The organism is Burkholderia sp. AU45274 (genome assembly GCF_030482505.1).
Taxonomy (GTDB): Bacteria; Pseudomonadota; Gammaproteobacteria; order Burkholderiales; family Burkholderiaceae; genus Burkholderia.
Genome location: NZ_JAUJQE010000019.1, coordinates 1 through 55,667, shown reverse-complemented (window position 1 = coordinate 55,667; position 55,667 = coordinate 1). Strand labels below are relative to the sequence as shown.

53 protein-coding genes and 1 rRNA gene (1 of these 54 running past the window's edge) are annotated in these 55,667 nt (G+C 66.3%); 25 read left to right on the top strand and 29 right to left on the bottom strand.

The genetic code is table 11. The annotated features are described in order from the left end of the window. A protein-coding gene (locus QZM35_RS36015) for a LysR family transcriptional regulator (protein WP_089424369.1) crosses the window boundary here: on the top strand, positions 1-712 show its 3' portion. Its footprint begins 209 nt before the window's first position; only the last 712 of its 921 coding nucleotides appear in the window; its start codon lies beyond the left edge, outside the window; it ends in the stop codon at positions 710-712. Between the two features lie 123 nt (positions 713-835). Here the strand turns inward: QZM35_RS36015 and QZM35_RS36010 are convergent, their stop codons facing one another. Then, positions 836-3,004 (bottom strand): M1 family metallopeptidase, encoded by a 2,169-nt coding sequence (locus tag QZM35_RS36010; RefSeq protein ID WP_206150921.1) that lies wholly within the window; start codon positions 3,002-3,004, stop codon positions 836-838. Positions 3,005-3,647: 643 nt separating this feature from the next. Between QZM35_RS36010 and QZM35_RS36005 the strand changes: the two genes are divergently transcribed. The 3 genes from QZM35_RS36005 (at position 3,648) to QZM35_RS35995 (ending at position 6,394) form a co-directional block, all read left to right on the top strand. Next, a complete protein-coding gene (locus QZM35_RS36005) occupies positions 3,648-4,142 on the top strand; it encodes an LEA type 2 family protein (RefSeq protein ID WP_301777680.1) in 495 nt (164 codons plus the stop codon). Between the two features lie 138 nt (positions 4,143-4,280). Continuing rightward, a complete protein-coding gene (locus QZM35_RS36000) occupies positions 4,281-5,414 on the top strand; it encodes a class I SAM-dependent methyltransferase (RefSeq protein WP_301777679.1) in 1,134 nt (377 codons plus the stop codon). An 89-nt stretch (positions 5,415-5,503) separates the two neighbouring features. Further along, positions 5,504-6,394: an SAM-dependent methyltransferase gene (locus QZM35_RS35995; RefSeq protein ID WP_089424408.1), complete on the top strand. Its 891-nt coding sequence runs from the start codon at positions 5,504-5,506 to the stop codon at positions 6,392-6,394. 83 nt (positions 6,395-6,477) lie between these two features. On the opposite strand, the gene QZM35_RS35990 is transcribed toward QZM35_RS35995, so the two are convergent. Further along, the gene (locus QZM35_RS35990) at positions 6,478-7,050 is read right to left on the bottom strand and encodes a DUF1415 domain-containing protein (RefSeq protein ID WP_041492730.1); all 573 of its coding nucleotides are present in this window, start codon (positions 7,048-7,050) and stop codon (positions 6,478-6,480) included. Positions 7,051-7,105: 55 nt separating this feature from the next. Then, the gene (locus tag QZM35_RS35985; protein ID WP_089424373.1) at positions 7,106-7,726 is read right to left on the bottom strand and encodes a TetR/AcrR family transcriptional regulator; all 621 of its coding nucleotides are present in this window, start codon (positions 7,724-7,726) and stop codon (positions 7,106-7,108) included. A 219-nt stretch (positions 7,727-7,945) separates the two neighbouring features. On the opposite strand from QZM35_RS35985, the gene QZM35_RS35980 reads away from it, so the two are divergent. The 3 genes from QZM35_RS35980 to QZM35_RS35970 all read left to right on the top strand — a co-directional run bounded on the left by QZM35_RS35980 (position 7,946) and on the right by QZM35_RS35970 (position 11,439). Next, positions 7,946-9,229, top strand: coding sequence for an MFS transporter (locus QZM35_RS35980; RefSeq protein WP_089424374.1), 1,284 nt, complete (start codon positions 7,946-7,948; stop codon positions 9,227-9,229). Positions 9,230-9,394: 165 nt separating this feature from the next. Next, the gene (locus QZM35_RS35975) at positions 9,395-10,000 is read left to right on the top strand and encodes a nitroreductase family protein (protein WP_301777678.1); all 606 of its coding nucleotides are present in this window, start codon (positions 9,395-9,397) and stop codon (positions 9,998-10,000) included. Positions 10,001-10,188: 188 nt separating this feature from the next. Continuing rightward, positions 10,189-11,439 carry an Hsp70 family protein gene (locus QZM35_RS35970; protein WP_089424376.1) on the top strand — a complete coding sequence of 417 codons (1,251 nt, stop codon included), beginning with the start codon at positions 10,189-10,191 and terminating at the stop codon, positions 11,437-11,439. Positions 11,440-11,538: 99 nt separating this feature from the next. On the opposite strand, the gene QZM35_RS35965 is transcribed toward QZM35_RS35970, so the two are convergent. Then, positions 11,539-11,742 (bottom strand): cold-shock protein, encoded by a 204-nt coding sequence (locus QZM35_RS35965; RefSeq protein WP_006477070.1) that lies wholly within the window; start codon positions 11,740-11,742, stop codon positions 11,539-11,541. 420 nt (positions 11,743-12,162) lie between these two features. On the opposite strand from QZM35_RS35965, the gene QZM35_RS35960 reads away from it, so the two are divergent. Then, complete coding sequence (locus tag QZM35_RS35960) at positions 12,163-13,761, top strand: APC family permease (protein ID WP_089424377.1); 1,599 nt, start codon at positions 12,163-12,165, stop codon at positions 13,759-13,761. A gap of 112 nt (positions 13,762-13,873) precedes the next feature. Here QZM35_RS35960 and QZM35_RS35955 read toward each other — a convergent pair whose 3' ends face one another. The 7 genes from QZM35_RS35955 to QZM35_RS35925 form a co-directional block, all read right to left on the bottom strand. Further along, positions 13,874-14,665, bottom strand: a complete 792-nt coding sequence (locus QZM35_RS35955; protein ID WP_124584675.1) for a class III extradiol ring-cleavage dioxygenase — start codon at positions 14,663-14,665, stop codon at positions 13,874-13,876. 210 nt (positions 14,666-14,875) lie between these two features. Further along, on the bottom strand, positions 14,876-15,472 hold the full coding sequence (locus QZM35_RS35950) for a UbiX family flavin prenyltransferase (protein WP_048251007.1): 597 nt from the start codon (positions 15,470-15,472) through the stop codon (positions 14,876-14,878). Between the two features lie 16 nt (positions 15,473-15,488). Then, entirely contained in the window at positions 15,489-15,800 is a 312-nt protein-coding gene (gene grxD / locus QZM35_RS35945; protein ID WP_006477066.1) for a Grx4 family monothiol glutaredoxin, read from the bottom strand. 67 nt (positions 15,801-15,867) lie between these two features. After that, positions 15,868-16,710 carry a peptide chain release factor N(5)-glutamine methyltransferase gene (prmC, locus tag QZM35_RS35940; protein WP_301777677.1) on the bottom strand — a complete coding sequence of 281 codons (843 nt, stop codon included), beginning with the start codon at positions 16,708-16,710 and terminating at the stop codon, positions 15,868-15,870. A gap of 7 nt (positions 16,711-16,717) precedes the next feature. Next, on the bottom strand, positions 16,718-17,800 hold the full coding sequence (gene prfA / locus QZM35_RS35935) for a peptide chain release factor 1 (RefSeq protein ID WP_089430537.1): 1,083 nt from the start codon (positions 17,798-17,800) through the stop codon (positions 16,718-16,720). A gap of 82 nt (positions 17,801-17,882) precedes the next feature. Further along, positions 17,883-19,181 (bottom strand): glutamyl-tRNA reductase, encoded by a 1,299-nt coding sequence (hemA, locus tag QZM35_RS35930; RefSeq protein WP_089424380.1) that lies wholly within the window; start codon positions 19,179-19,181, stop codon positions 17,883-17,885. 26 nt (positions 19,182-19,207) lie between these two features. Further along, complete coding sequence (locus QZM35_RS35925) at positions 19,208-19,972, bottom strand: response regulator transcription factor (protein WP_301777676.1); 765 nt, start codon at positions 19,970-19,972, stop codon at positions 19,208-19,210. 171 nt (positions 19,973-20,143) lie between these two features. Between QZM35_RS35925 and QZM35_RS35920 the strand changes: the two genes are divergently transcribed. Genes QZM35_RS35920 through QZM35_RS35905 form a run of 4 tightly spaced genes read left to right on the top strand, consistent with a single transcriptional unit; the run spans position 20,144 to position 23,444 of the window. Beyond that, positions 20,144-20,398 (top strand): hypothetical protein, encoded by a 255-nt coding sequence (locus QZM35_RS35920; protein WP_039352130.1) that lies wholly within the window; start codon positions 20,144-20,146, stop codon positions 20,396-20,398. Between the two features lie 18 nt (positions 20,399-20,416). Then, positions 20,417-22,231, top strand: a complete 1,815-nt coding sequence (locus QZM35_RS35915) for an aminopeptidase P family protein (RefSeq protein ID WP_174975235.1) — start codon at positions 20,417-20,419, stop codon at positions 22,229-22,231. Positions 22,232-22,275: 44 nt separating this feature from the next. Next, entirely contained in the window at positions 22,276-22,824 is a 549-nt protein-coding gene (locus tag QZM35_RS35910; protein ID WP_301777675.1) for a cysteine hydrolase family protein, read from the top strand. Next, positions 22,821-23,444, top strand: coding sequence for an HAD family hydrolase (locus tag QZM35_RS35905; protein ID WP_089424383.1), 624 nt, complete (start codon positions 22,821-22,823; stop codon positions 23,442-23,444). The genes QZM35_RS35910 and QZM35_RS35905 overlap by 4 nt, the downstream gene beginning before the upstream one ends. Before the next feature lie 138 nt (positions 23,445-23,582). On the opposite strand, the gene ettA is transcribed toward QZM35_RS35905, so the two are convergent. The 3 genes from ettA to gcvA all read right to left on the bottom strand — a co-directional run bounded on the left by ettA (position 23,583) and on the right by gcvA (position 26,761). Then, positions 23,583-25,250, bottom strand: coding sequence for an energy-dependent translational throttle protein EttA (gene ettA / locus QZM35_RS35900; RefSeq protein ID WP_089424384.1), 1,668 nt, complete (start codon positions 25,248-25,250; stop codon positions 23,583-23,585). Positions 25,251-25,454: 204 nt separating this feature from the next. Further along, on the bottom strand, positions 25,455-25,763 hold the full coding sequence (locus QZM35_RS35895; protein WP_089424385.1) for a DUF3761 domain-containing protein: 309 nt from the start codon (positions 25,761-25,763) through the stop codon (positions 25,455-25,457). Positions 25,764-25,843: 80 nt separating this feature from the next. After that, complete coding sequence (gene gcvA / locus QZM35_RS35890; RefSeq protein WP_069247023.1) at positions 25,844-26,761, bottom strand: transcriptional regulator GcvA; 918 nt, start codon at positions 26,759-26,761, stop codon at positions 25,844-25,846. A 192-nt stretch (positions 26,762-26,953) separates the two neighbouring features. Between gcvA and QZM35_RS35885 the strand changes: the two genes are divergently transcribed. The 5 genes from QZM35_RS35885 (at position 26,954) to QZM35_RS35865 (ending at position 32,851) form a co-directional block, all read left to right on the top strand. Further along, positions 26,954-28,258 carry an MFS transporter gene (locus QZM35_RS35885; protein WP_301777674.1) on the top strand — a complete coding sequence of 435 codons (1,305 nt, stop codon included), beginning with the start codon at positions 26,954-26,956 and terminating at the stop codon, positions 28,256-28,258. Between the two features lie 81 nt (positions 28,259-28,339). Beyond that, a complete protein-coding gene (locus QZM35_RS35880; RefSeq protein WP_047851577.1) occupies positions 28,340-28,684 on the top strand; it encodes an MmcQ/YjbR family DNA-binding protein in 345 nt (114 codons plus the stop codon). A gap of 419 nt (positions 28,685-29,103) precedes the next feature. Then, positions 29,104-30,495 carry a GABA permease gene (gabP, locus tag QZM35_RS35875; RefSeq protein ID WP_301777673.1) on the top strand — a complete coding sequence of 464 codons (1,392 nt, stop codon included), beginning with the start codon at positions 29,104-29,106 and terminating at the stop codon, positions 30,493-30,495. A gap of 316 nt (positions 30,496-30,811) precedes the next feature. Continuing rightward, positions 30,812-31,714, top strand: coding sequence for an alpha/beta fold hydrolase (locus QZM35_RS35870; RefSeq protein WP_256976508.1), 903 nt, complete (start codon positions 30,812-30,814; stop codon positions 31,712-31,714). Between the two features lie 39 nt (positions 31,715-31,753). Then, positions 31,754-32,851, top strand: a complete 1,098-nt coding sequence (locus QZM35_RS35865) for a radical SAM protein (RefSeq protein ID WP_301777672.1) — start codon at positions 31,754-31,756, stop codon at positions 32,849-32,851. A 105-nt stretch (positions 32,852-32,956) separates the two neighbouring features. Here the strand turns inward: QZM35_RS35865 and ychF are convergent, their stop codons facing one another. Beyond that, positions 32,957-34,051: a redox-regulated ATPase YchF gene (ychF, locus tag QZM35_RS35860; RefSeq protein WP_174975240.1), complete on the bottom strand. Its 1,095-nt coding sequence runs from the start codon at positions 34,049-34,051 to the stop codon at positions 32,957-32,959. A gap of 247 nt (positions 34,052-34,298) precedes the next feature. Between ychF and QZM35_RS35855 the strand changes: the two genes are divergently transcribed. The 4 genes from QZM35_RS35855 to QZM35_RS35840 all read left to right on the top strand — a co-directional run bounded on the left by QZM35_RS35855 (position 34,299) and on the right by QZM35_RS35840 (position 38,947). Then, positions 34,299-35,477 (top strand): UbiH/UbiF family hydroxylase, encoded by a 1,179-nt coding sequence (locus QZM35_RS35855; RefSeq protein WP_089424390.1) that lies wholly within the window; start codon positions 34,299-34,301, stop codon positions 35,475-35,477. Positions 35,478-35,571: 94 nt separating this feature from the next. Continuing rightward, entirely contained in the window at positions 35,572-36,300 is a 729-nt protein-coding gene (locus tag QZM35_RS35850; protein WP_089424391.1) for a DsbC family protein, read from the top strand. A gap of 103 nt (positions 36,301-36,403) precedes the next feature. Beyond that, positions 36,404-38,203 (top strand): M61 family metallopeptidase, encoded by a 1,800-nt coding sequence (locus QZM35_RS35845; protein WP_301777671.1) that lies wholly within the window; start codon positions 36,404-36,406, stop codon positions 38,201-38,203. Positions 38,204-38,350: 147 nt separating this feature from the next. Further along, positions 38,351-38,947 carry an FMN-dependent NADH-azoreductase gene (locus tag QZM35_RS35840; RefSeq protein ID WP_039362334.1) on the top strand — a complete coding sequence of 199 codons (597 nt, stop codon included), beginning with the start codon at positions 38,351-38,353 and terminating at the stop codon, positions 38,945-38,947. Positions 38,948-39,064: 117 nt separating this feature from the next. Here QZM35_RS35840 and QZM35_RS35835 read toward each other — a convergent pair whose 3' ends face one another. From QZM35_RS35835 to rpe, 8 genes are all read right to left on the bottom strand, one after another. Continuing rightward, on the bottom strand, positions 39,065-39,970 hold the full coding sequence (locus QZM35_RS35835) for a uracil-DNA glycosylase (RefSeq protein ID WP_089424393.1): 906 nt from the start codon (positions 39,968-39,970) through the stop codon (positions 39,065-39,067). Positions 39,971-39,982: 12 nt separating this feature from the next. Then, positions 39,983-40,609 carry a CYTH domain-containing protein gene (locus tag QZM35_RS35830; RefSeq protein ID WP_301777670.1) on the bottom strand — a complete coding sequence of 209 codons (627 nt, stop codon included), beginning with the start codon at positions 40,607-40,609 and terminating at the stop codon, positions 39,983-39,985. Next, positions 40,609-41,394, bottom strand: a complete 786-nt coding sequence (gene trpC, locus QZM35_RS35825; protein WP_089424395.1) for an indole-3-glycerol phosphate synthase TrpC — start codon at positions 41,392-41,394, stop codon at positions 40,609-40,611. The genes QZM35_RS35830 and trpC overlap by 1 nt, the downstream gene beginning before the upstream one ends. 29 nt (positions 41,395-41,423) lie before the next feature. Next, positions 41,424-42,455 (bottom strand): anthranilate phosphoribosyltransferase, encoded by a 1,032-nt coding sequence (trpD, locus tag QZM35_RS35820; protein WP_043191545.1) that lies wholly within the window; start codon positions 42,453-42,455, stop codon positions 41,424-41,426. 13 nt (positions 42,456-42,468) lie between these two features. Continuing rightward, entirely contained in the window at positions 42,469-43,059 is a 591-nt protein-coding gene (locus tag QZM35_RS35815) for an aminodeoxychorismate/anthranilate synthase component II (protein ID WP_089430556.1), read from the bottom strand. 13 nt (positions 43,060-43,072) lie between these two features. Beyond that, the gene (gene trpE / locus QZM35_RS35810; protein WP_089424397.1) at positions 43,073-44,566 is read right to left on the bottom strand and encodes an anthranilate synthase component I; all 1,494 of its coding nucleotides are present in this window, start codon (positions 44,564-44,566) and stop codon (positions 43,073-43,075) included. Positions 44,567-44,923: 357 nt separating this feature from the next. After that, positions 44,924-45,688: a phosphoglycolate phosphatase gene (locus QZM35_RS35805; RefSeq protein WP_301777669.1), complete on the bottom strand. Its 765-nt coding sequence runs from the start codon at positions 45,686-45,688 to the stop codon at positions 44,924-44,926. A gap of 4 nt (positions 45,689-45,692) precedes the next feature. After that, the gene (gene rpe, locus QZM35_RS35800; RefSeq protein ID WP_011883156.1) at positions 45,693-46,379 is read right to left on the bottom strand and encodes a ribulose-phosphate 3-epimerase; all 687 of its coding nucleotides are present in this window, start codon (positions 46,377-46,379) and stop codon (positions 45,693-45,695) included. 178 nt (positions 46,380-46,557) lie between these two features. Between rpe and apaG the strand changes: the two genes are divergently transcribed. Next, complete coding sequence (gene apaG, locus QZM35_RS35795) at positions 46,558-46,932, top strand: Co2+/Mg2+ efflux protein ApaG (RefSeq protein WP_011350820.1); 375 nt, start codon at positions 46,558-46,560, stop codon at positions 46,930-46,932. A gap of 22 nt (positions 46,933-46,954) precedes the next feature. On the opposite strand, the gene QZM35_RS35790 is transcribed toward apaG, so the two are convergent. Beyond that, complete coding sequence (locus QZM35_RS35790; RefSeq protein WP_256940834.1) at positions 46,955-47,086, bottom strand: hypothetical protein; 132 nt, start codon at positions 47,084-47,086, stop codon at positions 46,955-46,957. Between the two features lie 28 nt (positions 47,087-47,114). On the opposite strand from QZM35_RS35790, the gene QZM35_RS35785 reads away from it, so the two are divergent. Next, a complete protein-coding gene (locus QZM35_RS35785; protein ID WP_226275398.1) occupies positions 47,115-48,239 on the top strand; it encodes a murein transglycosylase A in 1,125 nt (374 codons plus the stop codon). 260 nt (positions 48,240-48,499) lie between these two features. Here QZM35_RS35785 and paaK read toward each other — a convergent pair whose 3' ends face one another. The 5 genes from paaK to paaN all read right to left on the bottom strand — a co-directional run bounded on the left by paaK (position 48,500) and on the right by paaN (position 54,124). After that, complete coding sequence (gene paaK, locus QZM35_RS35780) at positions 48,500-49,798, bottom strand: phenylacetate--CoA ligase PaaK (protein ID WP_089430557.1); 1,299 nt, start codon at positions 49,796-49,798, stop codon at positions 48,500-48,502. Between the two features lie 38 nt (positions 49,799-49,836). Further along, entirely contained in the window at positions 49,837-50,289 is a 453-nt protein-coding gene (paaI, locus tag QZM35_RS35775; RefSeq protein ID WP_301777668.1) for a hydroxyphenylacetyl-CoA thioesterase PaaI, read from the bottom strand. A gap of 1 nt (position 50,290) precedes the next feature. Continuing rightward, complete coding sequence (paaG, locus tag QZM35_RS35770; protein WP_089494028.1) at positions 50,291-51,082, bottom strand: 2-(1,2-epoxy-1,2-dihydrophenyl)acetyl-CoA isomerase PaaG; 792 nt, start codon at positions 51,080-51,082, stop codon at positions 50,291-50,293. A 45-nt stretch (positions 51,083-51,127) separates the two neighbouring features. Beyond that, complete coding sequence (gene pcaF, locus QZM35_RS35765; protein WP_301777667.1) at positions 51,128-52,330, bottom strand: 3-oxoadipyl-CoA thiolase; 1,203 nt, start codon at positions 52,328-52,330, stop codon at positions 51,128-51,130. 87 nt (positions 52,331-52,417) lie between these two features. Further along, positions 52,418-54,124, bottom strand: a complete 1,707-nt coding sequence (gene paaN / locus QZM35_RS35760; RefSeq protein WP_301777666.1) for a phenylacetic acid degradation protein PaaN — start codon at positions 54,122-54,124, stop codon at positions 52,418-52,420. 129 nt (positions 54,125-54,253) lie between these two features. Between paaN and QZM35_RS35755 the strand changes: the two genes are divergently transcribed. Both QZM35_RS35755 and QZM35_RS35750 read left to right on the top strand, forming a co-directional pair. Next, on the top strand, positions 54,254-55,030 hold the full coding sequence (locus QZM35_RS35755) for an enoyl-CoA hydratase (RefSeq protein WP_089424403.1): 777 nt from the start codon (positions 54,254-54,256) through the stop codon (positions 55,028-55,030). A 568-nt stretch (positions 55,031-55,598) separates the two neighbouring features. Beyond that, positions 55,599-55,667 (top strand): 16S ribosomal RNA (locus QZM35_RS35750); the annotation flags it as partial.

Below are 55,667 nucleotides of genomic sequence, written 5' to 3'. Positions count from 1 at the left end.
CGCGACGCGGATGCTGGCCGAGCTGCGCGGCCTGCAGGAAGACTTGCACAGCCAGCACGACGAGCCGAGCGGGCTGCTGCGCGTCGACTGTCCGGCGCCGTTCGGCCGCCGGCATCTGATGGCCGCGCTGGCTGCCTTCATGCAGCGTCATCCGGCGCTGCAGGTCGACCTGGTGCTGACCGACAGCATGGTCGACCTGCAAGGCGCGCGGCTCGGCTCCGACGTCGATCTCGCCGTGCGCATCGGCCCGCTCGAGGACACGCGCTTCGTCGCGACCGTGCTGGCGCCGCAGCGGCGCGTGCTGTGCGCGAGCGCGGCGTATCTCGCGCGGCGCGGCGAGCCCGAGTCGCCCGACGCGCTCGCCGGCCACGACTGCCTCGCCTGGCACGGTGCGCCGCCGCCGGGCGCATGGCGCTTCGGCGAGCGCCGTCACGTGCCGGCGCAGCCGCGGTTTCGCAGCAATCATTCGGAAGCGTTGCTCGAAGCCGCGATCGACGGGCTCGGTCTCGCGCACCTGCCGACCTGGCTCGCGGGCGACGCGCTGCGCGACGGGCGCTTGCGCGCGGTGCTGCCGCAGTTCGCGGCGGCGCCGGAGCCGGCGACGATCCACGTGTTGCGCCAGCAGGCGCGCGGCACCGCGCGCGCGTCGCGGCTCGTCGCGTTTCTCGCGACGTGGTTCGCGCAGCCGGCATGGGATGCCGCGTGGGCATGACGGCGGGCGGGTTCCCGTGCCGAAAGAAAAAAGGGCCTCGCATGCGAGGCCCGTCAAAGGTCGGAGAAACCGGTACGCCGGCCGGCAGCCGCAGGCTGCGCGGCGCCGGCCGGAGGCGCACCGTTACTGCGTCACTACCTTGCGCGGCTTGAAGATGCCCTGGTAGTGCAGTGCCGGGCGTTCCTTCGTCACCGGCTCGAGGCCGCCGAAGGTCGGCGTCTGACGCAGCTTCATCGCGGCCGGCGAAGCGACCGAGCCGATCGACGTCGAGCGCGAGGCCGGCGCGAGGTTGTTCGCGACGAGCAGTGCGGCCTCGCTCTTCAGGTTCGCGAGCAGGACCGGATCGGTCGAGCCGTTGACCTGCGTGAGCAGCCCGCTCCAGGCCGCGTCGCTGTAGTTCACGACGTAGTAGTCGAGCCCGCTCGGGTCGGCGACCACGCCCGAGCAGCCGTCGACGCGCGTTTGCGTCTGCGTGTCCTTCAGCGCGAGCGTCGTGCGTTTCGCGAGACCCTGGCCGTACGCGAGCGTGATCGGCACCGTCCATTGCAGGCCCGGATACGCGTTCTTGTTCGGGAACGGCTGCTGTTTCAGCGTGATGACCGTCTGGTTCTTCGTCAGGTCGCACTGCGTGTCGAGCGAGATCAGCGGCACGCCGGTCTGGCGGACGTAGCTGTCGCCGATCGCGCCGATCGCCTGGCCGCTTTCCTTCGACAGCGCATCCCACAGACGCTTCGGCGTACCGTTGCCGAACGAGTAGTCGACCAGGTACTGCTGCAGACCCTTGCGCAGCGTCTGTTCGCCGAGATAGTTCTCGAGCGTCTTCAGCACGTGGCCGCCCTTGTCGTACGTGAACGCGCTGGCGCTCAGCACGAAGTCGTTCGACGCCCAGCCGTTGAAGTTCGGTGCGACCGGGAACGCGTTCGGGCCGATGTCACGATTGATCACGCGGTACTTGTTCTTCACCTGGTCGAGCCAGCTGAACTCGTCGGGGAAGAACTGGATCGTCGTCTTCGTCTCGAAGAACGTCGCGAACGACTCGTTGAGCCACACGTTGTCCCACCAGTCGGCCGTGACCAGATCGCCGAACCACTGGTGCGCGACTTCGTGCGTCAGCACCTCGTTGCCGTAGTGCGACATCGGCTGGCCCGGCTGCGGCAGGATGTCGTCGGCGAACTCGAGGATCGATCCCCAGTTCTCCATCCCGCCGAAGTTCAGGTCCTTCTGCTCCTTGAACGCGTCGTTCGCGGCCACCGTGTCGAACTTCGTGAGCGGCAGCGCGATGCCCGTGTAGCGGTAGTAGAAGTCGAGCGCCTGCTTGGTGCGGTCCATCGCCGGCTTCGCCCAGTCGCTCATGCCCGGCGGCGTGAACACGCGCAGGTGCAGGCCGCCCTTGCCGCCCGGCAGCGGGCTCGTGAAGTCGTCCTCGTAGGTGTCGAACAGGCCGCCGCCGAAGAACAGCAGGTACGACGGCATCGGCGGGGTCTTCTCGAACTGCACGAGCTTGTAGCCGCCGCCGACGTTGGTCGACGGCTTCTCGGCCGCGTTCGACACGACCCGCCAGCTTTGCGGCACTTCGGCCGTCACCTCATAGGTCGGGCGGAACGCCGGCTCGTCCCAGCCCGGGAACCACTGGCGCGACAGGTTGGTTTCGCCTTGCGTGAGGATCGCGCCGCTCGTCTTGCCGTCGGTGCCCTTCAGGTCGACGCGGAAGACGCCTTCCGCGGCCGAGCAGCCCGGGTACGGATCGTTGCCGCAGCTGCCGCCGGTGTGGTTGACCGGATCGTCATACGACTTGAAGTTGATGATGCCCGACCATTCCATGTGCAGCGAATAGTTGCCCGGCGAGATCGTGCCGCTCACGGGGCGCAGCTGGTAGAAGTCGCCCTTGTCCTGCGGCGTCGCGATCAGCTGGATGTTGCCCGGCTGCAGCGTGATGCGGCCGTTCGTGAACTTGATCCGGTGGCCGGCGATCACGATGTTGTTGACCGGCTTCAGCACCTTGATCTCGACGTCGGCACGGCCGTCGAACGCGTTCAGCGCGTCGTTCGGGCGGAACCACAGCCGGTAGTTCACGGGTACCACGGTGTCCGGCAACTCGACAGGCGAGACGCTCTTGTCGACGTTGGATGCGCTCGGCGGCGCGGTGACGGTGGGCGACGAGCCCGAGTGCGGCGCGCCGGCGGAGCTGAGCGCGGACGCCGAGCCCGCGCCGCCGTCGTCGCCGCCGCACCCGGCTAGCGCGAGCGCGGCGACGATCGGCAGATAACGCATCTTGCGAATGTTGATCGACATGACTGAAACCTCGATTGTTGAAAGAATCGTTCAGTGCTGCGAAAACGCCGGCAAAAACAATCCCCTCGCCGTTAATCAACAGCGATGAAAATGCCAATGACGGATTATTCGAAAAGACGGCGGCCGACTACGTGAAGGTAATCATGGTTTACTGCCCCCTCTGGATTTCCGGATGTCGGTTAACTTGCCGGTTCAAAATGGCCGGGCGCGTGTTGTACTGAATTGATTTCGCGCGCACGACACGGAGCCGCACGCCCTGGGCGGGCGTGCTTTCCCCTTTGAACAGACGACCTACGGGGCTGGCCGGGCCTCGTCGCAGGATGGCAGGAAGGCGTGTCGCCGTTCCGTAAAATCACCGTCATGCGGCTTCAAGGTTTGTCGGCTTGCTCGAAGGATGCGTAAATATACTTGATGGTTTTAGGTAAAGGAAACGAAAAATTTAGAAATTGCATCTATTGAATTCGTCGTGCTTCATTGAATGCTGGGGAGCATTAATGCGCTTTCCGTTTGGCATTTGTTTTCGTAGTTTTAATCTATTAACGATCTCGCGTGGCTGCGAAAACTACGAAACCCGGCGTACCGGGGTGGGCTCGGTACAATGCAGCGACGATCCGCTCACCGATTGCCGCGAGGAGGTTCTCCCATGCCATGCACCTTGTTCCGTATCGCGCCGCTGCGCGCCGTGCTGCTGCTGTTCGCCGCCGTGCTCCTGCTCGGCGGCTGCGCGGGGCTGACGCGCGACCCGGTGCGCGTGACGGTCGCCGGGCTCGACCCGCTCGTCGGGCAGGGCCTCGAGATGCGTTTCAGCCTGAAGCTGCGCGTGCAGAACCCGAACGACGCGCCGATCGACTACGACGGCATCTCGGTCGCACTCGACCTGAACGGCACGCCGTTCGCGAGCGGCGTCAGCGATCGCTCGGGCACCGTGCCGCGCTTCGGCGAGGCCGTGCTCGACGTGCCGGTTTCCGTGTCGGCCTTCGCCGCCGCGCGGCAGGCGTGGAACCTGCCCGGCGCGGCCGCGAACGGCGCGCTGCCGTATGCGCTGCGCGGCCGGCTCGCGGGCGGCGTGCTCGGCACCGTGCACTTCAACGATGCGGGCACTTTGCGCCTGCCCGCGATGCCGGGGTGGGGCGGCTGAACCCGGCGAGCACGGCGGCGCGCGGCGCGGGCCGGCCCCCGCGCTTTGCCGCGCGGGCAAAGCGCGGTATGGTGTGAGCCGCGCGGCGCCCGCAATAGAGTCGCGCCGCCCGTTGAAGCCAACCGTAACCGAGTTCGCGTGACCGATTTCCCTGTTTTCCACTGGACCGACGCCGACGGCGCCGATCATGCCGTGCGCTGGCGCTCTGAAGCCGGCATGCAACCGCCGAAGCGCGCGGTGCCTGCCGACGACCGCCTCACCGCCGACGCGGCCTACCGTCTCGCCTGCGAGGGCACCGCGCTCGTCTGGCAGGGCGATTTCCAGAATGCGCGCCAGCTCGTGCAGGCGATGGCGCGCCGTGTCGAGCGCAAGCCGAAGAAGGCGAAAGCCGCGGCCGGCGTCGACGCGTTCAACCTGCATCGTCTCGCGCAGTCGCAGCGCGCCCGCACGCTCGGCATGCTGCTGATCCCGCTCGAGGCCGACTACACGATTCCGCTGCGCCGCGCGCCCGACGTGCGTGCCGCATGCGAAGAGGCGTACGGGCCCGGCGGCGCGCCGTCGGTCGTGTCGCTGCGCGAACTGCTCGGCCTCGTCGGTGCGCACGAATGGCGCAAGAAAGGGGTGCCGATCCCGGCGCTCGGCGGCGCGCCGATCCATCCGCACTACGGCGTGTTCTCGCCGGTGCGCGGCGAATACGTCGAACTCGTCGCGCGCGCGCCGCTGCCGGCGACGTCGCTCGCGTTCGACATCGGCACCGGCACCGGCGTGCTGGCGGCCGTGCTGGCGTCGCGCGGCGTCGAGCGTGTCGTCGCGACCGATCAGGATCCGCGCGCGCTCGCCTGTGCGCGCGAGAACGTCGAACGGCTGGGCCACGCGGATCGCGTCGAAGTCGTCGAGGCGGACCTGTTCCCGGCCGGCCGTGCGCCGCTCGTGGTCTGCAACCCGCCGTGGGTGCCGGCCCGGCCGAGCGCGCCGATCGAATACGCGGTCTACGATCCGGACAGCCGCATGCTGCGCGGTTTCCTCGCGGGGCTCGCCGCGCACCTCGAGCCGGGCGGCGAAGGCTGGCTGATCCTGTCCGATTTCGCCGAGCATCTCGGCCTGCGGCCGCGCGACACGCTGCTGCAATGGATCGACGAAGCCGGCCTCGTCGTGCTTGGCCGCGACGACATCCGTCCCGCGCACCCGAAGGCGATGGACGCCGACGATCCGCTGCACGCGGCACGCCAGGCCGAGGTCACGTCGCTCTGGCGGCTCGGCGCACGAGCCTGACCGCGCATTTTCGGTAAACTGTCGCCATTCCTCACGAATTCCCGCCGCCGGGCCGTGGTCGACCGACCGTGGCCCGGCGCCGCATCACGATGTCGAACAAGACCCACGAAATCCGCCCGGAGCAGTCCGTCGAGCTGCTGAAGGAACTGCACATCCTCACCCGCGACGGGAAGCTGAACCAGGACAGCCGCCGCAAGCTGAAGCAGGTCTATCACCTGTTCCAGTTCATCGAGCCGCTGCTCGCCGGCGTGCAGGCCGAGCGTGGCAGCGTGACGCTCGTCGACCACGGCGCCGGCAAGTCGTATCTCGGTTTCATCCTGTACGACCTGTTCTTCAAGCAGCAGCCGGGGCACGGCACGCCGGCGTTCGCGTCGCACGTGTACGGGATCGAGACCCGCGAGGAACTCGTCACGCGCTCGGCCGAGCTTGCCGCGCGGCTCGGGTTCGGCGGCATGTCGTTCCTGAACCTGTCGGTCGCCGATTCGATCACGTCGCCGAAACTGCCTGAAACGGTCGACGTCGTCACCGCGCTGCACGCGTGCGACACGGCGACCGACGACGCGATCCGTTTCGCGCTCGCGAAGCGCGCGCAGCACATCGTGCTGGTGCCGTGCTGCCAGGCGGAAGTCGCGGGCGTGCTGCGCAAGAACAAGGGCAAGTCGCTCGCGAACGCGCTGACGGAAGTGTGGCGGCATCCGCTGCATACGCGCGAATTCGGCAGCCAGATCACCAACGTGCTGCGCTGCCTGCAACTCGAAGCACACGGCTACCAGGTCAGCGTGACCGAGCTGGTCGGCTGGGAGCATTCGATGAAGAACGAGCTGATCATCGCGCAGTACAAGAACCTGCCGCGCCGGCGGCCCGGCGAGCGGCTGAACGAGATCCTCGGGATGTTCGGGCTGGCCGAGCTGAACGCACGCTTCTTCGTGCCGGAGGCTGCGGCCGCGGGCGGCGAGGTCGTCGAACCGGCCGCCGGCTGATCTGCACGTAGGCGGGCGCGTCGCGTGCGGCGCACGTTACACGCCGTCCGTTGCCCGCCGCCCGCCGCACGTTACACGCCCTGTCAGACGTCGTCGCCCGGCCGGCGCATCCATTCGCGCCAGCCGTCATGGCCGAGGCGCCGCAGCGTTTCCTGATTCTTTTCGTAGATCGCGGACGCGTCCGGGAACGCGTCGACCGCGCGTGCGATGCTGTCCTCGCGCAGCAGGTGCAGGATCGGGTACGGCGCGCGGTTCGTGTAGTTCTCGATGTCGTCGGGCTCGCTGCCCTCGAACCGGTAGTCCGGATGGAAGCTCGCGATCTGCAGCACGCCGTCGAGCCGCAGTTGCCGCACCAGCCGGTCGGCAAAGAACAGCGCATCGTTGTAGTCGATGAAATCGGCGAACGCATGCGGGAAGATCACGAGCGTCGTGTCGACCTGCTGCGGGTCCGCCGCGTCGAGCGCGCGCAGTTCCGTTTCGAGTTCGGCGAGCGCGTCTTCCAGCGTCGTCGCTTCGCTGATCGCGTAGCGCACCTGTTCCTTCACATAGACGCTTTTCGCGAACGGGCACAGATTGAGCCCGATCACCGCGCGCGCGAGCCAGTGCCGCGTGGCGGCGAGGATGTCGTCGTGCGATTCGGGGCGGGTGTCGGTCATCGTGAAACCAGTCGGGCGGAAGGGCGGCAAGGGCCGCATTGTAGCGGGCGTGCCGTCACGCGCAGGCGGCTTCGATCAACTGCGTGACGAGCGCGGGCGCGACGCCGATCGGCGTTTCGCCGTGCCGGTAGGTCTGGCTTGCCGCGTAGATGCCTTCGATCACCAGCGCGAGCGAGTCGGCGAGCGCCTGCGGCTGCCGCGCGCCGGCGTCTTCGCACAGCGCGACGAGCCGCTTCATCAGTTGTTCCTTGTTCTGCGCGACGCGCTCGCGCGCCGGGTGCGACGCATCCGGGAATTCGGCGGCGACGTTGACGAACGGGCAGCCGCGGTAATCCTGCTGCGTCGCGCGCTCGGCGAGATCGACGAAATACTGGATCAGCTGCGCTTTCGGCTGGCCCGGGTGCTTCGCGACGCTCGTGTTGAAGCGGTCGAAGAAGCACGCATCCATCCGCTCCAGGTACGCGAGGATCAGCTCGTCCTTCGACGAGAACTGGCGATACAGGCTCATCTTGTTGACGCCCGCGCGCTCCACCACCGCCTCGACGCCCACCGTCCGAACGCCTTCCTTGTAAAACAGCTCCTCGGCGGCGCGCAGCAGGTGCTCCTGCGCGGTGGCGCCGTCGATCGGGCGGCGCGTGCGGCGCGGCAGCGGTTTGGCGATCTCGATGCCCGACATGATGACCCTCGACTGCATATTGGATTGCTTGACATGTTACCGATTGGTCACTACGATCGCAACACACTTGTGACCGGTCGGTAACAAAGCCGACCGGATCGACAGACAAATGCCAAGCGTCGGCCCGGGTCAGCCGATGCAGCGTGCGGCGGAGGAGGCCTGGCAGGGCGAGCGGCGCGGGTGCGGAGGCACCGGAGCCGCCAACTGGAGAACGCGAAGATGAACTGGGCGGTGACACGAATCGGCGGGCGCTTCCACTACGGATGGCTCGCGGCGGCGGTGGTATTCCTGATCCTGCTGGCGGCGGCCGGCACGCGCGCGACGCCGAGCGTGCTGATGGTGCCGCTCGAGCGCGAGCTCGGCTGGAGCCGCGCGGCGATTTCGCTGGCGATCTCGGTGAATATTGCGCTGTACGGACTGACGGGCCCGTTCGCGGCCGCCGCGATGCAGCGCTTCGGGCTGCGTCCGACCATTCTCACCGCGCTCGTGACGATGAGCGCGGGCGTCGCGCTGTCATCGATGATGACGCAGAGCTGGCAGATGGTCGTGATCTGGGGCCTGATGGTCGGCTGCTCGACGGGCGTCGTCGCGCTGACGCTGTCCGCGACCTTCGTCACGCGCTGGTTCCATGCGCGGCGCGGCCTCGTGATGGGGATCCTGACCGCGAGCACGGCCACCGGCCAGCTCGTGTTCCTGCCGATGCTCGCGGCGATCGCGCAGCGCCATGGCTGGCGGCCGGTCGTGCTGGTCGTCGCGGTCGCGGCCGCGATCGTGATTCCGCTGGTTGCATTCCTGTTGCCCGAACGGCCGGCCGACGTTCAGCTGCGCCCGTACGGCGAACCGGCCGATGCGCCGGCCGCCCCCGAGGCGACGAAGGAGAACCCGCTCACGGTCGCGTTCCGCACGCTGCTGACCGCGAGCCGTTCGCGCGATTTCTGGCTGCTGTTCTTCAGCTTCTTCATCTGCGGCGCGAGCACCAACGGTTACGTCGGCACGCACCTGATCGCGATGTGCAGCGACTACGGGATGACGGAAGTGCAGGGCGCGTCGCTGCTTGCGGCGATGGGCGTGTTCGACCTGTTCGGCACGACGCTGTCGGGCTGGCTGTCCGACCGCTACGACAACCGCGTGCTGCTGTTCTGGTACTACGGGCTGCGCGGGCTGTCGCTGATCTACCTGCCGCACGCGTTCGGGGTCGATTTCTTCGGGCTGCCGCTGTTCGCGATGTTCTACGGGCTCGACTGGATCGCGACCGTGCCGCCGACCGTGCGCCTCGCGACCGACGTGTTCGGCAAGGCTGCGGCGCCGGTCGTGTTCGGCTGGATCGTCGCCGGCCACCAGCTCGGCGCGGCGTTCGCGGCGCTCGGCGCGGGGCTGCTGCGCGCGAGCCTCGGCACCTACACGATCGCGTCGATGATCTCGGGCGGGCTGTGCATCGTCGGCGCGCTGATCGTGCTGCGGATCAACCGCGGCCCGTCGCGGGCAGCCGCGCAGGCGGCCTGAGCGCGGCAATCCGATGGCCCGGCCGGCCGTGCGACGGATGGCCGGGCAATGCACGCACGGCGATTTGCATAGCGCGGGAGGATCGGGCGCGCATCGGCTCAAGCGGGTATGCTTGCGGTTCGCCAGGGCGTTCGCGCCCCTTCATCGATGTCAGCGAGGAACCGCATGTCCGTCAAACCTGCTCCCACCACTGTTTCGATTCACGACCTGATCGCGGGCCGCTGGAGCCCGCGCGCGTATTCGGATGAAGCCGTCAGCGCCGGCGATCTGCACGCGGTGCTCGAAGCCGCCCGCTGGGCGCCGTCCGCCTATAACGCGCAGCCGTGGCGCTTCATCGTATTCGACCGCACGCAGGACGAAGACGCATTCAAGCGTGCGTTCGCGACGCTGGTGCCGTTCAACCAGGGCTGGAATGCGCCGGCGCCCGTGCTGATCGCGGTGACCGCGCACACGCTCACGCCGAAGGGTGAGCCGGCCCCCACCGCGCTGTACGATGCGGGTGCCGCCGCGATGTCGCTGGTGCTGCAGGCACACTCACTGGGCCTGGCCGCCCATCAGATGAGCGGCTTCGACGCGAAGGCGTTCCGCGATGCGTTCGCGATTCCGGCCGACGTCGCGATTCCGGCGATCATCTCGCTCGGTCACTACGGCAACGTCGACAAGCTCGATCCGGTGCTGCGCGATCGCGAGAAGGCGCCGCGCACGCGCCACGCGATCGGCGAGGTCGTCTATGCCGGCGCGTGGAAGAAGGGTTTCGACGCGGTAGCCTGACCTGCGTGGCGGACGGGCTGCGTCGCGCATCCCGCCCGCATCGCTCTCCGGCGCGCCAGGTTGCGCGCCGCCGCCTCCAGGGCCCATTGCGCGGGACTGGTGGCCGGCCCCGGTTGTGATCCCGCGGGCTTCATGTTAAAAAGCCCGTCCTTTCCGTTTTCGCGCCGGCCCTGCTGCGGCAATTTCCCATGACTTACTGCGCGATCGATTTCGGCACGTCCAATTCCGCCGTGGCGCTGCCCGACGGCGACGGCATGCGCCTCGCGCCCGTCGAGGGCGACCACCTGACGCTGCCCACCGCGATCTTCTTCAACAACGACGAAGAGACGGTCGAATACGGCCGTGCGGCGCTGGCTTCCTATATCGACGGTTTCGACGGCCGGCTGATGCGCTCGATGAAGAGCATCCTCGGCTCGCCGCTCGCGGAAACGACGACCGATCTCGGCGACGGCAGCGCGATCGCGTACACCGAAATCATCGCGCGCTTCCTGACGCACCTGAAGCGCAAGGCCGAAGCCCGCGCGGGCGCGCCGATCGGCCGTGCGGTGCTCGGCCGGCCGGTGTTCTTCGTCGACGACGATCCGCGCGCCGACCGCCTCGCCCAGGACCAGCTCGAGGCCGCCGCGCGATCGGTCGGCTTTGCGGACGTGCAATTCCAGTACGAACCGATCGCGGCCGCGTTCGACTACGAGTCGCGCCAGCAGGCGGAGCGCCTCGTGCTCGTCGCCGACATCGGCGGCGGCACGTCCGACTTCTCGCTGGTGCGCGTCGGGCCCGAACGGATGGCGCGGCTCGAGCGCAAGGACGACGTGCTGGCCCACCACGGCGTGCACGTCGCGGGCACCGATTACGACCGGCGTGTCGAGCTGGCGGCGATCCTGCCCGCATTCGGCTACCGTTCGCTCGACCCCGAAGGGCGCGAGCTGCCGAACAAGATCTACTTCGATCTCGCCACCTGGCACCTGATCAACACGGTCTACACGCCGAAGCGGCTCGGCGAGCTGAAGCTGATGAAGCACCTTTACCGGGACGTGCAGCAGTACGACCGGCTCACGAGCGTGGTCGAGCAGCGGCTCGGGCATGCGCTGATGGCGCGTGCGGAAGAAGCGAAGATCGGCGTCGCGGCGGGCGGGGAGACGATGATCGACCTGAACGACGTGGAAGAGGATCTGCAGATCGCATTCGATGCCGACCGGCTCGTCGACGCGAGCCGCGACGACACCGCACGCATCGTCGACGCCGCGCGCGAGACGGTGCGGCTGGCGGGCGTGGCGCCGCGCGATGTCGGCGCCCTGTATTTCACCGGCGGCTCGACGGGGCTCGCGTTCCTGTCGGGCGCGCTCGCAGGTGCATTCCCGGATGCGCAACCGGTATTCGGCGACCGTCTCGCGAGTGTCGCGACGGGCCTCGGCATTCACGCGCAGCGATTGTTCGGTTGAATGCGGGCGGCTGAAAGGCCGCGATGCCGGTCGACCGGCGCCGAAAAACAAAAAGCCCCGCCGAAGCGGGGCTTTTTTTCACGAATTATCGCGCCAAGCTTAGACCGGACGGATGTTCGCAGCTTGCAGACCCTTCGGGCCCGTCTTCACTTCGAATTCAACCTTCTGGTTTTCTTGCAGCGTCTTGAAGCCTTCGACGCGGATTTCCGAGAAGTGCGCGAACAGATCGTCGCCGCCGCCTTCCGGGGTGATGAAGCCGAAGCCCTTTGCGTCATTGAACCACTTGACGGTACCGGTTGCCATGTTACTTGTTCCTAAAAAGATAAAACGGGGCCGAGGCCCATGGGGTGCGGAAAATCAAGGAAGGGGTAATAGGACCAACCGGAGTACCGTTGATGGGCGAACTACGAAAGAACCAATTCACTCGCCACTTGAAATCCTGCGAAGTCCTTTATACGGCTTATCAACCGCGTGGTCAACCGTATTTCCATGGACTCAGGGTTATTGCGGAGATCAGGTTTACAAAGCTTGCAAACGATGCGAATTTTTTGTAGGGGCCGAACGATTTTGGCGCCACGTTTGAGGTGCAACCGTTAAACTACGCGCCGCGTGGACGGGTTGCCCCGATCGGGTGACACGCCCCCCCAAAATTGCGTGCGCGGTGCTGTCCGAGCCGATCCCGGACCGCGGGCCGACCATGCTTTTTGAGACACAGGAGAGGATGTGAAGAGTTCTATTCAACGGAACATCGGCCCGTTTGCATTGATGCTGACGGGGCTGGGTTCGATTATCGGCTCGGGCTGGCTGTTCGGCGCCTGGAAGGCCGCGAAGATTGCCGGTCCGGCGGCGATCTGCGCATGGATCATCGGCGCTGTCGTGATTCTCGCCATTGCACTGACTTACGCGGAATTGGGCGCGATGTTCCCCGAGTCGGGCGGCATGGTGCGCTACGCGCGCTACTCGCACGGTTCGCTGGTCGGTTTCATCAGTGCGTGGGCGAACTGGATCGCGATCGTATCCGTGATCCCGATCGAGGCCGAAGCGTCGATCCAGTACATGAGCACGTGGCCGTATCCTTGGGCGCATGCACTGTTCGTGAACGGCGAATTACAGACGCTCGGCCTGCTGTTGTCGGCCGTGCTGGTCGTCATCTACTTCATGCTGAACTACTGGGGCGTCAAGGCCTTTGCGCGGGCGAACACCGCGATCACGATCTTCAAGTTCCTGATCCCCGGCCTCACGATCCTCGGCCTGATGCTGACGAGCTTCCATTCGGAGAACCTCGGCACGGCATCGAATGCAAGCTTTGCGCCGTACGGCTGGTCGGCGGTGCTGACCGCGGTCGCGACGAGCGGCATCGTGTTCGCGTTCAACGGCTTCCAGAGCCCGGTGAACCTGGCCGGTGAAGCGCGCAACCCGTCGCGCAGCGTGCCGTTCGCGGTGATCACGTCGATCCTGCTCGCGCTCGTGATCTACGTGCTGCTGCAGATGGCGTATATCGGCTCGGTGAATCCGGCCGACGTCGCGAAGGGCTGGGCGCACTTCAACTTCTCGTCGCCGTTCGCGGAACTCGCGATCGCGCTGAACCTGAACTGGCTCGCGATCCTGCTGTATGTCGACGCGTTCATCAGCCCGAGCGGCACCGGTACGACCTACATGGCGACGACCACCCGCATGATCTACGCGATGGAGCGCAACAACACGATGCCGAAGATGTTCGGCAACGTGCACCCGATCTACGGCGTGCCGCGCCAGGCGATGTGGTTCAACCTGCTCGTGTCGTTCATCTTCCTGTTCTTCTTCCGCGGCTGGAGCTCGCTCGCGGCAGTGATCTCGGTGGCGACGGTGATTTCGTACCTGACCGGCCCGATCAGCCTGATGGCGCTGCGCCGTTCGGCGACCGACATCGAGCGTCCGCTGTCGATTCCGCTGATGAAGCTGATCGCCCCGTTCGCATTCGTCTGCGCGTCGCTGATCCTGTACTGGGCGAAGTGGCCGCTGACGGGCGAGATCATCCTGCTGATGATCGTCGCGCTGCCGGTGTACTTCTACTTCCAGGCGAAGTCGGGCTGGACCGGCTGGGGTGACGACCTGAAGGCTGCCTGGTGGCTGGTCGCGTACCTGCCGACGATGGCCGTGCTGTCGCTGATCGGCAGCAAGGAGTTCGGCGGCCACGGCGTGCTGCCGTACGGCTGGGACATGGTGGTCGTCGCGGCGATCTCGCTGGTGTTCTACTTCTGGGGCGTGAATACCGGCTACCGGACCAAGTATCTCGACGAGCGTGAATCGCACGACGAGATCCTCGAGGGGGTCGGTGCCTGACGCGTGACCTGCCGCCGGATTCGGCGGCGGCAGCAAGCAGCGTAAAAAAACCCGTCCGAGCGATGCTCGGGCGGGTTTTTTGTTGGGCGGTCGGCGGCTGCCGCCCGACCGCTCAGGCGGTCGTGCCGGCGAACACGTAGTTCGTCATCGCGAGCACGCGCTGGTACGTGCCGAGCGACTGGATGCCGAGCTGGTAGTCGTCGTCCGCCGCGCCGAGTGCCGTGAACACCGGCAGCAGATGCTCGTCGGTCGGATGCATCAGCGCCGCGTGCGGCGCCTGCCGGCGGTAGTCGAGCAGCGCGTCGACGTCGCGCGCGGCCAGCTTCGCCTCGAACCAGTCGGTGAATTCCGCGACGCGCGGGTCCGCATCCTCCGGTGCCGCACCGAAATCGGCGGCGCGCAGGTTGTGCGTGATCTGGCCGGAGCCGATCACCATCACGCCCTCGTCGCGCAGCGGTCGCAGCGCGCGGCCGAGCGCGAAGTGGTGGGCGGCATCCGCGCGCGGCTGGATCGACAGTTGCGCCACCGGCACGTCGGCTTCCGGAAACATCAGCAGCATCGGCACCCACGCGCCGTGGTCGAGGCCGTGCTCGGTCGTCGCGGTCTCGATGCCGGCCGCATTCAGGAGCCCAGCCGCGCGTTCGGCGACGTCGGGCGCGCCGGGCGCCGGGTAGCGGATGTCGTACAGCGCCTGCGGAAAGCCGTAGAAATCGTGGATCGTTTCCGGGTGTGCGGCAATGCTGGCGACGGGGCGCTGCGTGCCCCAGTGCGCGGACAGCATCAGCACCGCGCGCGGGCGCGGCAATTCGGCGGCGAGGTGCGTGAACGCGCCGGACGGCAGCGTCGGGTCGATCGGCAGCGTCGGGGCGCCGTGGGACAGGTAGAGCGAAGGCAAGCGGTTCATGGTGGTGGCCTGCAGAGGGATTTGCCTGTGACTATAGGCGCGCACCGGATATTGATAAATCCGCGTTCTGGAATTTGATTGACGCTTGTTTGTTGATAATCCGGGCGGCGCCGTGCGCTTCACGGCAGCTGGACGCTGTATGCGCGAAATTGAGTGAATTTCAGTGAAAATCGGCGCGGATGTGCGACGAACGGATCGTAGGGTGCTCGCTTACTGCGCGTGCCGGATACCGGCCCACGGCGTCGTCAGCGGTGCGCTGAGCGCGAACAGGTCGAGTACGCGTGTGACGGTCTGGTCGACGAGTTCCTCGATCGTCTTCGGCATCGCGTAGAACGCGGGCAGCGGCGGGAAGACGATGCCGCCCATTTCGGTGACGGCCGTCATGTTGCGCAGATGCGCAAGGTTGAACGGCGTTTCGCGCACCATCAGCACGAGGCGGCGGCGTTCCTTCAACGTGACGTCGGCTGCGCGCGTGATCAGGTTGTCGGACAGCCCGTGCGCGACGCTCGCGAGCGTTTTCATCGAGCAGGGCGCGATCACCATGCCGTCGGTCGCGAACGACCCCGATGCGATCGTCGCGCCGACGTCGCGCACCGAATGCACGACGTCCGCACGGCTTTCGACATCCGCCTTCGACAGCTTCAGTTCGTGCTGGATGTTGAGCCAGCCGGCGTTCGAAATCAGCAGGTGCGTTTCGACGCCGCCGGCGGCGCGCAGCAGGTCGAGCAGCCGGACGCCGTAGATCGCGCCGGTGGCGCCGGTGATCGCGACGATCAGCCGGCGTGGCGGCGCGCTGGGAGAGGCCATCGAAAGGAGGGGCGTATTACGCGGCGGCGAACAGTTGCTGCAGTTCGCCCGACTGGTACATCTCCATCATGATGTCCGAGCCGCCGATGAATTCGCCCTTCACGTAGAGCTGCGGGATGGTCGGCCAGTTCGAGAATGCCTTGATGCCCTGGCGGATCTCGTCGTCTTCGAGGACGTTGACCGTCTTGAACTGGTCGACGCCGCAGGCTTTCAGCACCTGGACGGCGCGGCCCGAAAAGCCGCACATCGGGAATTGTGCGTTGCCCTTCATGAAGAGCACGACCTGGTTTTCGTCGACGATTTGCTTGATACGTTGTTGGGTGTCCATGACTGACCTTGCGTTTGCGGGGCGTTAGATCGAAATGATAGCGGATTTCAACCGGGCGGGCCGGGCATCAGCCCGGCAGGCGGCCGCCTGTCGTGCGTTCGATGGCGGCCAGATCGGCGAGCGATTCGACCGCGACGAAGCCGTGCGAGGCGAGCACCGCGCGCACGGCCTCGGCCTGGTCGTAGCCATGCTCGATCCAGAGCGTGCCGCCCGGTTTCAGATAAGAGCCGGCGCCCGCGACGATCGTGCGGATCGCGCTGAGGCCGTCGGCATCGTCGGTCAGTGCGCCGCGCGGCTCGAAACGCAGGTCGCCCTGCTCGAGGTGCGGATCGTGCTGCGCGATGTACGGCGGGTTGCTGACGATTGCGTCGAATGCGAGCGCCGGATCGAGCGCGGCGTACCAGTCGCTCTGCAGCCAGTGCAGCGGGCCGCCGGGGCGGCGCGCGTCGAGCAGCTTGCCGGCGTTGCGTTGTGCGACCTCAAGGGCGGCCGGCGAACGGTCGAGCGCCCACATGCGTGCATCGGGACGCTCGGCGGCGATCGATACGGCGATCGCGCCGCTGCCCGTGCCGAGATCGAGCACGGCCGGATGCGGCAGCCCGTCGATCGCATCGAGTGCGGCTTCGACGAGCAGTTCGGTTTCAGGACGCGGGATCAGCACGTCGGGCGTCACGTCGAACGGCCGGCCGAAGAATTCACGCATTCCGACGAGCTGCGCGACCGGCTCGCCGGCCAGGCGGCGCGCCTCGAGCGCGCGGTAGCGTTCGACCGCGGCCGCGTCGAGCGGCGCGTCGCCGCGCGTGATCAACTGCGTGCGGGTCCAGCCGAGCGCGTGCGCGAGCAACACGCGCGCATCGACCGCGTCGAGCGGCGACGCGCGCAGCAGTTCGTCGGCGGCGGTGTCGGGCATCGCGGCCTCAGTCGGCATCGCCGAGCGACGCGAGCAGTTCGGCCTGGTGTTCGCTGACCAGCGCGCTGATCAGTTCGTCGAGGTCGCCGTCCATGAGTGCTTCGAGCCGGTACAACGTCAGGTTGATCCGGTGGTCGGTCATCCGGCCCTGCGGGAAGTTGTACGTGCGGATCCGCTCCGAGCGGTCGCCGGAGCCGATCAGGCTCTTGCGCGTGGCGGCTTCCTTCGCGTGCTGCTCGTGATACTGCTTGTCCTTGATGCGCGCGGCGAGCACCTTCAGCGCGCGATCCTTGTTCTTGTGCTGCGAACGGTCGTCCTGGCACTCGACGACGATCCCGGTTGGAATGTGCGTGACGCGCACCGCCGAATCGGTCTTGTTGATGTGCTGGCCGCCCGCGCCGGATGCGCGGAACGTGTCGATCCGCAGGTCGGCCGGATTGATCTCGACCTCGCCGATTTCGTCGGCTTCCGGCATCACCGCGACCGTGCACGCGGACGTGTGGATGCGCCCCTGCGTTTCGGTGGCCGGCACGCGCTGCACGCGATGGCCGCCCGATTCGAACTTCAGGCGTGAATACGCGCCCTGGCCCGCGATCCGCACGATCACTTCCTTGTAGCCGCCGAGATCCGACGCGCTCTCCGACATCATTTCGACCTGCCAGCGCTGGCGTTCCGCGAAGCGCAGGTACATGCGCAGCAGGTCGCCCGCGAACAGCGCCGATTCGTCGCCGCCCGTGCCCGCACGGATTTCGAGGAAGATGTTGCGGTCGTCGTTCGGATCCTTCGGCAACAGCATCTTCTGCAGCTCGGTCTCGAGGCGGGTCATGCGCTCGCGTGCGCTGCGGATTTCGTCTTCCGCGAAGTCGCGCATCGACAGATCGCCGAGCAGTTCCTGTGCCGCCGTCTCGTCGCTGCGCGACTGGCGCCACAGCGCGTACTGTTCGACCACCGGGCCGAGTTCCGCATGTTCACGCGTGAGCTTGCGGTACTGGTCGAGGTCGGCCGTGACGTTTTCGCGGCTCAACAGGTCGTTCAGTTCGGCCAGCCGTGTGGACAGCTGGTCGAGCTTGCGTTGCATGCTCGTCTTCATGGTGTGGAGCGGCGCTCCCGGGCAAGGGGTATTCGGAAAGGATAGGCCGGCGCGCGGCCGGCGGCAGGGCGATCGGCCGGCGCTAGTGGCCGGACTGGTCGTTCGAGCGCGGGGCGTGCTGGTAGAAGCCGCGCATCAGGTCGATCAGCGAATCGCGATCGGCGCCGTTCACGCGGTTGAGCGCGCTCGTCGGGCCGTGGATCAGCTTGTTGGTCAGCGCTTGCGACAGCGCTTCGAGCACGGCGGCCGGATCGTCGCCGCGCGCGAGCAGCTTCTGCGCCTTGTCGACTTCGGCCCGGCGCAGTGCGTCGGCCTGCGTATGCATGTGACGGATCACCGGCACGACGCTGCGCGTGTCGAGCCATTGCATGAAATTCTGCACGCGCGTTTCGATGATCGTTTCGGCCTGCGCGACCGCAGCCTGGCGCGAGGCATTGCCTTCGCGCACGATCGCGCCGAGATCGTCGACGGTGTAGAGGAACACGTCCTTCAGCTTGCCGACTTCGGGCTCGATGTCGCGCGGCACCGCGAGGTCGACCATGAAGATCGGCCGGTGGCGGCGTGCCTTCACTGCGCGCTCGACTGCGCCGAGGCCGATGATCGGCAGCGTCGACGCCGTGCACGACACGATGATGTCGAATTCGTGCATGCGGGTCGGCAGGTCGGCGAGCGGCATCGCACGGCCGTTGAAGCGTTCGGCGAGCCGCTGGCCGCGTTCGGCCGTGCGGTTCGCGACGACGAGTTCGCGCGGGCCTTGCGCGGCGAAGTGCGTCGCGCACAGCTCGATCATTTCGCCGGCGCCGATGAACAGCACGCGCTGATCCGACACCTTTTCGAAGATCCGTTGCGCGAGGCGCACCGCGGCGGCGGCCATCGACACCGACTGCGTGCCGATTTCGGTCGTGCCGCGCACCTCCTTCGCTACCGCGAACGTGCGCTGGAACAGCTGGTTCAGATAGGTGCCGAGTGCGCCGGCTTCCGTCGCGGTGCGGACGGCGTCCTTCATCTGGCCCAGAATCTGCGTTTCGCCCAGCACCATCGAATCGAGGCCGGATGCGACGCGAAACGCGTGCCGGACCGCTTCCGACTGCGGCAGCGCATAGACGTGCGGCGCGAGTTCGTCGACCGGGATCCGGTGATACTCCGACAGCCAGCGGATCGCGCCTTCGCGTGCCGCGCGATCGTCGGTCGCGCAATACAGTTCGGTGCGGTTGCAGGTGGAGAGGATCGCCGCTTCGGGCGTATTGGGCGCCTGGGGGCCGAGAAACACGTTCTTGAACGTGACGAGAGCCGGCTTGATCTGCTCGAGCGGAAACGCCACGCGTTCGCGCAAGGCGACAGGCGCAGTGTGGTGATTGATTCCGATCGTGAGGAGTTGCATATCGAGGGCTATCGTTTAGCCCCATATTATAGCGTTTCAGCGATTTCCTCACTCGCCGCATACCGGGCATCAGCGTGGCGGGGCCGGGAATTTGGGGGCTCGATCGGCACGCGGTCGAGCTGATAGCCGTAGCCGTAGAGCGGCAGCAGCCGGTAGCCGCGCTCCGGAAGCAGCCGTAGTTTGCTGCGCAGCCGGGACGCATGGGTATCGAGCGTGCGCGACTTCATGTCGCGGCGGCGCGCCCACACCGTTTCGAGGATATGGGCGCGCGACACCGGCCGCGACAGGTTCGTGAACAGCAGCTGCGCGAACCGGAACTCCTTCGGCGTGAGTGAAACGATTGCGTCGTCGAAGCGAACGAGGCAGTGGGTGGCGTCGAAAGCGTATTCGCCATACATTTCGCGCGAGCGGTTGGTTGGCCGGCGGACGCCGGCGCGCCGGCTCAGCGCGTTGACGCGCGCGAGCAGCTCGGGCCCGCTCACGGGGCGTACGAGGCAATCGTCGGCGCCCGCGTGCAGGCACGATACGATTTCGCTCTCGCGCGGCAGCAGCATCACGGCGATGGCCGGCAGCCCCGGCAGGACCGTCTGCGCACGCGGGATGACTTCCTCGGCCGGCTGGTCGCCGGCCCAGTGGCCGGTGATCAGCATGTCGCACGTGTTGTCGGTGGCGAGCCACTCGAACAACGCCGCGCTGGACGGAAACGCGTGGCACACATGACCGCCCGCAAAGAGCAGGCGGTTCAGGAGCGCGGCATGGCGCGCGTCCGGATCGATCAGAGCGATTCGCATGAGAATTTCTTCAATACGGCAGCCGGCGCGCGCTTGCCATAACGTCGAGTCGGCCCCTACACTCGAATGTTGGCGGCACCCGGCTGGTCTCGGGTTCGATGGATGAATCGATGCTAGCCGCTGGCAACGTTCACGCCTATGGGACGAATCTGAATTTATAGAAGGCGTCGAATGAACTGGTTTGGAATCCTTGTCCTGGGAGCGGCCGTCGGGCTGTTCGGCCGATGGCTGCATCCGATGCGGCGCACGGGCCGGCCGGCATGGTGGATCGCGGTGCTCGCCGGCATCGTCGGCGCGGGCGCGGCCCGCATGGCCGGCAATCTCTCGGGACTGTTTTACGATGGCGAGACGCTCGAATGGCCGGTCTGCACCGGTGTCGCGTTCCTCGTCGTAGCCGTGACGGTTACGCTGTCGGCCCGTCGCTGAATGTTCTCAGGTGAAATCATGAATGCCCGTCTTCCCGAAGTCTCGCCGGTGCCGGCCCGCCTCGCGCTGCTGCGTGGCGCCATGGCCCGCGAGGACCTGGCCGCCTATCTCGTGCCGTCCGCCGATCCCCATCTGTCCGAGTATCTGCCGGAGCGCTGGCAGGCCCGTCGCTGGCTGTCCGGCTTCACGGGCTCGGTCGGCACGCTGGTCGTGACCGCGGATTTCGCTGGGTTGTGGGTCGACAGCCGCTACTGGGTACAGGCCGATGCCGAACTGGCCGGCACGGGCGTGCAACTGATGAAGATGACGGGCGGGCAGCAGAGCGCGCCGCACGTCGACTGGCTCGCGCAGAACGTGGCGGCAGGGGCGACGGTCGGCGTCGACGGCGCCGTGCTGGGTGTCGCGGCCGCACGCGGGCTGACGGGCGCGCTGAACGCACGCGGCATCGCGCTGCGCACCGATCTCGACCTGCTCGACGCGATCTGGCCCGAGCGGCCGGGGCTGCCCGGCGATGCGGTGTTCGAGCACGCGGCGCCGCAGGCCGATACGACGCGCGCGAGCAAGCTGGCCGAAGTGCGCCGCGCGATGGACGCGCAGGGTGCGCAATGGCATTTCGTGTCGACGCTCGACGATCTCGCATGGCTGTTCAACCTGCGCGGCGCCGACGTCAACTTCAATCCCGTATTCGTTGCGCACGCAATGATCGGCGCCGATCGCGCGACGTTGTTCGTCGCCGACGGCAAGGTGTCGCCGGCGCTGGCCGCGTCGCTCGCGAAGGATGGTGTCGACGTGCGCGCCTACGACGCCGCGCGCGCCGCGCTCGCGTCGCTGCCGGACGGCGCGACGCTGCTGATCGACCCGCGCCGCGTGACGTTCGGCACGCTCCAGGCCGTGCCGGCCGGCGTGAAGCTCGTCGAGGCCGTGAATCCGTCGACGTTCGCGAAGTCGCGCAAGACGTCCGCCGAGATCGAGCACGTGCGCGTGACGATGGAACACGACGGCGCCGCGCTCGCGGAATTCTTCACGTGGTTCGAGCAGGCGGTGAACCGCGAGACGATCACCGAGCTGACGATCGAGGAAAAGCTCACGGCCGCCCGCGCCCGGCGCCCCGGCTATGTGTCGGCGAGCTTCGCGACGATTGCGGGCTTCAACGCGAACGGCGCGATGCCGCACTACCACGCGACGCCGGCGTCGCACGCGACGATCGCCGGCGACGGCCTGCTGCTGATCGATTCGGGCGGCCAGTACGTGACGGGCACGACCGACATCACGCGTGTCGTGCCGGTCGGCACCGTCAGCGACCTGCAGCGGCGCGATTTCACGATCGTGCTGAAGTCGATGATGGCGCTGTCGCGCGCACGCTTCCCGCGCGGCATCCGCTCGCCGATGCTCGACGCGATCGCGCGCGCACCGATGTGGGCGGCCGGGCTCGACTACGGCCACGGCACGGGGCATGGCGTCGGCTACTTCCTGAACGTGCACGAAGGCCCGCAGGTGATCTCGCACTACGCGCCGGCCGAGCCGCACACGGCGATGGAAGAGGGCATGATCACGTCGATCGAGCCGGGCGTGTATCGACCCGGCCAGTGGGGCATCCGGATCGAGAACCTGGTCGTGAACCGCGCGGCCGGGCAGACGGAATTCGGCGATTTCCTCGCATTCGAGACGCTGACGCTGTGCCCGATCGACACGCGCTGCGTGCTGATCGAGATGCTGCACGACGACGAGCGCGCATGGCTGAACACGTATCACGCGACGGTGCGCGAGCGTGTCGGCCGGCACCTGAGCGGCGATGCGAAGGCGTGGCTCGACGCGCGCACGCAGCCGATCTGACACGACACGCGATAACGGCCGAACGACACAACCGAGGGCAGGCAATGGCGGACACCGCAGTGATCGTGGTCGACATGCAGCGCGGGCTGGTGGAGCGGGCGCGGCCCGCTTACCGGCTCGACGATGTGGTATCGGGCATCAACCGGCTGACGGCGGCGCGTGCGGCGAACGCGCCTGTGTGCTTCGTGCAGCACGACGGCGATGCGGACGACGACATCGTGCCCGGCACGCCGGGTTGGGAGCTGCATGCGGGGCTGGTTGTCGGGAACGACGACTGGCGTGTGCGCAAGCAGGTGAGCGATTCGTTTCACGACACGCCGCTCGCGGCGCAACTCGACCGCCACGGCATCCGTTCGGTGCTGATCTGCGGTTATGCGACCGAGTTCTGCGTCGATTCGGCCGCGCGCCGCGCGGCGCTGCTCGGCTACCGGACGACGGTCGTGTCCGATCTGCACACGACGAACGAGCGCACGCACCTGTCGGCCGCGCAGATCGTCGCGCACCATCACTTCGTATGGCAAAGCAATTCGCTGTCGGGTAACCCGGTGACGCCGCGTCCGCTCGCGGACGTCCTTTCGACGGAGTTCGCATGACGATCAAGGCCGTGGTGTTCGATTTCGGCGGCGTGCTGATCGACTGGAGCCCCGAGTACCTTTACCGGGAGTTGATTCCCGACGACGCGGAGCGTCGCTGGTTTCTCACGCATGTGTGCGCGATGGACTGGGTGATCCGCCAGGACGGCGGGCAGACGATCGAGGAAGGCACGGCCGAGCTCGTCGCGAAGTTTCCGGAGCACGAGGCGCTGATCCGCGCGTTCTACGCGCGCTGGCACGAAATGATCGGCGGCGTGCTCGAAGAGGGCGCCGCGCTCGTCGATCGACTTGAAGCGCAGGGGATGCCGCTGTTCGGCCTGACGAACTGGTCCGCGCAGACGTTTCCGTATGCGTGGGACAACTTCCCGGTGCTGCGGCGTTTCAAGGAGATCGTCGTGTCGGGGCGTGTGCAGCTCGTGAAGCCCGATCCGGCGATCTACCGCGAGATGCATGCGCGGATCGAACCGCACCTGCCGGGCATCGCGTCGCACGAACTCGTATTCATCGACGACAACGCGAAGAACGCCGCGGCCGCGACGGCGCTCGGCTGGCACGGCATTCATCACACGAGTGCGGCGACGACCGAGGCGCGGCTGCGCGAACTGGGCGCGCTCGCGTAAGCGGCGGGCGAGCAGCCCGCCATCGGATAAAAAAAGCGGGCCAGCGGCCCGCTTTTTTGTTGTCACGCTTCCTGAAGCGGCCCCCCCTCGGCGACCGGCCCCGCGTTGCCGCGGCGCCGGGCACCCGGGCCGTGCCGGTCAGCGGCTGATCGGCTTGTAGCGCAGGCGCTTCGGCTTCGCGGCTTCCTCGCCGAGGCGTGCACGCTTGTCGGCTTCGTACTCCTGGTAGTTGCCGTCGAAGAACGTGACCTGCGAATCGCCTTCGAACGCGAGGATGTGCGTCGCGATCCGGTCGAGGAACCAGCGATCGTGCGAGATCACCATCACCGAGCCCGCGAATTCGAGCAGCGCGTCTTCCAGCGCGCGCAGCGTTTCGACGTCGAGGTCGTTCGACGGTTCGTCCAGCAGCAGCACGTTGCCGCCCGAGATCAGCGTCTTCGCGAGGTGCAGGCGGCCGCGTTCACCGCCGGACAGGTTGCCGACGATCTTCTGCTGGTCGCCGCCCTTGAAGTTGAAGCGGCCGATGTACGCACGCGACGGCGTTTCGTACTTGCCCACCGTCAGCACGTCGGCGCCGCCCGAGATTTCCTCGAACACCGTCTTCGTGCCGTCGAGCGCGTCGCGGCTCTGGTCGACGTACGCGAGCTTCACGGTCGGCCCCATCACGACTTCGCCCGAATCCGGCTGTTCCTTGCCGGTCAGCATCTTGAACAGCGTCGACTTGCCGGCGCCGTTCGGGCCGATGATGCCGACGATCGCGCCGGCCGGGATCTTGAAGCTCAGATTGTCGATCAGCAGACGGTCGCCGAACGACTTGCTGACGTTCTTGAACTCGATCACTTCATTGCCGAGGCGTTCGCCGGCCGGAATGAAGATTTCCTGCGTTTCGTTGCGCTTCTGGTATTCCTGGCTGCTCAGCTCCTCGAAGCGCGCGATACGCGCCTTCGACTTCGCCTGGCGGCCCTTCGGGTTCTGGCGCACCCACTCCAGTTCCTTCTTGATCGCCTTCTGGCGCGCCGATTCCGACGCTTCTTCCTGCTTCAGGCGCTCTTCCTTCTGGTCGAGCCAGCTGCTGTAGTTGCCCTTCCACGGAATGCCGTGGCCGCGGTCGAGTTCGAGAATCCACTCGGCCGCGTTGTCGAGGAAGTAGCGATCGTGGGTGACCGCGACGACGGTGCCCGGGAAGCGCACCAGGAACTGCTCGAGCCAGTCGACCGATTCCGCGTCGAGGTGGTTGGTCGGCTCGTCGAGCAGCAGCATGTCGGGTTTTTCGAGCAGCAGCTTGCACAGCGCGACGCGGCGCTTTTCACCGCCCGACAGATGTTCGATCTTGGCGTCCCACGACGGCAGGCGCAGTGCGTCGGCGGCCACTTCGAGCTGCTGCTCGGGGCTGCCGCCGTCGCTCGACGCGAGGATCGCTTCGTACTTCGCCTGCTCGGCTGCGAGCGCGTCGAAGTCGGCGTCCGGCTCTGCGTACGCCGCGTAGATTTCCTCGAGTTTCTTGTTGGCCTGGAACAGGTCGCCGAGGCCTTCCTCGACGGCTTCGCGCACCGTCTTCGTCGGGTCGAGCTGCGGCTCCTGCGGCAGGTAGCCGATGTTCAGGTTCGGCATCGGCGTGGCTTCGCCTTCGATGTCCTTGTCGACGCCCGCCATGATGCGGATCAGCGTCGACTTGCCCGAGCCGTTCAGGCCGAGCACGCCGATCTTCGCGCCGGGAAAGAACGACAGCGAGATGTCCTTCAGGATCTGGCGCTTGGGCGGCACGATCTTGCCGACCCGGTTCATCGTGAAAACGTATTGGGCCATTTCGGTGTGAAAGTCAGAAGTGGTTGAGACTGCCGCGCAGCGCGTGGGCGTGGCGGCGTCGGGTGATTCGGTACGGAGCGTGCCGCGCGAGGCGCGGCGGCGTCGCCGCGTGTGGGCGGCGCGAGCGGCTATTGTACTTCGCCGCCGAGTGTCGCTGACAGCGGCGGAGTGCTGCAGCGGTCCGGATTGGCCATTCGGCCGAGGCTACAGCCACGCGGCGACGCCGCCGTGCCCCGAGCACGTGCCGCGGCGGTGACGGCTGAAGCTGTACGTGCCGTCGCGGCAGCGCGCGCTCGCACCGTCGGGCACGCGGCCCGACTTCGAATGCGCGGGGGCGTGCACGGTTTCGCCGTCGCGGTTGCGATACGTGTCGTGGCGGTCGAGATCGGCTTCGTTGCTGTAGCCGGTCGGTGCGCGATACGCGTGTGCCGGAAGGGGCAGCGCGGCGCACGCGACGAAAAATGCGGCGGACAGCGTCGCGACGCGTGTCGCGCGGCGGAGCAGGGCGGGCATGGTCTCTCTCGGTCTATTGTTATCGGTGCCGGGCCGCATGTTAGCCGATCGGCAGAGGAAGCGCGCCGTGACGCAGGGCGCTACGCCGCGCCGGACATCGATGCCGCACCGTCGGCCAGTGCGGCGTCGAGGATCCATCGGCGAAAGGCGGCAACCTTTGGCCGTTCCGCGTGATGCGGCGGATAGACGAGGTAGTACGCGAAATCGTCGAGCCACGCGACGTCGGCGAGCTGCACGAGCCGGCCGCTTGCCAGCTCGCCGCGCACCATCGCGGCCGGCAGCAGCCCGGCGCCCTGGCCGGCGACGATCGCCTGCAGCAACAGGCCCGAGTCGTCGAACGCGGGGCCGCGCGGCGGGCCAAAATCGTCGATCCGCTGCGCGCCGAACCAGATGTGCCAGCCCTTGCGCTCGGCGTCGTGCAACTGCGGCCAGCCGACGAGCTCGGCCGGCGTCGCCGGCATGCCGAGCCGCGCGACGAGTTCGGGCGATGCGAGCGCGACGATCTCCACCGTCAGCAGGCGCTCGCTGCACAGCCCGATGTAGCGCCCGAGGCCATGACGGATCGCGACGTCGACGCCGTCGCGCGAGAAGTCCGCCAGTGCATGGCTCGTGACGACCTGCAGGTCGACGTCCGGGCAAGCCTCCCGGAACTGCGCGAGGCGCGGGACGAGCCACGCGGATGCGAAGAACGGCGTGACGCTCACCGTTAGCACGCCGCTGTCGGCCGCACCCGACACGCGCTGCGACGCATCGGCGATCTGCCGGAACGCGTTGCGCACCGGCGGCAGGTAGTCGCGGCCGGCGGCCGTGAGCAGGATGCCGCGGTTGACGCGCTCGAACAGCTGTACGCCGAGATGCGTCTCGAGCGTGCGGATCATCTGGCTTACCGCGCCGGGCGTGACCGACAGCTCCTCGGCGGCCGCCTTCACCGACAGGTGGCGGGCGGCCGCTTCGAATGCGCGCAGCGGGTTGAGAGGCGGCAAGCGGGAACGGTTCATTCAGTTTTTCTAAATCGAAAGTCCGACGAAATATCGTTTGAGACGATGCATATGCGCGAGTACCGTTGACGCATCGGATCGCATGCTGCGCGACTGCCTGTCGGCAGCCGATGCGATCAACATAGTTCAACTATATCCAAGAGGCAATCCGGACGCCGACCGGCGGCCGGGGAACCTGAGAGGAGCATCGTCATGAACCGCCCGGGCGCATCGCGCGTTTTCTACGGCTGGTACGTGGTGGCGGCCGCGTTTGCCGTCACGTTCGTCGGTTTCGGCAGCGCATACACGTTCAGCGCCTTCGTCGAGTCGCTGCAGCGGGATTTTGCCGCGTCGCGCGGGCAGATCTCGCTCGTGTTTTCGCTCGCCGGCTTCCTGTATTTCGGTTTCGGCATCGTCAGCGGGCCGCTGGCCGACCGCTTCGGCTCGCGGCGGCTCGCCGTCGCCGGGATGTTGCTGACGGGCATCGGGCTCGCGGCTGCCGGCGCCGCGCATACGCTGGTGCAGGTCTACGTCGCGTACGGGCTCGGTGTCGGTCTCGGCGTCGGCTGCGCGTACGTGCCGGCTGTCGGCGCCGTGCAGCGATGGTTCGTGCGCCGGCGCGGCTTCGCGTCGGGGCTCGCGGTCGCCGGGATCGGCGTCGGCACGCTGGTGATGCCGCCGCTCGCGTCCGCGCTGATCGCGCACGTCGGCTGGCGCGGCGCGTATTTCACGCTGGCCGTGATCGCGGTCGTGATCGGCGCGGGGATGGCGTTGCTGATCGAAAACGATCCGCGCGGGCGGGGGCTGCTGCCGGACGGAGAGGCGGCGCATGAGCCCGTCGAGGGCGGCGGCGCGAAGGCCACCGCGCGCGATGCGGGGCCTTCGGTGTCCGGTGCGGCCGCTAGTCGGAAGCCGGCTGCCGGCGCGACGGTGCGCGAAGCCGTCACGTCGCGCTCGTTCGCGAGCCTCTACGCGGCATGCCTCATCTGCTCGTTCGGCGTGTTCGTCCCGTTCGTTCATCTCGTGCCGTACGCGCTCGATCATCGCGTCTCGTCATCGACGGCCGTGCTGCTGCTCGGCGCGATCGGCGTCGGCAGCACGGCCGGCCGCTTCTTCCTCGGCGGTCTCGCCGACCGCTTCGGCCGCCGCACCTCGCTGCTCGCGATGTTCGCGGGCATGGCCGTCGCGCTCGTCGCATGGGCCGGCGCCGGCACCGTCGCCACGCTTGCCGCGTTCGCACTGGGGTTCGGCGTGTTCTACGGCGGCTGGGTCGCGGTGCTGCCGGCGGTGGTGATGGACTATTTCGGCGGCCGCAACGTGAGCGGGATCATCGGCGTGCTCTATACCAGCGTCGCATTCGGCACGCTGATCGGGCCGACCGCGGCCGGCTTCATCTACGACGCGGGAGGCGGCTATCTCGTGCCGATCCTGGCCAGTGCCGCCGCGAATGCGATCGCGTTCGCGATCGTCGCGACGACGGGGGGCGCGTCGACGGCCGCACATGCGGCGCGCGGATAAGCGCACTTCCCACGGCACGGCTTCGCGAATTCCGGTACGGTGGCCGGATCGTGAACCGAAGGCATCCAGCCGGGAGGCCCCGTGACATTCGACGAAGTTCGGCAGATCGCACTGGCTTGGCGCGGCGTCGAGGAAGGCACGTCATACGGCACGCCCGCACTCAAGGTGAAGGGCAAGATGCTCGCGCGGCTGCGCGAGGACGGCGACACGCTCGTCGTAAAAGGCGTCGGCCCCGACGAGCGCGCGTGGCTGATCGAATCGGAACCCGACGTGTATTACGTGACGGATCACTACGTCGGCTGGCCGATCGTGCTGGTGCGACTGTCGGCGGCCCATCCGGACGCCGTGAAAAACCTGCTTCTGCGAGAATGGCAGGCCGTCGTCCCCGCCAAATGGCGTGACGAGATGGCGAACGGCACGCGCTGACGCGCCGCCGGTTGCGGCTGACTGACTCGATGTCGCCGGGCGCTTTCGGCGCGCTACCGAGTCGCCGCGAACGGTACAAGCGTTGCATCGATCGATGTCGATGCAACAAGTGGTTCCATCGAAATTCTTCAATTGGTTCTTAGTGAAGAACCGTTTGGTGCTTACACTCCTTCGCTTCGAAGGCAGCTGACGAAAGCCGACGGAAAGGGCGCACGCGATGCGCCGGCGCCCCGTGTGCCGCATCGCACCCGCAGCTTCGCAGACTGCGTCGCGACCCGTTCCGGAACGGCCCCCGATCCGGCTGCGCGCCTGCACCCATGCAGGCGCCGCATCCGGCCCGGCTCAAGAACGACAATCCCCCGTTGCTGCCTTCACGCGATACCCGGCCATACCGGAACCGTTTTTTTGGAGAGAGACAGATGAGTGGAAGCAACACAGGCCTTGGTACGGGCCTGAAGCAGCGGCACGTGACGATGATGTCGATTGCCGGCGTGATCGGCGCGGGCCTGTTCGTCGGCTCCGGCCACGCCATCGCGGAAGCCGGCCCGGCGTCGATCCTTGCGTATGCGATCGCAGGGGTGCTGGTCGTGCTCGTGATGCGCATGCTCGGCGAGATGGCAGTCGCCCATCCGGACAGCGGTTCGTTCTCCACCTATGCCGATCGCGCGATCGGCCACTGGGCCGGTTTCTCGATCGGCTGGCTGTACTGGTGGTTCTGGGTGCTCGTGATCCCGATCGAGGCGACTGCCGCCGCGACCATCCTCAATGCATGGTTTCCTGGCGTTGCAACCTGGGTCTTCGCGCTCGGCATCACGCTGGTGCTGACGGTGACCAACCTCTTCTCGGTCAAGAACTACGGCGAATTCGAATTCTGGTTCGCGCTGATCAAGGTTGTCGCGATCGTCGTGTTCCTGTGCATCGGCGGTGCGGCGATCGTCGGCATCATCCCGGCGCCGGCCGTATCGGGCGTGTCGAACCTGTTCGTGCATGACGGCTTCATGCCGCACGGCGCTGGCGCCGTGCTCGCGGCGATGCTGACGACGATGTTCTCGTTCCTCGGCACCGAGATCGTGACGATCGCGGCCGCCGAATCGGACAACCCGCAACGCCAGATCGTGCGTGCGACGAATTCGGTGATCTGGCGTATCACGCTGTTCTATCTCGGCTCGATTCTCGTCGTCGCGGCCATCGTGCCGTGGAACGACCCGCTGCTGCCGAAGCACGGCTCGTATCAGCGCGCGATGGAGCTGATCGGCGTCCCGAACGCGAAGGCGATCATCGACGTGATCGTGCTGGTGTCGGTCGCGAGCTGCCTGAACTCGGCGCTGTACACCGCGTCGCGAATGCTGTTCTCGCTGTCCAAGCGCAAGGATGCGCCCTCGTTCCTCCACCGCACCGATTCGACCGGCACGCCGCGCGCGGCCGTGCTCGCGTCGACCGCGTTCGGTTTCGTGACCGTGATCGCGAACTACCTGATGCCGGAGCAGGTGTTCGGCTTCCTGCTGGCGACGTCGGGCGCGATCGCGCTGCTCGTGTATCTCGTGATCGCGATCTCGCAGCTGCGGATGCGCAAGACGCTCGAATCGACCGGCGCGGACCTGACGCTGCGGATGTGGTTGTTCCCGTGGCTCACGTGGGCGGTGATCCTGTTCATCTGCGGCACGCTGACCGTGATGCTCGTGAGCGAGGATCACCGGATGGAAGTGGGGGCGACGGCTGTACTCGCGTTGATCGTGTTGTTGGCGTCGTGGCTGAACAAGCGTGGTCGCGACGCGCAGGCGAGCGAAGGGCGGCGCGTGTCGGCGACGTGATGGCGTGAAGTGTGGCGGGCGGAAAGCCCGCGTCACGAAAAATGGCCCGATCGGCGTTTGCCGGTCGGGCCATTTGCTTTTGGCATTATCCAATGCGGCGGAAAATGTGGACCGCGATCTTGTGTGAGGGGGCAAGAAGCAAGACGAAACTCGCGCGTAATAATCGAACTCGTCTGATTTCATCAACACAGACATGCTCGTACATTGATTGCTTCGATTACCGAGGTGAATCGATGGGCAAATCAATTTGGCCTCCTTTGTTGATGGTCGGCATTATCGGGCAGAGCCTGATATCCAATTGCGCGATCGATACGCCTTGTCGTTCGTCGACTGTATCGAGGTCGAAACAATGACTGAGCGTTCGACTGCTCGCGTCGGCATAGCTTTCTCCGCCCGCGACGGATTCCAGCTCAAGGGAACCTATTTCCCGGCGGCCGAGGGTGATCGTTCCCCCGTGCTCATCTGCCCTGCGACAGGAATCCGGCAATCCTTTTATTTCCCGTTTGCAGACTGGCTACGCAAAGAGGGCCACTCGACGTTTGTATTCGACTATCGGGGAATCGGCGCGTCGCTTGATACGGAGCACGTCCGCCAGTCCCGAGCGCGGAAACAGGACTGGGGGCAGTTCGACATGCCTGCGGCGCTCGACTGGCTTCTTGGCGAAACCGGTGTGCGCGGCGCACATTTGATCGGGCATAGCGCAGGCGCACAACTGGTCGGCCTGATGCCGAATCACGCATCCATTCGTTCGCTATGCGCCATCTCGGCGTCTTCCGGGTATGTCGGCAACATTCGCTGGCCAAAGCGTTTCGCGGCCTTGCTGCTTGCGCATATGTACGTGCCGATTTCCGTTCGATTGCTCGGTTACGTTCCGGCCAGGGTACTCGGTTGGGGTGATGATCTGCCGCCGTGCGTCGGACTTCAGTGGGCCCGATGGTGCCGTCGGCCGGGATATGTGGCGAACGAATTCGGAGTAGGGGTGGCACGCCACTACTACGACGAATTTATCGCTCCCGTCACCGTTGTGGCCGCAACCGACGACCCGCTTGCCACGCCGGCCAATATTGCAGACTGGCTGCGCCTGTTGCCGAGAGCCAAGTCCGACGTTCACTTCATCCATCCAGAAAATCCCGACGGCCGAGCAATTGGCCACGTCGGCATGTTCCGCCGCGAGCATTCGTCGCTGTGGCCGGAACTCACCAGAGGGTTGCTGCGCTGACGGAGCGCGTCGTTTGCATCCTCGCATCAGGAGACCACGATGGATGATTCAATTGAAATGAAATTGCGCTTCAAGGCCGTCAGAAATGAGGCGAAGGAGACGCGCGCGTCGCTTTACCATCTCACGAATCAATGCAACCTACGTTGCAAGGGCTGCTGGTTTTTCGAGAACGAATTCGATACGGCATCGCAAGAGTTGAGCGATGCGATTCGCCTTGAGCAGCGTGTGAGGGAGGAAGCTGCGCGCGGGATCAACGCGCCGCTATTGATTGGCGGCGAGCCTGCATTGCACCTCGATCGGATACGGATGTTCCGGAAATACATGCCGAAAGTGTCAGTGTCGACGAATGGACTTCGAAAAATCCCGTATGAAGGATTCGAGGACATCACCATCGCGATCTCCGTATTTGGCGGCGGGCCACTCGACGATGAATTGCGTGCGATCGGTCCGAACGGAAAACGCTTCACCGGCTTGTTTGACAAGGCACTGGCAAACTATCGCGACGACGAACGTGCGGGTTTTGTCTACGCAGTGACGATTGACGGTATCGCGTACATCGAGGAAACGGTGCGTAAAATTCGAGATAACGGGAATCGCTTGCTGTTCAATTACTACAGCCCCTACGACGTTGACGGACCGTTACGCAGGCGAGGCGAGGAGAGATTGCTGGACGTGTTGCTCGACTTAAAGGTGAAATACCCTGAAACCGTCGCAAGCCATCCCTATTATCTGGCGGCCCTGATGAGGGGCGAGACAGCTCGGGGAGCATTCAATGGTGCGAGTTGTCCGAGCGTTAGCGAGGATCATCCGCAAAACGTGGATCGGTTCGCATCGGGGTGGCCCTCGCTGCCCAGGTTCAATGCATATCGTGCCGACTTTGTCTCGCTTGCGCGCTGTTGTACATCAGGAGAATGTGCGAAGTGCCGTGACAGCCAGGCCGTGATTTCCTGGTTGCTGGTTAACGCGAGGCATGTACTGCAGGAAGACGACGGACTTCGGACATGGACGGAGGTTGCTGAAAGCTATTTCAGTCAGTTTGTCTGGTCGAAATACCATCCGCGCAACCGTATGGCGCGTACGTCGAATTGCGCAATGCAATGGGGCGGCACTGGGTGGTCACCATGCCGCCATGCATAGCCGGATCGAAATCGGACGGCCAACGCCGGTCGTGACGTAACCGGTGCGCCGAAAAGAAAAAAGCCCGCACAAAGCGGGCTTTTCACTGAAGCGATAACGCAACGCTCAGACGTTGAACAGGAAGTTCATCACGTCGCCGTCGTGCACGACATATTCCTTCCCTTCCGCGCGCATCTTGCCGGCTTCCTTCGCGCCTTGCTCGCCCTTGTACGTGACGAAGTCGTCGAATGCGATCGTCTGCGCGCGGATGAAGCCGCGCTCGAAGTCGGTGTGGATCACGCCGGCCGCTTGAGGGGCCGTGTCGCCGATATGGATCGTCCACGCGCGCACTTCCTTCACGCCCGCGGTGAAGTAGGTCTGCAGGCCGAGCAGCTTGAACCCCGCGCGGATCACGCGGTCGAGGCCCGGCTCTTCCATGCCCATGTCGGCGAGGAACGCTTCCTTGTCCGCATCGTCGAGATCGGCGATTTCCGCCTCGATCGCCGCGCACACGGCCACGACCGGCGCATTCTCGCTTTCCGCGTACTTGCGGACCGCGTCGAGGTGCGGGTTGTTCTCGAAACCGTCGTCCTTCACGTTGGCCACGTACATCGCCGGCTTCGCGGTGATCAGGCAGAACGGCTTGATCAGCGCCTCTTCGTCGTCCGACAGTTCGAGGCCGCGCACGGCCTTGCCCTGGTCGAGCTGCGCGCGCACTTTTTCGAGCACCGCGACGAGCTTCGCCGCTTCCTTGTCGTTGCCCGACTTCGCGGCCTTCGAATAGCGCGTGAGCGCCTTCTCGACGGTGCCGAGGTCGGCGAGCGCGAGTTCGGTGTTGATCACTTCGATGTCGTCGATCGGGCTGACCTTGCCGGCGACGTGAATGACGTTCTCGTCCTCGAAGCAGCGCACGACGTGCGTGATCGCGTCGGTTTCGCGAATGTTCGCGAGGAACTGGTTGCCGAGGCCTTCACCCTTGCTCGCGCCCGCGACGAGGCCCGCGATGTCGACGAATTCGACGACGGCCGGCACGATGCGCTCGGGGCTGATGATTTCAGCGAGCGCCTTCAGGCGCGTATCGGGCACTTCGACGATGCCGACGTTCGGCTCGATCGTGCAGAACGGGTAGTTCTCGGCGGCGATGCCGGCCTTGGTCAGCGCATTGAACAGGGTGGACTTGCCGACGTTGGGCAAGCCGACGATGCCGCATTTGAGACTCATGGAATCCTTCGGACGGGTAAGGCGGCGCGGCCGGACAGGGCACGGCGGCGCGGGAAAATAAGGGCGGCCGGCGCTTGGGGCGCGGCGGGCCGACGGTCAAAGTCGCTATTGTACCGTGCCGACGCCCCGGAATCCGGGCGGGCGCCGAACGGCCGATGCGGCGGGCCGCCGCGCTGCCGCATCGGCCTGCGATTCTGCTGATTTCCGGCAAAGTCCGGCCGCGTAAGGGTTTGGCCCCGCGGCTATAATGCCCGCCATGACTGCCCACCACACCTTCGACGTCGCCGTGGTCGGCGGCGGGCTCGTCGGCAAGACGGCCGCGCTCGCGCTGACCCAGTCCGGCTACAAGACAGCCTTGCTCGCCCAGCCGGCCACGCCGCGCCCCGCCGATCTCGCCTTCGACACGCGCGTCTACGCGCTGTCCTCCAGTTCGCAGGCGCTGCTCGAGCGGCTGCGCGTCTGGCAGGCGCTCGATCACAGCCGGCTTGCGCCGGTCTACGACATGCGCGTGTATGGCGACGCGCACGCGGAACTGCATTTCTCCGCGTACCAGGCGTCCGTGCCGCAGCTCGCGTGGATCGCCGAATCGTCGCTGGTCGAGGCGTCGCTCGACGCCGCGCTGCGGTTCCAGCCGAACCTCACGTGGTTCGATGCGCGCGCACAGGGCTTCGACGTGCGCGACGACGCGGCCGTGCTCACGCTGTCGTCGGGACAGGTGCTGGAAGCGGACCTCGTCGTCGGCGCGGACGGCGCGCATTCGTGGGTACGCTCGCAAATGGGGGCCAAGGTCGAGCGGCGCGACTACCGGCAAACCGGCGTCGTCGCGAACTTCAAGGCGTCGCTGCCGCACCGCGAGACCGCCTACCAGTGGTTCCACGAAGGCGAGATCGTCGCGCTGCTGCCGCTGCCGGACGGCCATGTGTCGCTCGTCTGGTCCGCGCACACCGCGCATGCGGACGAATTGCTCGCACTCGATCCGGCGCAGCTCGCGGCCGAAGTCGAGCGCGTGTCGCACGGCCAGGTCGGCACGCTCGACTGCGTGACGCCGGCTGCCGGCTTCCCGCTGGCGCTGCAGACGGTCGACAAGCTGATCGCACCGCGCGTCGCGCTCGTCGGCGATGCCGCGCACCTGATCCACCCGCTCGCGGGGCAGGGGATGAACCTCGGCCTGCGCGACGTCGCGGCGCTTGCCGACGCGATCGCAGGCAAGGAAAGCTTCCGCAACCTCGGCGATACGGTGCTGCTGCGTCGCTACGAGCGTTCGCGTCGCGAAGACATCCGCGCGCTGATGGTCGCGACCGACGGGCTGCAGCGGCTGTTCGCGGTGCCGGGCTCGCTCGCGAAGGCCGTGCGCAACGCGGGCATGGCCTTCGTCGGCGCGCAGCCGCTGGTAAAGCGCTGGCTCGTATCAGCCGCGCTCGGCTGATCGATCGAACCTTCGGCCGCTTCGCCGGTCGGACACGGTTCCGTTACGGCGTACACTGTGCCGTGCACTCCGATTGAGCTGAAGGAAGAATTCGATGAAAAAAACGATCCGCATCGCGTCGCTGGCGCTGGCCGTCACGATGGCGACGCTTGGCTGCACCGCGCAGGCCGACCAGACCACCGACAAGCTGAAAGCAACGCTGCAGGCCCGCCTCGGCAGCGACGCGCCGATCAAGAGCGTGTCGAAAGCGCCGGTCGCCGGCCTTTACGAAGTCAACCTCGGCTCGCAGATCATCTATAGCGATGCGGCAGGCGATTACGTGCTGCTCGGCGATCTCGTCGACACCAAGACGCACAAGAACCTGACCGACGCGCGCCTGTCCGAAATCAACAAGATCGACTTCGCGAGCCTGCCGTTCGCGAATGCGATCAAGGTCGTCAAGGGCAACGGTGCCCGCAAGATCGCGGTGTTCTCCGATCCGAACTGCCCGTATTGCAAGAAGCTCGAGACGACGCTGCAGTCGGTCGACAACGTGACCGTCTACACGTTCCTGTACCCGGTGCTGTCGCCGGATTCGACCGCGAAGTCGAAGGCGATCTGGTGTGCGACCGATCGCGCGAAAACGTGGCAGGGCTGGATGCTCGACCACCGCGCGCCGTCCGGCGCCGGTACCTGCGATACGACCGCGCTCGACAAGAACCTCGCACTCGGCCGTGGGATGAACGTCACGGGCACGCCGACGATCTTCCTGCCGGACGGCCGCCGCCTGCCGGGCGCCGTGTCGGCCGACCAGCTCAACCAGGCGCTCGCCTCGAGCAAGTAACCGACCACACGCCGGGCCGCATGGCCTGGCCAGCGAGGGGCGCCCGCATCTGCCGGCGCCTCTCTTCGTTTCCGCCGCCGTATTCGACCGACCGATTGCCACGATGACTCAGCCGATCCGCTATTCGATTGTTCCGAAAGATCTTGCCGCGCACCTGTTCGAAGTGTCGGTGACGGTCACCGATCCCGACCCCGAAGGCCAGCGCTTTTCGTTGCCGGTGTGGATTCCGGGCAGCTACCTCGTGCGCGAGTTCGCGCGCAACATCGTGACGCTCGGCGCCTTCAACGACGCGGGCCGCAAGGTGCGGATCGCGAAGACCGACAAGCACACGTGGCAGGCCGCACCCGTGAACGGCACGCTGACGCTGCGCTACGACGTGTATGCGTGGGACCTGTCGGTGCGCTCCGCGTATCTCGATGAGTCGGGCGGCTTCTTCAACGCGACGGCCGTGTTCCTGAGCGTTGCGGGCCGCGAGGATGCGCCGTGTGAAGTCGACATCGCGAAGCCGGCCGGTGCGGCGTTCCGCGCATGGCGCGTCGGTACGTCGCTGCCCGCGGCGCGCGGCACTAAGCGCTACGGGTTCGGTGCATATCGCGCAGCGAACTACGACGAGCTCTCCGACCATCCGGTGACGATCGGCGAATTCGCGCTCGCGACGTTCGACGCGCACGGCGTGCCGCACGACATCGTGATCGCGGGGCGCGTGACGCAGCTCGACCTGGAGCGCCTGCGCGCCGACCTGAAGCGCGTGTGCGAAGCGCAGATCGCGCTGTTCGAGCCGAAATCGAAGAAAGCGCCGATGGACCGCTACGTGTTCATGACGCTGGCGGTCAGCGACGGCTACGGCGGCCTCGAGCACCGCGCGTCGACCGCGCTGATCTGCAACCGCACCGACCTGCCGGTGAAGGGGCGGCCCGAAACGACGGAAGGCTATCGCACGTATCTCGGGCTCTGCAGCCACGAGTACTTCCATACGTGGAACGTGAAGCGCATCAAGCCGGCGGCGTTCGTGCCGTACGACCTGTCGAAGGAAAACTACACGTCGCTGCTGTGGCTGTTCGAAGGCTTCACGTCGTATTACGACGACCTGATGCTGGTGCGCAGCGGGCTGATGTCGCAGGACGAATATTTTGCGGCGCTCGGCCGTACGGTCGGCGGCGTGCTGCGCGGCACGGGGCGCCTGAAGCAGAGCGTCGCCGAAAGCTCGTTCGACGCGTGGATCAAGTACTACCGCCAGGACGAGAACGCGACCAATGCAATCGTCAGCTACTACACGAAGGGTTCGCTGGTCGCGCTCGCTTTCGATCTCGCGATCCGCGCGCAGACGCGCAACAAGAAGTCGCTCGACGACGTGATGCGCCTGCTGTGGCAGCGCTACGGCCGCGATTTTTATCGCGGCAAGCAGGCAGGCGTCGAGGAGAACGAAGTCGAGGCGCTGATCGAGGAGGCGACGGGCGTCGCGCTCGGCCGCCTGTTCGCCGATGCCGTGCACGGCACGCGCGACCTGCCGCTCGCCGAACTGCTCGCACCGTTCGGCGTGACGCTCGCGCCCGATGTGGCGAACGGCGCGCTCGCGAAGCCGACGATCGGCGCGCGCCTGCGCGGCGGCGCGGACTGCACGTTCGCGGCCGTCTACGAAGGCGGCGCCGCACATCGCGCGGGGCTGTCGGCCGGCGACACGCTGATCGCGGTCGACGGGCTGCGCGTCACGGGCACCAACCTCGACGCACTGCTCGCGCGCTACCGGCCGGGTGACAAGGTCGAGGTTCACGCGTTCCGGCGCGACGAGCTGCGCACCGCGAAACTGAAGCTCGACGGCCCGGAAGTCACGCGCTACCGGCTGACGGCGGCCGCGAAGCCGGCTGCGGTCTCGAAGGCCCGGGAGGCCTGGCTGAAGGGTTGAGCGCATTGAAGCGGGTATCGGGGCGCGATCAACGATTGTTCTGCTGCTGCAACAATCCGTCGCCCTGAACCCGCTTTTTCGCGATCATGCGGCCACGCACAATGGCGTCACTCGCGCTACCAAAGCGCAACCCTACTGGAGCCTGACATGACGACCATTCTGCAAATCAATTCCGCCGCGCGTTCGCAAGGTGCGCAATCCACGCTGCTGGCCAACGAACTGACGGCAAAGCTGCAACAATCGAACCCCGGCGCGAACGTCGTGGTTCGCGACCTGCTGGCCGATGCGCTGCCGCACCTCGACGAATCGGTGCTCGGCGCGTTCTTCACGCCGGCCGACAAGCGCACCGCGGAACAGAATGCGATCGTCGCGAAGAGCGATGCACTGATCGCCGAACTGCAAGCTGCCGACATCATCGTGATCGGCGCACCGATGTACAACTTCGGCATCTCGTCGCAACTGAAGACGTACTTCGACTGGATCGCACGTGCAGGCGTCACGTTCCGCTACACCGAGAACGGTCCGGAAGGCCTGATCAAGGGCAAGAAGGTTCACGTGGTGACGGCTCGTGGCGGCAAGTACGCCGGTACGCCGAACGACAGCCAGACCCCGTACCTGCGCACGTTCCTCGGCTTCGTCGGCATGACCGACGTGAACTTCATCTTCGCGGAAGGCCTGAACCTCGGCGCGGATGCGCAAAGTGCAGCGCTGGCTGGCGCACGCGAAGCGATCGCCGCCGCGTAAGGTCGATGCGGGTGCGTCGCACCTGCCGCGTCGCCCGATAAAAAAACGCCGCGTCCCGAAAGGGGCGCGGCGTTTTTGCATGCCGGCTGCCGTGGCGAACGAACGGCGGTGCGGCGGTTACGCGAGCGTTTCCGCCACGTCAGGCAGGCGCCAGTCGATCGGTTCGCGCCCTGCGTCGACCAGATAGTCGTTCGCGAGCGCGAAATGGCGGCAGCCGAGGAAGCCGCGGTGCGCGGACAGCGGCGACGGATGCGGCGCCTCGAGCACGCGGTGCGCGCTGGCGTCGAACAGCGCGCGCTTCGCCTGTGCGTGGGCGCCCCACAGCATGAAGACGAGCCCCTGATGGCGGCCGGCGAGTTCGCGGATCAGCGTGTCCGTGCATTGCTCCCAACCGCGCTTCGCATGGCTCGCGGCGGCCCCGCGCTCGACCGTCAGCACCGTGTTGAGCAGCAGCACGCCCTGGCGCGCCCAGGTGTCGAGGCAGCCGTGGCGCGGTGTGTCGTGGCCGAAGTTAGCGGCGATTTCCTTGAAGATGTTGCGCAGCGACGGCGGCGTGCGCACGGCCGGCGGCACCGAGAACGCGAGCCCGTGCGCCTGCGGCGTGCCGCGATCGTCGCCGTGGTACGGATCCTGGCCGAGGATCACGACTTTTACGTCGTCAGGGCTCGTCAGGCGCAGCGCGCGGAACACGTCGGTCGGGTAGACCGTCTTGCCGGCCGCACGCTCGTCATCGACGAAGCGGCACAGCGGCGCGTACGCGTCGCTGTCGGTAAAGGGTTTCAGCACGTCGCGCCAGACGGGCGGCAGCGCGTCGAATTGCGCGGCGAGGTGCGGGACGTCGGCGGCAACGGGCTGCGGTGCCGTCGGGGCCGCAGCCGGAGCGGCGGCTTTCTTGCCGGGCTTGCGTCCGGCCGCGGGCGCTTCGGGCGCCGGCGGCGGAATATGGGCCGGTGCCGTTTCCGGCACGGGATCATCGAACAGCGACGCCTGTTGCGGCGCGCGGGAAGTCTTGCGGGTTGCCATGCGTGATGCGGGTTATTGCGCGCGCAGCCGGTAGCCGCGCTGCGCCTTGCTGATGTTTTCGGGAACGAGGCCCGGCAGCGCTTGCTGCAATTCGGCGGCGAGCGTTGCAAGCGCCGCCTCCGGGCCGTCGATCAGTTCGAGTTCGATTTCGCTGATCGGTTCGCGGCGCGTTTCGTGTTCCGCCTGGACGACGATCTCGCCGAGGTCCACCGCGGCTTCGACGGTTGCGCCGCCGATTGCGATGCGCCACAGCGTACGCGAAAAATCCGTGCGGAACAGCGCCGACAGCGAGCCGGCCGCATCATTCAGCGCGGCGGCGGCTTCCGGCACGTCGCAGGCCGCGACGAGCGCGTCGATCTCGAGCGCGTCGCCGGCGACCGGCAGCTCCCACTCGTGGCGGCGATGCAGGCCGCCTTCCGCGCTGCCGACCGTCTTGAACGTCTGCAGCCAGCCGTGCGGCGTGCGGCGCACGCGCACCGCGCTCTTCGAGCGGGCCAGCGCGAGATCGGGCGTGTCGTAATAGACGTTTGCGAGCGTGATGTCGCGACCGGGTTCGCCGGTCAGCGTCTCGAAGAAGCGTCGCGCGGCGTCGGCCTGGCCGGCCGGCAGCGCGAGCTTGATTTCCTTTTCGATCGCCATCAGAAGAACATCCGTGCGAGTTCCTCGCCCGGCTGCCCGGCGCGCATGAACGCCTCGCCGACGAGGAACGTGTTCACGTTCGCCGCGCGCATCGTGTCGACGTCGGTGCGCGACAGGATGCCCGATTCGGTCACGACGATCCGGTCGGCCGGAATCATGTCGAGCATGTCGAGCGTGGTCTGGATCGACGTCTCGAACGTGCGCAGGTTGCGGTTGTTGATGCCGAGCAGCGGCGTCTTGAGCGTCAGCGCCTGTTCCATCTCGTTGCGGTCGTGGACTTCGACCAGCACCGCGAGGCCGAGCGAGTGTGCATACGCTTCGAGATCCTGCATCAGCGGCGTGTCGAGCGCGGCGGCGATCAGCAGGATCGCGTCGGCACCCATCGCGCGCGCTTCGATGATCTGGTACGCGTCGACGATGAAGTCCTTGCGCAGCACCGGCAGTTCGCAGGCCGCGCGCGCTTGTTCGAGATAGCGGGCGCTACCCTGGAAGAACTGCTCGTCGGTCAGCACCGACAGGCACGCGGCGCCGTGCGCTGCATACGAACGCGCGATGTCGGCAGGCACGAAATGCTCGCGCAGCACGCCCTTCGACGGGCTGGCCTTCTTGATTTCGGAAATCACGGCCGCGTGGCCGGCCGCATGCTTCGCGCGCAATGCGCCGACGAAGTCGCGCAGGTCGCGCGCGGACGCTTCCAGTTTCAGTGCCTCGAGCGGCGCGCTGCGCATGGCCGCCGCGACTTCTTCGCGCTTGACGCCGATGATTCGGTCGAGAATGTCGCTCATGTGGATTCCTGCTTGATTCGTAAGGGGAGTCAGCGCTTGAACTGCTGCGTGAAGCGCACGAGTTCGTCGACTTTCGCGCGGGCTTTGCCGCTCGCGATCGCTTCGCGGGCCAGCTGGATGCCGTCCGCGATCGACTCGGCGACGTTCGCCGCATAGAGCGCGGTGCCGGCGTTCAGTGTGACGATCTCACGCGCGACGCCCGGCTGGTTGTCCAGCGCACCGAGCAGCATCGTGCGCGATTCGTCGGCATTTTCCACCTTCAGCGTGCGGTTCGACACCATCTGCAGGCCGAAGTCTTCCGGATGGATCTCGTATTCGTGCACCTTGCCGTCGCGCAGCTCGCCGACGAGCGTTGCCGCGCCGAGCGATACCTCGTCCATCCCGTCCTTGCCGTACACGACCAGCACGTGCTGCGCGCCCAGGCGCTGCATCACGCGCACCTGGATGCCGACGAGGTCGGGGTGGAACACGCCCATCAGCTGGTTTGGCGCGCCGGCCGGGTTGGTCAGCGGGCCGAGGATGTTGAAGATCGTGCGCACGCCGAGCTCGCGGCGCACGGCTGCGATGTTCTTCATCGCCGGGTGATGGTTCGGCGCGAACATGAAGCCCATGCCCGTTTCGGCGATCGACGCGGCAACCTGGTCGGATTGCAGGTCGATGTTCACGCCGAGCGCCTCGAGCACGTCGGCGCTGCCGGACTTGCTCGATACGCCGCGGTTGCCGTGCTTCGCGACTTTCGCGCCGGCCGCGGCCGTGACGAACATCGACGCGGTCGAGATGTTGAACGTGTGCGAGCCGTCGCCGCCGGTGCCGACGATGTCGACGAAGTTCGAGTTGTCCTGCACCTCGACGTGGTTCGCGAATTCGCGCATCACGGTCGCGGCGGCGGCGATCTCGCCGATCGTCTCCTTCTTCACGCGCAGCCCGGTGATGATCGCGGCCGCCATCACGGGCGACATGTCGCCGCGCATGATGAGCCGCATCAGGTGCAGCATCTCGTCGTGGAAGATTTCGCGGTGTTCGATCGTGCGCTGCAGCGCTTCCTGCGGGGTAATCGTCATCGTGAGGCTCCCGTCAGGCGGCTTGCGCGGCCGCGGCGCGGGCCTGTTTCAGAAAATTCTCGAGCAGCGCGTGGCCATGCTCGGACAGGATCGATTCCGGGTGGAACTGCACGCCTTCGATCGGCAGCGTCTTGTGGCGCACGCCCATGATTTCGCCGTCGTCGGTCCAGGCGGACACCTCGAGGCAGTCGGGCAGCGATTCGCGCTCGATCGCGAGCGAGTGATAGCGCGTGACGTCGAAGTGCTTCGGCAGGTCGGCGAATACACCGCGGCAGTCGGTTTCGATCTTGCTCACCTTGCCGTGCATGATGGTCTTCGCGCGCACGACGCGGCCGCCGAAGGCCTCGCCGATCGCCTGATGGCCGAGGCACACGCCGAGGATCGGCTTCTTGCCCGCGAATTCCTTCAGCACGTCGAGCGTGATGCCCGCGTGCTGCGGGTTGCTCGGGCCGGGCGACAGGCAGATCGCATCGGGATTCAGGCGCGCGATTTCGTCGAGCGTGATTTCGTCGTTGCGGTAGGTGCGCACGTCCTCGCCGAGTTCGCCGAAGTACTGGACCAGGTTGTAGGTAAACGAGTCGTAGTTGTCGATCATGAGCAGCATGGTCAGTCTCCGGTCAGAAGTCGCTATCGAGGCCGTCCTGGACCTGTTCGGCCGCACGCAGCACCGCGCGCGCCTTGTTTTCGGTCTCTTGCCATTCGGATTCGGGCACCGAATCCGCGACGACGCCGGCCGCCGCTTGCACGTAAAGGTTGCCGTTGTGGATCAGGCCCGTGCGGATCGCGATCGCGAGATCCATCTCGCCCGAGAACGACAGGTAGCCGACGGCGCCGCCGTACAGCCCGCGCTTGACCGGCTCGAGTTCGTCGATCAGTTCCATCGCACGGACCTTCGGCGCGCCGGACAGCGTGCCGGCCGGGAACGTCGCGCGCAGCACGTCGTAGTTCGTCATGCCGGGCTTCAGCTTGCCTTCGACCGAGCTGACGATGTGCTGCACGTGCGAGTATTTCTCGATGACCATCTGGTCGGTCACGTGCACCGAGCCGATTTCCGCGATGCGGCCGACGTCGTTGCGCGCGAGGTCGATCAGCATCACGTGCTCGGCGATCTCCTTCGGATCGTTGAGCAGCTCGGTCGCGAGTTCCGCGTCGCGCTCGGGCGTGTTGCCGCGCGGTCGCGTGCCGGCAAGCGGGCGGATCGTGACGATCTGGTCTTCGCCGCGCTTTTCCTGGCGCACGAGGATTTCCGGCGATGCGCCGACCACGTGGAAATCGCCGAAGTTGTAGTAGTACATGTACGGCGACGGGTTCAGCGAACGCAGCGCGCGATACAGCGACAGCGGATTGTCGCGGTACGGCTTCGTCAGACGCTGGCCGACCTGGATCTGCATCAGCTCGCCGGCCGCGATGTATTCCTTCGCCTGGCGCACGGCGGCCAGATAATCATCCTTCTTGAACTCGCGGAACGTCTCGGTGCGCACGCTCGCCGACGTGACCGGCGGCTGCACGGTCGTGCGCAGGCGCTGCTTCAGTTCGCGCAGGCGTTGTTTCGCCTTCGTATAGGCTTCGGCCTGGCTCGGATCCGCGTAGATGATCAGGTACAGCTTGCCGGCGAGGTTGTCGATGACCGCGACTTCCTCGGTCAGCAGCAACTGGATGTCGGGCAGGCCGAGATCGTCGCGCGGTGCGGTGTTCGCGAGCTTCTTCTCGATGTAGCGCACCGCGTCGTAGCCGAAATAGCCGGCGAGACCGCCGCAGAAGCGTGGCAGGCCCGGGCGCTGCGCCACCTTGAAGCGCGCCTGGAACGATTCGATGAACTGGAACGGGTCGCCGTCGTGCGTCTCGACGACCTCGCCGTCGCGTACGACTTCCGACACGCCGTTGCGGGTCCGCACGAGCGTACGGGCGGGCAGGCCGATGAACGAATAGCGGCCGAAGCGTTCGCCGCCGACCACCGATTCGAGCAGGAACGAGTTGGCGCCCGAGCGTTCGGGCTGGGCCAGCTTCAGGTAGAGGGACAGCGGCGTTTCGAGATCGGCGAGGGCCTCCGCGATCAGCGGGATGCGGTTGTAGCCTTCGTTCGCGAGCGATTGAAATTCGAGTTCGGTCATGTTCCGGTCCTGTTCGGGACGAGCGGCGCGTGCGCCAGGGATCACTTGACGCTGCGCGGGTTGCCGTCGGCGAAAGGGCGGTCGATCGAGAAGTGCCTGTTGCCGGCCGGCACTCCGGGCGTGAACGTCGCGAGCCAGCGGCCGCACCTGAACGCAAGCGTTCGGACGCGGTAGAACTCGAGGTGGTGCGACGATCGGCGCGCGGATGCGCAGCGAGATAAAAAACGGCGCTGAAGACGTGCTTCAGCGTACCTCATCGAAGAGGTTAGCGCGACCAGCGACGCCAGGGCCAGGCTCCCCGGTCGATGCTGCTCAGACTCCGTTTTTTATTCAGAAACATGCAGATGGAAGAAATAATCAGAGGGTTGGCCGGCCGGCGTTGTGCGCGGAGATCGCGCGAGCTGCGACCAGCAACGAATCGACTATACCATCCGAATTTATCGTTTGTATAGCTTTGCCATGGTTGTAGCCGTACGGCACCGTCAGCGTCGCCATCCCGGCCGCGCGGCCTGCCAGCGCATCGTTTTCCGAGTCGCCGATCGCGACTGCCGCATCCGGTGCGACGCCGAGCGCGTTGCAGGCCGTCAGCATCGGCAGCGGATCGGGCTTCTTGCGCGCGACGCTGTCGCCGCCGAGCACGATGCCGAAGCAATCGGCCAGCCCGTATTGCTCGAGCAGCTCGACCGCGAAGCGATGCGGCTTGTTCGTCACGCACGCGAGCCGGATGCCGGCTGCGCGCAGCGCGTCGAGACCGGCGGCCACGTCCGGGTAGAGGCGTGTGTGGCGGCCGTTGATCTTCGCGTACTCGGTCTGGTAGATCGCGAGTGCGTCGTCGAAGCGGGCGTGCGCCTCGTCGGCTGCGAAGCGCGGCTTCAGCACGCTCTGGATCAGGTGTTCGGAGCCCTTGCCGACGTAGCCGATCACCTCGTCGCGCGACGTGGCCGGCGCGCCGAGCTGCGCGAGCATCCCGTTCAGGCCGGCCGTGAAATCGTCGGCCGTATCGACCATGGTGCCGTCGAGATCGATCAGCGCCGCGTCGATGCGCGGCGTGGCGAAGCGGATCGGAGCGGCTTCCGGTGCGGCCCCGGCCGATGCAGGGCCGGCGAGCGACGAGTCGGCCACGGCGTCAGCTCCGCTCGACGGTAGCGAGCGCGGCGCGCATCTCGTCGATCACCTTGCGGTAGTCCGGCTTGCCGAAAATCGCCGAACCCGCGACGAAGGTGTCGGCGCCGGCCGCCGCGATTTCCGCGATGTTGTCGGTCTTCACGCCGCCGTCGACTTCAAGCAGGATCTCTCGGCCGGTGCGCTCGGTGTACGCGTCGATGCGTGCGCGTGCTTCGCGCAGCTTGTTCAGCGTTTCCGGAATGAACGACTGGCCGCCGAAGCCCGGGTTGACCGACATCAGCAGCACGAAGTCGAGGCGGTCCATCACGTGGTCGAGGTAGTTCAGCGGCGTGGCCGGGTTGAACACGAGGCCGGCCTTGCAGCCGTGGTCGCGGATCAGCGACAGCGTGCGGTCGATGTGATCGGAGCCTTCCGGGTGGAAGCTGATCAGGTTGGCACCGGCCTTCGCAAAATCGGGCACGATCCGGTCGACCGGGCGCACCATCAGGTGCACGTCGATCGGCACCTGCACGTGCGGGCGGATCGCTTCGCACACGAGCGGGCCGATGGTCAGGTTCGGCACGTAATGGTTGTCCATCACGTCGAAGTGGATCCAGTCGGCGCCGGCGGCGACCACGTTGCGGACTTCTTCGCCGAGCCGTGCGAAATCGGCCGACAGGATGCTGGGAGCGATGCGGAATTGGGTCATGGCAGGGGAGCGGGGACGTTGCGGCGCAAAACCGCCATTCTACCGTCCGGCGACCCGGTGCGCGGCGACAGGCCGTGCGGTCGAGGCCGGATTGCGCATAGAATGCCGAACCAATGCGGCGCGCCCGCGGCCCCGTTGCCCATGCCGGCACGGGCGGTCATCTTCCAGCGGAAACACCATGAGTCAGTATCAATTCACCGTTTCGGTGAAAACCAGCTACTTGCCGGAACAATCCGACCCCGATCGCCGTCAATACGCATTCGCGTACACGCTGACGATCCGCAACACGGGACAGGTCGCGGCACAGCTGATCGCGCGTCACTGGATCATCACGGACAGCGAGAACCACGTGCAGGAAGTGAAGGGGCTCGGCGTCGTCGGGCACCAGCCGCTGCTCCAGCCGGGCGAGCACTTCGAGTACACGAGCTGGGCCGTGATCGCGACACCGGTCGGCACGATGCGTGGCGCGTACTTCTGCGTGGCGGAGGACGGCGAGCGTTTCGAGGCGCCGGTCGACGAGTTCGCACTGCACATGCCGCGCACGCTGCATTGAGCGGGCGGAGTGCGTCAGGGTGTTAGCGCGGCTTGCGGGTGTGCTTCTTTCTGCCCGACGACGTCCACACGACGATGAAGATCAGCAGGGCGAGCGCGACGAAGGCTTCGAGCGCGAAGATGAGCATCGGATATTGGTCGAGAAAATCTGACATGGCGGTTTCCATCAAGAACGGACATTGTATGTGGTTTGGGCCCCGGGTGGCCGGGTGGGTTGCGGCTGCCGCGGCAGCGGCGCTGCTGGCAGCGTGCGGTGGCGCGCCGACGCGGACGTCGTCGCTGAAGCCGCCGACCGGCGCGGCGATCGTGCCGGGTCAGGTTGCCGCGAAGCGGCTCACGCCGGTTGCGTGGCAGCAGGTGCCGGGCTGGCAGGACGATTCGCTGCTCGGCGCAACCGCCGCGCTGCGACAGAACTGCGTGCGGCTCGCGCGCCAGCCGGCCTGGGCACGCGCTTGCGCGGCCGCCGACCGGCTCGACGAGCTTGACGTCAGCAGTGCACGCACGTTCTTCGAAACGTATTTCACGCCGTTCCAGCTTGCGAACACCGACGGTACGCTCGACGGGCTCGTGACCGGCTATTACGAGCCGCTGCTGCACGGTTCGCGCGTGCGTCGCGGTCCGTATCAGTACGCGCTCTACCGCTGGCCGGCCGGTTATCGCGCGGGCGCCGCGCTGCCGGCACGCGCGCAGCTCGAACGCGCCGGCATCCTGAACGGCAACGAACTCGTGTGGGTCGACGACCCGATCGAAGCGTTCTTCCTGCAGGTGCAGGGCTCGGGGCGCGTGCTGCTCGACGACGGTTCGGTGATGCGGGTCGGCTTCGGCGGCACCAACAACCAGCCGTACCGCTCGATCGGCAAGTGGCTGCTCGATCGCGGCGAGCTGACGCCCGCTCAGGCGACGATGCAGGGCATCAAGGCGTGGGCGAAGGCGAACCCGACCCGGGTCGACGCGTTGCTCGATACGAACCCGCGGTTCGTGTTCTTCCGCGACATGCCGACCAAGGAAGATGCGCCGCACGGCGGCGCGGACGGCCCGATCGGTGCACTGGGCGTACCGCTGACGCCGGAGCGTTCGATCGCCGTCGACCCGTCGTCGATCCCGCTCGGCACGCCCGTGTTCCTGCAGACGACGCGCCCGCTGACGAATACGCCGATGAACCGGCTCGTGTTCGCGCAAGATACGGGCTCCGCGATCAAGGGGGGCGTGCGGGCCGACTATTTCTGGGGGCTCGGCGACGATGCAGGCGATCAGGCCGGGCGGATGAAGCAGGTCGGCCGGATGTGGCTGCTGTTCCCGAATTCGTGATGTGACGCGGCGCGGGTGCTCGTGGTTTCTCGGGGCGCTGCCGATGCGATAGGTGCGGCGTGGAAGCGGCGGTGTGCGTGGGGCACGTCGCTCTGATCGTGAGGGCGTACCTGCGGTGCCAGATTTCGTGATGCGCTTGTTGCGTCGGCGGATGCCCAAAGGCGTCCTGGAATGAAACAGCCCGATCGGTGTTGGCCGATCGGGCTGTTTCATTTGCCACTTTGGATTCACCGCGCGTCATGCACGCGTAGCGATTTTCGTCAGCCCCTGCGCTTGTCGACGACGCGTCGCGCCTTGCCGACCGACCGCTCGATCCCGTTCACGGGAAGCACGTTGATCACGGCCGTTACGCCGATCAGCGACTTGATGTCGTAGGCGAGCGCCTGTTTTGCCGCATGGATCGCCGCCGTATCGGGTGCTGTCTCGGGGCAAGGCTCGACATTGAGCGTCATCACGTCGAGCGGGCCTTCCTTCGTCAGCACGATCTGATAGTGCGGGGCGAGCGCGTGCTGCTTGAGCAACTGCTCCTCGATTTGCGTCGGGAACACGTTGACGCCGCGCACGATCATCATGTCGTCCGAGCGCCCGGTGATCTTCTCCATCCGGCGCATCGTGCGGGCAGTGCCGGGCAACAGCCGCGTGAGGTCGCGGGTCCGGTAGCGGACGATCGGCAGCGCCTCCTTTGTCAGCGACGTGAACACGAGCTCGCCGAGTTCGCCGTCCGGAAGCGCCTCGCCGGTTTCGGGATCGATGATTTCCGGATAGAAGTGGTCTTCCCAGATGGTCGGGCCGTCCTTGGTCTCGACGCATTCGGACGCGACGCCGGGGCCCATCACTTCGGACAGCCCGTAAATGTCGACCGCATCGATGCCCATCCGCTGCTCGATCGCGACGCGCATGTCGTTGGTCCAGGGTTCCGCGCCGAAGATGCCGATGCGCAGCGAACTCTGCACGGGATCGAGACCCTGGCGCTCGATTTCGTCGGCGATCGACAGCATGTAGCTCGGCGTCACCATGATGATGTCGGGCCGGAAATCCTGGATCAGCTGCACCTGCTTCTCGGTCTGGCCGCCACCGAACGGGATCACGGTCAGCCCCGCGCGTTCGGCACCGTAGTGCGCGCCAAGCCCGCCCGTGAACAAGCCATAGCCGTAGCTGACGTGCACCTTGTCGCCGCGGCGCGCCCCGGCGGCGCGGATCGAGCGCGCGACGAGATTCGCCCAAGTGTCGATGTCGCGGGCCGTATAGCCGACGACCGTCGGCTTGCCGGTCGTGCCCGACGACGCATGAATGCGCGAGATCTGGTCCTGCGGCACCGCGAACATCCCGAACGGGTAACTGTCGCGCAGGTCGCTCTTCGTCGTGAACGGGAAGCGCGACAGGTCGGCGAGCGTCTTCAGGTCGTCCGGGTGGACACCCGCGTCGTCGAACTTGCGACGATAGACGGGGGAGTGGTCATACGCATGCCGGAGCGACCACTTGAGGCGCTCGAGCTGCAGCGCGGTCAGCTCGTCGCGTGAGGCGGTCTCGATCGGCTCGAGCGGTAGCGGGGTAGTCATGCATGTCTCCAGTGTTTGTTATGTGCGAGCCGTCGACGTCAGCGGTCTTCCGGGATGACCGTGCCCTTGATCTGGGCGGATTTGCCGCGAAACATCGCGACGGTTTCACCGGTCTGGTTCGTGACGCGGATGTCGTAGATGCCTTGGCGGCCAGCACGCGCCTGCTCGATCGCCTCGGCCGTCAGCACGTCATCGCCGTGCACGGGGCGCAGGAATTCGATCGAGCAGCCGGCCGCGACGGTATTCACGTTGTACGAGTTGCACGCGAACGCGAACGTCGAATCGGCCAGCGTGAAGATGATCCCGCCATGGCAGGTCTGATGCCCGTTCAGGAATTCGGGCCGCACGCGCATCTGCAGGCGCGCGTAGCCGGCGCGTACTTCGGCGATTTCCATCCCGAACGCACGGCTGCATGCGTCGGCGTCGTACATGGCCCGCGCGGTGGCGCGAGCGAGTGCATCGGGGGCGAGCGTGGCAGTGGCGTTTGTCATGTCAACGCCCCTCGAAGCGCGGCGCGCGCTTCTCGATGAATGCCTTCACGCCTTCCGCGTAGTCGTGCGACTGGCCGAGCATGCGCTGCAGGTCGCGTTCCATGTCGAGTTGCTGGTCGAGCGTGTTCGTGACACTGGCACGCATCGATTGCTTGATCGATGCGATCGCGAGCGTCGGCTGCTGCGCGAGCTGGGTGGCGAGCTGGCGGGCTGATGCAGCGAGCGCGTCGTCGTCGACAGCGCGCCAGATCAAGCCCCATTGCTCGGCCTGTTCGGCGCCGAGCTTGTCGCCGGTCAGCGCGAGCCCCAGCGCGCGTGCCATGCCGACGCGTTGCGGCAGGAACCACGTACCGCCCGAATCGGGCACGAGACCGATCTTGACGAAGGCCTGGATGAAGCTGCTCGAGCGGGCGGCGAACACGAGATCGCAGGCGAGCGCGAGATTCGCGCCGGCGCCGGCCGCCGTGCCGTTGACGGCGGCGATCACCGGAATCGGCAGACGCTGCAGGCGGCGGATCAGTGGATTGAAGTGCTCGTCGATCAGCGCGCCGAGATCGGTGGACGCGCCCGGCGTGAAGTCGAGATCGGCCAGGTCCTGGCCCGCGCAGAAGCCGCGCCCCGCACCCGTCAGGATCAGTGCACGCGCGCCGGCTGCCTCGACATCATCGAGTGCCGACTGCAACTCGCGATGCATCGCCCGCGTAAAGCTGTTCAGCTTGTCGGGGCGGTTGAGGGTAATCGTGGCTACGTTCGAGGCCTGATCGATTTCCAGCTGAATCGCCTGATAGGACATGCAGTGTCTCCTTCATGACTTCGTTATAGGCGCGCGGTGCGTCGGTTACACGCGTTCGATCGCGAGCGCGATGCCCTGGCCGACGCCGATGCACATCGTACAGAGCGCAAAGCGGCCGCCCGTACGCTCGAGTTGGTGGAGCGCCGTGGTCACGAGCCGGGCGCCTGATGCGCCGAGCGGATGTCCCAGTGCGATCGCACCGCCGTTCGGGTTCACGCGCGGATCATCGTCGGCGACGCCGAGCATGCGCAGCACCGCGAGACCTTGGGACGCGAACGCCTCGTTCAGCTCGATCACGTCGAACTGGTCGATTGTCATGCCGAGCTGGTGCAGCAGTTTTTGTGTGGCCGGCGCGGGCCCGATGCCCATCACGCGCGGCGCGACGCCGGCTGTCGCCATGCCGATGACGCGTGCGCGGCGGCGCAGGCCGTACTGGTCGGCTGCTTGCGCATTGGCGAGCAGCAGCGCGCACGCACCGTCGTTGACGCCCGAGGCGTTGCCGGCCGTCACCGAGCCGTCCGGGCGCGCGACGCCCTTCAGCTTCGCGAGCGCTTCGAGCGATGTCTCGCGCGGATGCTCGTCGCGCGCGACGACCACCGGATCGCCTTTCTTCTGCGGAATCGTGACGGCAACGATTTCGTCGGCAAGCGTGCCGTCCTGCTGCGCACGTGCAGCCTTCTGCTGGCTGCGCAGCGCGAACAGATCCTGGTCGGCTCGGCTGATGTTGTAGTCGACCGCGACGTTTTCGGCCGTCTCGGGCATCGAATCGACGCCATACAGCTGTTTCATCAGCGGATTGATGAAGCGCCAGCCGATCGTCGTGTCGAAAACGTCGGCCTGGCGTGCGAACGCGCTCGTGGCCTTGCCCATCACGAACGGCGCACGCGTCATGCTCTCGACGCCGCCTGCGATCATCAGGCGCGCCTCGCCCGCCTTGATCGCGCGCGCGGCCGTGCCGATCGCGTCCATCCCGGAGCCGCACAGCCGGTTCAGCGTCGTGCCGGGCACGTCGGTCGGCAGGCCGGCGAGCAGCGACGACATGCGCGCGACGTTGCGGTTGTCCTCGCCGGCCTGGTTCGCGCAGCCGTAGATCACGTCGTCGATCGCCGCCCAGTCGACATCACGGTTGCGCTCGATGAGCGCCTTGAGCGGCACCGCACCGAGGTCGTCGGCGCGGAGATCTTTCAGGGCGCCGCCGTAGCGGCCGATGGGAGTGCGAATCGCGTCGCAGATATAGGCGTCTGTCATGGGCGTATCGATGAGCAACGAACCCGCCGGGTGGCGGATTCGTTCATGGTAGAGAACGTGGCGGCGTTTGCACGTCGGCCATTCGGGTTATGCCGGTTGGCCGGCTTCCACGGGTGCTGCTTTCGGCGCAACATGGACACGGCTTTGCACTACGCGGAACCGGTTGGCGACGAACGCCGGGTCGGCCAACGCCGCGTTGGCTGCCGGATTCGCGCCCGTGCCGTGGAAATCCGAGAACGCGGCAGACTGGTTCACGAACACGCCGCCCGTCAGGTTGATCGACAGTGCGACGCCACCGCGTACCGCCGCGTCGTGGGCGGCGTCGACGATCGCGTCGTCGGTGCTGTAGACGGAGAGGGTCAGCGCGCCATGTTCGGCCGCGATTTCCCCGGCGAGGTCGAGCGACTGCGCGGTCGAGTCGGTCGCGATCACGAACGAGATCGGGCCGAACCATTCCTGCGTGAATTTCTCGCGATCGGCCACGTCGAGTTGCAGCACGAGCGGCGTGCGCACGCGGGCATCGGGGAACGCAGGGTGCTGGAGGGTCAGGCTGTCGGCGAGCACGCGGCCGAGCTCGCGGGCGTTGTCGATGCGTGCGGTCACGCTTTCGTTCTGGATTGCGCCGATCAGTTCGACCGAGCGTGCCGGGTCGCCGGTGAGTTTTTGCACGGCAACGGCGATGGCTTGTGCGACCTCGTCGAAGCTCGCATGGCCGTCCGCCGTCCGGATGCCGTCGCGCGGCACGTAGATGTTCTGCGGTGCCGTGCACATCTGGCCGGAGTACAGCGCCAGCGAGAACGCGATGTTCCTGGCGACGGCCTTCAGGTCGTCGGTCGAGTCGATCACGATCTGGTTGACGCCGGCCTTCTCGGTATAGACCTGTGCCTGGTGGGCATGGCGTTCGAGCCACGTGCCGTTTTGCGTGCTGCCGGTGAAGTCGATCAGCTTGATCTCGGGGCGCAGCGCGAGATCCTGGACGAGTGCGCCGTCGTTGGGTTCGGTCGCGAGGAGCGTGACGACGTTCGGATCGAAACCGGCTTCGCGCAGCACGTCGCGAGCGATCCGGACGGTGATGGCGAGCGGCAGGATCGCACCCGGATGCGGCTTGACGATCACGGTGTTGCCGGTTGCGAGATCGGCGAACAGGCCGGGATAGCCGTTCCAGGTCGGGAAGGTGCAGCAGCCGAGCACGAGCCCGGTGCCGCGCGGGACGATCGTGTAGCGCTTGTGCATCGCGAGCGGCGGGTTCTTGCCTTGCGGTTTTTCCCAGTGCGCGTCGGCCGGGATGCGGCGCAGTTCGTCCCATGCATAGGCGACTGCTTCGAGCGCACGATCTTGCGCGTGCGGGCCGCCGGCCTGGAACGCCATCATGAATGCCTGCCCCGTGGTGTGCATCACGCTGTAGGCGATTTCGAAGCTGGCGCGATTCAGGCGCGCGAGGATTTCGAGACTGACGCCGATCCAGGCGCTCGGGCCGGCTTCGCGCCACGAGCGTTGTGCTGCGGCAGCGGCGGCGATCAGTTCGTCGGGCGTCGACTTCGGATACCGGATGCCCAGTGCAATGCCGTACGGCGACCGCTCTGCGCCGACCGTTTCTCCGGACGCCGGCTGGTCGAGCGCGAACGTCTTGTCGAGGTGCGACTTGAACGCGGCCTCACCATCTGCGTTCGCGCTTTCCCCGTACACTTTGGGGCTCGGCATTTCGGTGAACGGGCTCCAGTACCCGCGGCTCTCGATTGCGGCGAGTGCGTGTTTCAGCGTGTCTTCGTGCTTCGTGAACAGTGCATGGGTCATGGCGGCAGCCTGATGGACGTTGAGAGGGGTTGGATCGATTAATTAACCGACCGGTTGGTCGGAGAATGGTAGCATCAAACTATTCGCATGTGCGAGGCGTTTCTCATTTCATTGATCGAGGAGAAATAGATGGCTTACGAGAACATCCTGGTGGAGACCCGGGGGCGTGTCGGGCTGGTTACGCTGAACCGTCCGAAGGCGCTGAATGCGCTGAACGATGCACTGATGGATGAGCTGGGCGACGCGCTGAAGGCGTTCGATGCGGACGATGGCATCGGCGCGATCGTGGTGACCGGGAGCGAGAAGGCGTTCGCGGCTGGCGCGGACATCGGCATGATGGCGACCTACTCCTATATGGATGTCTACCGGGGCGACTACATCACGCGTAACTGGGAGACGGTCCGTGAGATCCGCAAGCCGATCATTGCGGCGGTTTCGGGCTTTGCACTGGGCGGTGGTTGTGAGCTGGCCATGATGTGCGACATCATTTTTGCGGCGGACACGGCCAAGTTCGGCCAGCCGGAAATCAAGCTGGGTGTCATGCCGGGTGCGGGCGGCACGCAGCGTCTGCCGCGCGCGGTGTCGAAGGCGAAGGCGATGGATATGTGCCTGACTGCACGTTTCATGGATGCTGCCGAAGCGGAGCGCGCGGGGCTCGTGTCTCGTGTGCTGCCGGCCGACACGCTGCTCGACGAGGCGCTTGCCGCCGCGGCGACGATCGCCGAGTTTTCGCTGCCGGCGGTCATGATGGTCAAGGAGTCGGTGAACCGCGCGTACGAGACGACGCTGGCCGAAGGCGTCCACTTCGAGCGTCGGCTGTTCCATTCGCTGTTCGCGACCGAAGACCAGAAGGAAGGGATGGCGGCATTCGTCGAAAAACGGAAGCCAGTGTTCAAGCACCGCTGATCGGGTTGGTGGGGTAGTTGGCCGGCGACGGGGCGGTATCGGTCGTCGGCATGTTTGCCCGGCCCGTCGAGCCCGAAGCCCCCGTGCGCGTCAGCGCACGGGGGCCTTTTCAAAATATTTTCACAAAGGGGCTTGCGTAGGCGGGGGTGGGTGCTTAGAATCACGCCTCTTTCGCGCTAACGGAAACGCGGCGTGGGAGAAGGGAAGCAAGGTGGGTGGTGTGCTGGAGTCTGAAGCGCGCAGCTGGCCTGGAAGTTGAACCCCGCAGTCGCAACGATGTAGTGTAAAAAGTTGTTGACGAACTGCGAAACACGGTTCATAATTTCGCTTCTCTGCTGCTGAAAACGCAGCGCTGCCGGGAAACACGAAGTTCCTCGCAGAATGCTCTTTAAAAATTAACAGCCGATAAGTGTGGGCGCTTGATGAAGGCGAGCTGATCCTCGGATCAGATAGCGAAAGTATCAAGAGTCTCACACTAAAGTAAGTCAGGTTTATGAAGTAATTCATTTACCTGTCAGCTTTGAGTGAGCGACCGGTTCTTAACTGAACCGAAAACAGTAACAGGTTTAAACTGAAGAGTTTGATCCTGGCTCAGATTGAACGCTGGCGGCATGCCTTACACATGCAAGTCGAACGG

Bases quoted from the DNA above. Each gene is read 5' to 3' on its own strand.
- QZM35_RS36010 (WP_206150921.1), bottom strand. From the start codon at position 3,004: ATGTCGATCAACATTCGCAAGATGCGTTATCTGCCGATCGTCGCCGCG.
- QZM35_RS36005 (WP_301777680.1), top strand. From the start codon at position 3,648: ATGCCATGCACCTTGTTCCGTATCGCGCCGCTGCGCGCCGTGCTGCTG.
- QZM35_RS35995 (WP_089424408.1), top strand. From the start codon at position 5,504: ATGTCGAACAAGACCCACGAAATCCGCCCGGAGCAGTCCGTCGAGCTG.
- QZM35_RS35990 (WP_041492730.1), bottom strand. From the start codon at position 7,050: ATGACCGACACCCGCCCCGAATCGCACGACGACATCCTCGCCGCCACG.
- QZM35_RS35985 (WP_089424373.1), bottom strand. From the start codon at position 7,726: ATGTCGGGCATCGAGATCGCCAAACCGCTGCCGCGCCGCACGCGCCGC.
- QZM35_RS35980 (WP_089424374.1), top strand. From the start codon at position 7,946: ATGAACTGGGCGGTGACACGAATCGGCGGGCGCTTCCACTACGGATGG.
- QZM35_RS35975 (WP_301777678.1), top strand. From the start codon at position 9,395: ATGTCCGTCAAACCTGCTCCCACCACTGTTTCGATTCACGACCTGATC.
- QZM35_RS35970 (WP_089424376.1), top strand. From the start codon at position 10,189: ATGACTTACTGCGCGATCGATTTCGGCACGTCCAATTCCGCCGTGGCG.
- QZM35_RS35965 (WP_006477070.1), bottom strand. From the start codon at position 11,742: ATGGCAACCGGTACCGTCAAGTGGTTCAATGACGCAAAGGGCTTCGGC.
- QZM35_RS35955 (WP_124584675.1), bottom strand. From the start codon at position 14,665: ATGAACCGCTTGCCTTCGCTCTACCTGTCCCACGGCGCCCCGACGCTG.
- QZM35_RS35950 (WP_048251007.1), bottom strand. From the start codon at position 15,472: ATGGCCTCTCCCAGCGCGCCGCCACGCCGGCTGATCGTCGCGATCACC.
- grxD (WP_006477066.1), bottom strand. From the start codon at position 15,800: ATGGACACCCAACAACGTATCAAGCAAATCGTCGACGAAAACCAGGTC.
- prmC (WP_301777677.1), bottom strand. From the start codon at position 16,710: ATGCCCGACACCGCCGCCGACGAACTGCTGCGCGCGTCGCCGCTCGAC.
- prfA (WP_089430537.1), bottom strand. From the start codon at position 17,800: ATGAAGACGAGCATGCAACGCAAGCTCGACCAGCTGTCCACACGGCTG.
- hemA (WP_089424380.1), bottom strand. From the start codon at position 19,181: ATGCAACTCCTCACGATCGGAATCAATCACCACACTGCGCCTGTCGCC.
- QZM35_RS35925 (WP_301777676.1), bottom strand. From the start codon at position 19,972: ATGCGAATCGCTCTGATCGATCCGGACGCGCGCCATGCCGCGCTCCTG.
- QZM35_RS35920 (WP_039352130.1), top strand. From the start codon at position 20,144: ATGAACTGGTTTGGAATCCTTGTCCTGGGAGCGGCCGTCGGGCTGTTC.
- QZM35_RS35915 (WP_174975235.1), top strand. From the start codon at position 20,417: ATGAATGCCCGTCTTCCCGAAGTCTCGCCGGTGCCGGCCCGCCTCGCG.
- QZM35_RS35910 (WP_301777675.1), top strand. From the start codon at position 22,276: ATGGCGGACACCGCAGTGATCGTGGTCGACATGCAGCGCGGGCTGGTG.
- QZM35_RS35905 (WP_089424383.1), top strand. From the start codon at position 22,821: ATGACGATCAAGGCCGTGGTGTTCGATTTCGGCGGCGTGCTGATCGAC.
- ettA (WP_089424384.1), bottom strand. From the start codon at position 25,250: ATGGCCCAATACGTTTTCACGATGAACCGGGTCGGCAAGATCGTGCCG.
- QZM35_RS35895 (WP_089424385.1), bottom strand. From the start codon at position 25,763: ATGCCCGCCCTGCTCCGCCGCGCGACACGCGTCGCGACGCTGTCCGCC.
- gcvA (WP_069247023.1), bottom strand. From the start codon at position 26,761: ATGAACCGTTCCCGCTTGCCGCCTCTCAACCCGCTGCGCGCATTCGAA.
- QZM35_RS35885 (WP_301777674.1), top strand. From the start codon at position 26,954: ATGAACCGCCCGGGCGCATCGCGCGTTTTCTACGGCTGGTACGTGGTG.
- gabP (WP_301777673.1), top strand. From the start codon at position 29,104: ATGAGTGGAAGCAACACAGGCCTTGGTACGGGCCTGAAGCAGCGGCAC.
- QZM35_RS35865 (WP_301777672.1), top strand. From the start codon at position 31,754: ATGGATGATTCAATTGAAATGAAATTGCGCTTCAAGGCCGTCAGAAAT.
- ychF (WP_174975240.1), bottom strand. From the start codon at position 34,051: ATGAGTCTCAAATGCGGCATCGTCGGCTTGCCCAACGTCGGCAAGTCC.
- QZM35_RS35855 (WP_089424390.1), top strand. From the start codon at position 34,299: ATGCCCGCCATGACTGCCCACCACACCTTCGACGTCGCCGTGGTCGGC.
- QZM35_RS35850 (WP_089424391.1), top strand. From the start codon at position 35,572: ATGAAAAAAACGATCCGCATCGCGTCGCTGGCGCTGGCCGTCACGATG.
- QZM35_RS35845 (WP_301777671.1), top strand. From the start codon at position 36,404: ATGACTCAGCCGATCCGCTATTCGATTGTTCCGAAAGATCTTGCCGCG.
- QZM35_RS35840 (WP_039362334.1), top strand. From the start codon at position 38,351: ATGACGACCATTCTGCAAATCAATTCCGCCGCGCGTTCGCAAGGTGCG.
- QZM35_RS35835 (WP_089424393.1), bottom strand. From the start codon at position 39,970: ATGGCAACCCGCAAGACTTCCCGCGCGCCGCAACAGGCGTCGCTGTTC.
- QZM35_RS35830 (WP_301777670.1), bottom strand. From the start codon at position 40,609: ATGGCGATCGAAAAGGAAATCAAGCTCGCGCTGCCGGCCGGCCAGGCC.
- trpC (WP_089424395.1), bottom strand. From the start codon at position 41,394: ATGAGCGACATTCTCGACCGAATCATCGGCGTCAAGCGCGAAGAAGTC.
- trpD (WP_043191545.1), bottom strand. From the start codon at position 42,455: ATGACGATTACCCCGCAGGAAGCGCTGCAGCGCACGATCGAACACCGC.
- QZM35_RS35815 (WP_089430556.1), bottom strand. From the start codon at position 43,059: ATGCTGCTCATGATCGACAACTACGACTCGTTTACCTACAACCTGGTC.
- trpE (WP_089424397.1), bottom strand. From the start codon at position 44,566: ATGACCGAACTCGAATTTCAATCGCTCGCGAACGAAGGCTACAACCGC.
- rpe (WP_011883156.1), bottom strand. From the start codon at position 46,379: ATGACCCAATTCCGCATCGCTCCCAGCATCCTGTCGGCCGATTTCGCA.
- apaG (WP_011350820.1), top strand. From the start codon at position 46,558: ATGAGTCAGTATCAATTCACCGTTTCGGTGAAAACCAGCTACTTGCCG.
- QZM35_RS35790 (WP_256940834.1), bottom strand. From the start codon at position 47,086: ATGTCAGATTTTCTCGACCAATATCCGATGCTCATCTTCGCGCTCGAA.
- QZM35_RS35785 (WP_226275398.1), top strand. From the start codon at position 47,115: ATGTGGTTTGGGCCCCGGGTGGCCGGGTGGGTTGCGGCTGCCGCGGCA.
- paaK (WP_089430557.1), bottom strand. From the start codon at position 49,798: ATGACTACCCCGCTACCGCTCGAGCCGATCGAGACCGCCTCACGCGAC.
- paaI (WP_301777668.1), bottom strand. From the start codon at position 50,289: ATGACAAACGCCACTGCCACGCTCGCCCCCGATGCACTCGCTCGCGCC.
- paaG (WP_089494028.1), bottom strand. From the start codon at position 51,082: ATGTCCTATCAGGCGATTCAGCTGGAAATCGATCAGGCCTCGAACGTA.
- pcaF (WP_301777667.1), bottom strand. From the start codon at position 52,330: ATGACAGACGCCTATATCTGCGACGCGATTCGCACTCCCATCGGCCGC.
- paaN (WP_301777666.1), bottom strand. From the start codon at position 54,124: ATGACCCATGCACTGTTCACGAAGCACGAAGACACGCTGAAACACGCA.
- QZM35_RS35755 (WP_089424403.1), top strand. From the start codon at position 54,254: ATGGCTTACGAGAACATCCTGGTGGAGACCCGGGGGCGTGTCGGGCTG.